Source organism: Paraburkholderia fungorum (genome assembly GCF_003610895.1).
Taxonomy (GTDB): Bacteria; Pseudomonadota; Gammaproteobacteria; order Burkholderiales; family Burkholderiaceae; genus Paraburkholderia; species Paraburkholderia fungorum_B.
In genome coordinates this window covers 57,182-113,553 of sequence record NZ_MCAS01000016.1, presented here as the reverse complement: position 1 = coordinate 113,553, position 56,372 = coordinate 57,182, and the positions used below count along the sequence as shown (strand labels likewise).

Annotated in this window: 52 protein-coding genes (1 of these 52 cut by a window edge); 19 read left to right on the top strand and 33 right to left on the bottom strand. The window is 62.4% G+C overall.

Annotated features, from left to right (window positions below):
• The 3 genes from BCY88_RS17575 to BCY88_RS17565 form a co-directional block, all read left to right on the top strand.
• Positions 1 to 730 carry the 3' portion of an alpha/beta hydrolase gene (locus BCY88_RS17575; RefSeq protein WP_120345490.1) on the top strand. 134 nt of this gene lie to the left of the window's left edge, so only the last 730 of its 864 coding nucleotides appear in the window; the start codon falls outside the window, past its left edge; the stop codon is at positions 728 to 730.
• Positions 731 to 732: 2 nt separating this feature from the next.
• Positions 733 to 1,671 carry a tryptophan 2,3-dioxygenase gene (locus BCY88_RS17570; protein WP_120345489.1) on the top strand — a complete coding sequence of 313 codons (939 nt, stop codon included), beginning with the start codon at positions 733 to 735 and terminating at the stop codon, positions 1,669 to 1,671.
• A 62-nt stretch (positions 1,672 to 1,733) separates the two neighbouring features.
• The gene (locus BCY88_RS17565) at positions 1,734 to 2,726 is read left to right on the top strand and encodes a LysR family transcriptional regulator (RefSeq protein ID WP_120345488.1); all 993 of its coding nucleotides are present in this window, start codon (positions 1,734 to 1,736) and stop codon (positions 2,724 to 2,726) included.
• Between the two features lie 47 nt (positions 2,727 to 2,773).
• On the opposite strand, the gene BCY88_RS17560 is transcribed toward BCY88_RS17565, so the two are convergent.
• From BCY88_RS17560 to BCY88_RS17550, 3 genes are all read right to left on the bottom strand, one after another.
• Entirely contained in the window at positions 2,774 to 3,979 is a 1,206-nt protein-coding gene (locus BCY88_RS17560; protein WP_259461432.1) for a porin, read from the bottom strand.
• 111 nt (positions 3,980 to 4,090) lie between these two features.
• Positions 4,091 to 5,602, bottom strand: a complete 1,512-nt coding sequence (locus tag BCY88_RS17555) for a sodium:solute symporter family protein (protein ID WP_120345486.1) — start codon at positions 5,600 to 5,602, stop codon at positions 4,091 to 4,093.
• A complete protein-coding gene (locus BCY88_RS17550; protein WP_120345485.1) occupies positions 5,599 to 5,880 on the bottom strand; it encodes a DUF3311 domain-containing protein in 282 nt (93 codons plus the stop codon). Before BCY88_RS17550 ends, BCY88_RS17555 begins: the two co-directional genes overlap by 4 nt.
• A 270-nt stretch (positions 5,881 to 6,150) precedes the next feature.
• On the opposite strand from BCY88_RS17550, the gene BCY88_RS17545 reads away from it, so the two are divergent.
• The 4 genes from BCY88_RS17545 (at position 6,151) to BCY88_RS17530 (ending at position 9,313) form a co-directional block, all read left to right on the top strand.
• A complete protein-coding gene (locus tag BCY88_RS17545; RefSeq protein ID WP_259461431.1) occupies positions 6,151 to 6,672 on the top strand; it encodes a helix-turn-helix domain-containing protein in 522 nt (173 codons plus the stop codon).
• Positions 6,673 to 6,718: 46 nt separating this feature from the next.
• Positions 6,719 to 7,093, top strand: a complete 375-nt coding sequence (locus tag BCY88_RS17540) for a TIGR04076 family protein (RefSeq protein ID WP_120345483.1) — start codon at positions 6,719 to 6,721, stop codon at positions 7,091 to 7,093.
• Positions 7,094 to 7,096: 3 nt separating this feature from the next.
• Positions 7,097 to 8,155: an aldo/keto reductase gene (locus tag BCY88_RS17535; protein WP_120345482.1), complete on the top strand. Its 1,059-nt coding sequence runs from the start codon at positions 7,097 to 7,099 to the stop codon at positions 8,153 to 8,155.
• A gap of 114 nt (positions 8,156 to 8,269) precedes the next feature.
• On the top strand, positions 8,270 to 9,313 hold the full coding sequence (locus BCY88_RS17530) for a 2-dehydropantoate 2-reductase (RefSeq protein WP_120345481.1): 1,044 nt from the start codon (positions 8,270 to 8,272) through the stop codon (positions 9,311 to 9,313).
• 46 nt (positions 9,314 to 9,359) lie between these two features.
• On the opposite strand, the gene BCY88_RS17525 is transcribed toward BCY88_RS17530, so the two are convergent.
• Positions 9,360 to 9,695 carry a YbjQ family protein gene (locus BCY88_RS17525; protein ID WP_120345480.1) on the bottom strand — a complete coding sequence of 112 codons (336 nt, stop codon included), beginning with the start codon at positions 9,693 to 9,695 and terminating at the stop codon, positions 9,360 to 9,362.
• A gap of 24 nt (positions 9,696 to 9,719) precedes the next feature.
• Positions 9,720 to 10,184: a MarR family winged helix-turn-helix transcriptional regulator gene (locus BCY88_RS17520; RefSeq protein ID WP_120345479.1), complete on the bottom strand. Its 465-nt coding sequence runs from the start codon at positions 10,182 to 10,184 to the stop codon at positions 9,720 to 9,722.
• Positions 10,185 to 10,237: 53 nt separating this feature from the next.
• Here BCY88_RS17520 and BCY88_RS17515 point away from each other — a divergent pair, with 53 nt between their 5' ends.
• Complete coding sequence (locus BCY88_RS17515) at positions 10,238 to 11,401, top strand: FAD-dependent oxidoreductase (protein WP_120345478.1); 1,164 nt, start codon at positions 10,238 to 10,240, stop codon at positions 11,399 to 11,401.
• A 20-nt stretch (positions 11,402 to 11,421) separates the two neighbouring features.
• Here BCY88_RS17515 and BCY88_RS17510 read toward each other — a convergent pair whose 3' ends face one another.
• From BCY88_RS17510 to betC, 5 genes are all read right to left on the bottom strand, one after another.
• Positions 11,422 to 13,008 carry a methyl-accepting chemotaxis protein gene (locus BCY88_RS17510; RefSeq protein WP_120345477.1) on the bottom strand — a complete coding sequence of 529 codons (1,587 nt, stop codon included), beginning with the start codon at positions 13,006 to 13,008 and terminating at the stop codon, positions 11,422 to 11,424.
• 190 nt (positions 13,009 to 13,198) lie between these two features.
• Positions 13,199 to 14,596, bottom strand: coding sequence for an MFS transporter (locus BCY88_RS17505; RefSeq protein WP_120345476.1), 1,398 nt, complete (start codon positions 14,594 to 14,596; stop codon positions 13,199 to 13,201).
• 283 nt (positions 14,597 to 14,879) lie between these two features.
• Entirely contained in the window at positions 14,880 to 16,028 is a 1,149-nt protein-coding gene (locus BCY88_RS17500; RefSeq protein ID WP_120345475.1) for a porin, read from the bottom strand.
• A gap of 326 nt (positions 16,029 to 16,354) precedes the next feature.
• Positions 16,355 to 17,308 (bottom strand): choline ABC transporter substrate-binding protein, encoded by a 954-nt coding sequence (locus BCY88_RS17495; RefSeq protein ID WP_259461430.1) that lies wholly within the window; start codon positions 17,306 to 17,308, stop codon positions 16,355 to 16,357.
• A gap of 51 nt (positions 17,309 to 17,359) precedes the next feature.
• Positions 17,360 to 18,907 (bottom strand): choline-sulfatase, encoded by a 1,548-nt coding sequence (betC, locus tag BCY88_RS17490; protein ID WP_120345474.1) that lies wholly within the window; start codon positions 18,905 to 18,907, stop codon positions 17,360 to 17,362.
• 152 nt (positions 18,908 to 19,059) lie between these two features.
• Between betC and BCY88_RS17485 the strand changes: the two genes are divergently transcribed.
• The 4 genes from BCY88_RS17485 to purU all read left to right on the top strand — a co-directional run bounded on the left by BCY88_RS17485 (position 19,060) and on the right by purU (position 21,702).
• Entirely contained in the window at positions 19,060 to 19,974 is a 915-nt protein-coding gene (locus tag BCY88_RS17485; RefSeq protein WP_120345473.1) for a choline sulfate utilization transcriptional regulator, read from the top strand.
• 78 nt (positions 19,975 to 20,052) lie between these two features.
• On the top strand, positions 20,053 to 20,352 hold the full coding sequence (locus tag BCY88_RS17480) for a type II toxin-antitoxin system RelE/ParE family toxin (RefSeq protein ID WP_120345472.1): 300 nt from the start codon (positions 20,053 to 20,055) through the stop codon (positions 20,350 to 20,352).
• Positions 20,353 to 20,355: 3 nt separating this feature from the next.
• Positions 20,356 to 20,655 (top strand): addiction module antidote protein, encoded by a 300-nt coding sequence (locus BCY88_RS17475; RefSeq protein ID WP_120345471.1) that lies wholly within the window; start codon positions 20,356 to 20,358, stop codon positions 20,653 to 20,655.
• Positions 20,656 to 20,826: 171 nt separating this feature from the next.
• The gene (gene purU, locus BCY88_RS17470; RefSeq protein WP_120345470.1) at positions 20,827 to 21,702 is read left to right on the top strand and encodes a formyltetrahydrofolate deformylase; all 876 of its coding nucleotides are present in this window, start codon (positions 20,827 to 20,829) and stop codon (positions 21,700 to 21,702) included.
• 109 nt (positions 21,703 to 21,811) lie between these two features.
• Here the strand turns inward: purU and BCY88_RS17465 are convergent, their stop codons facing one another.
• From BCY88_RS17465 to BCY88_RS17420, 10 genes are all read right to left on the bottom strand, one after another.
• The gene (locus BCY88_RS17465) at positions 21,812 to 22,678 is read right to left on the bottom strand and encodes a glycine betaine ABC transporter substrate-binding protein (RefSeq protein WP_120345469.1); all 867 of its coding nucleotides are present in this window, start codon (positions 22,676 to 22,678) and stop codon (positions 21,812 to 21,814) included.
• A 137-nt stretch (positions 22,679 to 22,815) separates the two neighbouring features.
• On the bottom strand, positions 22,816 to 24,090 hold the full coding sequence (locus BCY88_RS17460) for an FAD-binding oxidoreductase (protein ID WP_404935700.1): 1,275 nt from the start codon (positions 24,088 to 24,090) through the stop codon (positions 22,816 to 22,818).
• 33 nt (positions 24,091 to 24,123) lie between these two features.
• Positions 24,124 to 25,434 (bottom strand): aromatic ring-hydroxylating oxygenase subunit alpha, encoded by a 1,311-nt coding sequence (locus tag BCY88_RS17455; protein ID WP_120345468.1) that lies wholly within the window; start codon positions 25,432 to 25,434, stop codon positions 24,124 to 24,126.
• A gap of 73 nt (positions 25,435 to 25,507) precedes the next feature.
• On the bottom strand, positions 25,508 to 26,299 hold the full coding sequence (locus BCY88_RS17450; RefSeq protein WP_120345467.1) for an electron transfer flavoprotein subunit beta/FixA family protein: 792 nt from the start codon (positions 26,297 to 26,299) through the stop codon (positions 25,508 to 25,510).
• Positions 26,296 to 27,474 carry an electron transfer flavoprotein subunit alpha/FixB family protein gene (locus BCY88_RS17445; RefSeq protein ID WP_120345466.1) on the bottom strand — a complete coding sequence of 393 codons (1,179 nt, stop codon included), beginning with the start codon at positions 27,472 to 27,474 and terminating at the stop codon, positions 26,296 to 26,298. Before BCY88_RS17445 ends, BCY88_RS17450 begins: the two co-directional genes overlap by 4 nt.
• A gap of 4 nt (positions 27,475 to 27,478) precedes the next feature.
• On the bottom strand, positions 27,479 to 29,392 hold the full coding sequence (locus tag BCY88_RS17440) for a (Fe-S)-binding protein (RefSeq protein ID WP_120345465.1): 1,914 nt from the start codon (positions 29,390 to 29,392) through the stop codon (positions 27,479 to 27,481).
• Positions 29,393 to 29,394: 2 nt separating this feature from the next.
• Positions 29,395 to 31,458, bottom strand: coding sequence for an NADH:flavin oxidoreductase (locus tag BCY88_RS17435; protein ID WP_120345464.1), 2,064 nt, complete (start codon positions 31,456 to 31,458; stop codon positions 29,395 to 29,397).
• A 51-nt stretch (positions 31,459 to 31,509) separates the two neighbouring features.
• Positions 31,510 to 32,046 (bottom strand): DUF5943 domain-containing protein, encoded by a 537-nt coding sequence (locus BCY88_RS17430; protein ID WP_120345463.1) that lies wholly within the window; start codon positions 32,044 to 32,046, stop codon positions 31,510 to 31,512.
• A 43-nt stretch (positions 32,047 to 32,089) separates the two neighbouring features.
• Positions 32,090 to 33,061: a dipeptidase gene (locus tag BCY88_RS17425; RefSeq protein WP_120345462.1), complete on the bottom strand. Its 972-nt coding sequence runs from the start codon at positions 33,059 to 33,061 to the stop codon at positions 32,090 to 32,092.
• Between the two features lie 18 nt (positions 33,062 to 33,079).
• Positions 33,080 to 34,354 (bottom strand): serine hydroxymethyltransferase, encoded by a 1,275-nt coding sequence (locus tag BCY88_RS17420; RefSeq protein ID WP_120345461.1) that lies wholly within the window; start codon positions 34,352 to 34,354, stop codon positions 33,080 to 33,082.
• On the opposite strand from BCY88_RS17420, the gene BCY88_RS40100 reads away from it, so the two are divergent.
• Both BCY88_RS40100 and BCY88_RS17410 read left to right on the top strand, forming a co-directional pair.
• A complete protein-coding gene (locus BCY88_RS40100) occupies positions 34,353 to 34,688 on the top strand; it encodes a hypothetical protein (RefSeq protein WP_120345460.1) in 336 nt (111 codons plus the stop codon). The two genes, BCY88_RS17420 and BCY88_RS40100, sit on opposite strands and share 2 nt — an antisense overlap.
• 97 nt (positions 34,689 to 34,785) lie before the next feature.
• Positions 34,786 to 35,805: a GlxA family transcriptional regulator gene (locus tag BCY88_RS17410; protein ID WP_120345459.1), complete on the top strand. Its 1,020-nt coding sequence runs from the start codon at positions 34,786 to 34,788 to the stop codon at positions 35,803 to 35,805.
• Positions 35,806 to 35,818: 13 nt separating this feature from the next.
• Here the strand turns inward: BCY88_RS17410 and BCY88_RS39860 are convergent, their stop codons facing one another.
• Positions 35,819 to 35,983, bottom strand: a complete 165-nt coding sequence (locus BCY88_RS39860; RefSeq protein ID WP_183081389.1) for a hypothetical protein — start codon at positions 35,981 to 35,983, stop codon at positions 35,819 to 35,821.
• Between the two features lie 65 nt (positions 35,984 to 36,048).
• Entirely contained in the window at positions 36,049 to 37,248 is a 1,200-nt protein-coding gene (fdhA, locus tag BCY88_RS17405) for a formaldehyde dehydrogenase, glutathione-independent (RefSeq protein ID WP_074287573.1), read from the bottom strand.
• A 252-nt stretch (positions 37,249 to 37,500) separates the two neighbouring features.
• On the opposite strand from fdhA, the gene betI reads away from it, so the two are divergent.
• From betI to betA, 3 genes are read left to right on the top strand one after another with little or no spacing between them, the layout of a single operon-like run.
• A complete protein-coding gene (betI, locus tag BCY88_RS17400; RefSeq protein WP_120345458.1) occupies positions 37,501 to 38,088 on the top strand; it encodes a transcriptional regulator BetI in 588 nt (195 codons plus the stop codon).
• 42 nt (positions 38,089 to 38,130) lie between these two features.
• Positions 38,131 to 39,600, top strand: a complete 1,470-nt coding sequence (gene betB / locus BCY88_RS17395; RefSeq protein ID WP_120345457.1) for a betaine-aldehyde dehydrogenase — start codon at positions 38,131 to 38,133, stop codon at positions 39,598 to 39,600.
• Positions 39,601 to 39,612: 12 nt separating this feature from the next.
• Positions 39,613 to 41,298 carry a choline dehydrogenase gene (betA, locus tag BCY88_RS17390; RefSeq protein ID WP_120345515.1) on the top strand — a complete coding sequence of 562 codons (1,686 nt, stop codon included), beginning with the start codon at positions 39,613 to 39,615 and terminating at the stop codon, positions 41,296 to 41,298.
• Positions 41,299 to 41,335: 37 nt separating this feature from the next.
• Here the strand turns inward: betA and BCY88_RS17385 are convergent, their stop codons facing one another.
• The 7 genes from BCY88_RS17385 to BCY88_RS17355 all read right to left on the bottom strand — a co-directional run bounded on the left by BCY88_RS17385 (position 41,336) and on the right by BCY88_RS17355 (position 49,964).
• Positions 41,336 to 42,754 (bottom strand): MFS transporter, encoded by a 1,419-nt coding sequence (locus BCY88_RS17385; protein WP_120345456.1) that lies wholly within the window; start codon positions 42,752 to 42,754, stop codon positions 41,336 to 41,338.
• Positions 42,755 to 42,946: 192 nt separating this feature from the next.
• Positions 42,947 to 43,210, bottom strand: coding sequence for an SET domain-containing protein (locus BCY88_RS17380; protein ID WP_120345455.1), 264 nt, complete (start codon positions 43,208 to 43,210; stop codon positions 42,947 to 42,949).
• Positions 43,211 to 43,270: 60 nt separating this feature from the next.
• Positions 43,271 to 43,927 (bottom strand): sarcosine oxidase subunit gamma, encoded by a 657-nt coding sequence (locus BCY88_RS17375; protein ID WP_120345454.1) that lies wholly within the window; start codon positions 43,925 to 43,927, stop codon positions 43,271 to 43,273.
• A complete protein-coding gene (locus tag BCY88_RS17370; RefSeq protein WP_120345453.1) occupies positions 43,917 to 46,919 on the bottom strand; it encodes a sarcosine oxidase subunit alpha family protein in 3,003 nt (1,000 codons plus the stop codon). Before BCY88_RS17370 ends, BCY88_RS17375 begins: the two co-directional genes overlap by 11 nt.
• Positions 46,916 to 47,242, bottom strand: a complete 327-nt coding sequence (locus tag BCY88_RS17365) for a sarcosine oxidase subunit delta (protein ID WP_120345452.1) — start codon at positions 47,240 to 47,242, stop codon at positions 46,916 to 46,918. The genes BCY88_RS17370 and BCY88_RS17365 overlap by 4 nt, the downstream gene beginning before the upstream one ends.
• Positions 47,243 to 47,264: 22 nt before the next feature.
• Positions 47,265 to 48,509 (bottom strand): sarcosine oxidase subunit beta family protein, encoded by a 1,245-nt coding sequence (locus BCY88_RS17360; protein ID WP_120345451.1) that lies wholly within the window; start codon positions 48,507 to 48,509, stop codon positions 47,265 to 47,267.
• A 60-nt stretch (positions 48,510 to 48,569) separates the two neighbouring features.
• Positions 48,570 to 49,964: an L-serine ammonia-lyase gene (locus tag BCY88_RS17355; protein WP_120345450.1), complete on the bottom strand. Its 1,395-nt coding sequence runs from the start codon at positions 49,962 to 49,964 to the stop codon at positions 48,570 to 48,572.
• A gap of 324 nt (positions 49,965 to 50,288) precedes the next feature.
• On the opposite strand from BCY88_RS17355, the gene BCY88_RS17350 reads away from it, so the two are divergent.
• Positions 50,289 to 51,371 carry a GlxA family transcriptional regulator gene (locus BCY88_RS17350; protein ID WP_120345449.1) on the top strand — a complete coding sequence of 361 codons (1,083 nt, stop codon included), beginning with the start codon at positions 50,289 to 50,291 and terminating at the stop codon, positions 51,369 to 51,371.
• Positions 51,372 to 51,429: 58 nt separating this feature from the next.
• Positions 51,430 to 51,867 carry an acetyltransferase gene (locus BCY88_RS17345; RefSeq protein WP_120345448.1) on the top strand — a complete coding sequence of 146 codons (438 nt, stop codon included), beginning with the start codon at positions 51,430 to 51,432 and terminating at the stop codon, positions 51,865 to 51,867.
• A gap of 65 nt (positions 51,868 to 51,932) precedes the next feature.
• Here BCY88_RS17345 and BCY88_RS17340 read toward each other — a convergent pair whose 3' ends face one another.
• From BCY88_RS17340 to BCY88_RS17325, 4 genes are all read right to left on the bottom strand, one after another.
• The gene (locus BCY88_RS17340) at positions 51,933 to 52,868 is read right to left on the bottom strand and encodes a choline ABC transporter substrate-binding protein (RefSeq protein WP_120345447.1); all 936 of its coding nucleotides are present in this window, start codon (positions 52,866 to 52,868) and stop codon (positions 51,933 to 51,935) included.
• Between the two features lie 147 nt (positions 52,869 to 53,015).
• Positions 53,016 to 54,014 (bottom strand): GlxA family transcriptional regulator, encoded by a 999-nt coding sequence (locus BCY88_RS17335; protein ID WP_120345446.1) that lies wholly within the window; start codon positions 54,012 to 54,014, stop codon positions 53,016 to 53,018.
• Between the two features lie 7 nt (positions 54,015 to 54,021).
• A complete protein-coding gene (gene choW / locus BCY88_RS17330) occupies positions 54,022 to 54,924 on the bottom strand; it encodes a choline ABC transporter permease subunit (RefSeq protein ID WP_120345445.1) in 903 nt (300 codons plus the stop codon).
• The gene (locus tag BCY88_RS17325) at positions 54,917 to 56,095 is read right to left on the bottom strand and encodes a quaternary amine ABC transporter ATP-binding protein (protein WP_120345444.1); all 1,179 of its coding nucleotides are present in this window, start codon (positions 56,093 to 56,095) and stop codon (positions 54,917 to 54,919) included. Before BCY88_RS17325 ends, choW begins: the two co-directional genes overlap by 8 nt.
• Positions 56,096 to 56,372: the final 277 nt, after the last annotated feature.

The following is a 56,372-nucleotide window of genomic DNA, read 5'->3' as shown; positions in this document are numbered from 1 at the left end:
CGAACGCAACCTGCCCTACGGGTCTGCGCCAGCCGAGCGTCTGGACTTCTTCCCTGCTTCGCAAGCGAACGCGCCGCTCGTCGTGTATATCCATGGCGGATACTGGCAGGAGCTATCGAAAGACGAATCCTGTTTCGCCGCAAACGGGTTCATCGAGCAGGGTGCCGCATTCTGCTCGATCGACTACACGCTTGCGCCGCACGCGAGCGTTCACGAAATGGTCCGGCAATGCGTCACGGCTATCGAATGGCTGCACGCGCGCCATGCAATGCTGGGCTTCGATCCGAACCGCGTGGTGGTGGCCGGCAGTTCCGCGGGCGCCCATCTGGCGGCAATGGCAACACTGCGGTTGGGGAGCGCCGCGCAAACGCGCCGGCTGATCAAGGGCGCGGTGCTGCTCTCGGGAATTTTCGAGCTCGAACCTCTGGTTCAGACCAGCATCAACCAGGCAGTCGGCCTCACCAGAAACGACGCGATCGATTTGAGTCCCGTCTACTTCCCCTTGGCGGATTTTCCCAGCGCCGTGGTTGCGTGGGGCGGCATCGAGACTGCGCAATTCAAATGGCAAAGCCAGCGCTTCGCCGATCTGCTGCGTGAGCGGGATCGGCAGGTGACATGCATCGAGGTCGGTCACCGCAATCATTTCGACATCGCGCTCGACCTCGGCGATCGGACCACCGGTCTTGGCCAGGCGGTTCGCGCGCTGGTCGATTCAACTCAAGGATTCTGAACATGCCGCACTACGCCCCGCACATTCCCGAAACCGTTCGTGCCGACGTGTTCGGCGCGGCCGTCCGACCTCGCGACATCCCGCTGAGTACCGACGAGAGCCGCGAGCGCACGGTCGCCGAGACCCAGGGTGCGCCGCTCGTCGATCACCCGGGCACGAGCAATCCGTACATCGATTACGAATCCATCGATCTGCTGCTCGCGCTTCAGCATCCGCGCAGCGAGGGCTATGACGAAATGTGCTTCATCATCGTCGGGCAGGTGAAGGAGCTTCTGTTCAAGGGATTGCACTTCGAGTTGTACAACGCGCAACAACAGATCCGCGGTGATTGCATAAGCGAAGCGCTGGAGATTCTGGCGCGCGCGAAGGCGTTCGCGCAATACATCACGCAATCCTGGGACATACTCGGCACCATCACGACCGAAGGTTTCAATCAATTCCGCAACCATCTCGGAACCGCATCCGGGCAGTTCTCGTTCATGTATCGCCATGTCGAGTTCATCCTCGGCAACAAGAGCACAAGACTCGCGCAAGCGCACCGCAACGTGCCGCACGTCTGGCCGGCGATCGATGCCGCGCTGAATTCGCCAAGCCTTTACGACGACGTGATCGCGCTGCTGTCGCGCCGTGGTTTTCAGATCGAAAGCAGCGCCCTTTCGCGCGACTGGGCGGAAACTTACGTGCCGAACGAATCGGTCGAGCGCGCCTGGCTCAAGGTCTATGGCAACCCGTCGCCGACGCACGACCTGTATCGGCTCGGCGAAGCGCTCTGCGGCCTCGCGGACGTCCTGTCGCAGTACCGGTGGCGCCACTTCGTCTCGGTCGAACGCATCATCGGCTTCAAACCGGGGACCGGAGGCTCAGGCGGTGTCCAGTGGTTGCGTCATGTCGTCGATCATCGCTTCTTCCCCGAACTGTGGTCGATGCGAACCAGCATGTAGCTTGCCGCAGGTCGCGAAGCGCGCCGCCGGCGCGCCTCGTTCGTGGGTCTGTCGAGGTTGCCATGCATCATCGGTCGATAAGCCAGCTGTCCCTCACGCGCAAGCTGACGCTCAATCAGTTGTCGGTCTTCGAGAGCATTCTGCGGGTCCGCTCCTTTGTCGGCGCAGCAAACGAGATGCGGTTGACGCAGTCCGCCGTCACCAAAATCGTCCAGGAACTGGAAGCCTGCTTCGAGGTGCCGCTGTTCCAGCGCTCGAGTCGCGGCGTGATCCCCACTGAACTCGCCGAACTTCTCAGTCCGCATGTCGTTTCGCTACTGGCGCAGATGCGGTGTCTGACGGACACGCTGGACGAATTTCGCATGGGCACGGGCGGACAAGTCATGGTCGGCACCTTGATCTCCGCCGCCGCGCAACTCGTTCCGGACGCAATCGTACTGCTCAAGGAGAGCGCGCCGCAGGTGCGTGTCGTCGTGCGTGAAGGACCGACCGCACAGCTTTTCCCCGCGCTGGCAACGTCCGAACTCGATGTCGTGGTCGGCCGCTTGCCTGAGGCGGATTGGCCTGTCGCGCAAGCGTTTCTGTTGAGTCACCATCCCCTGCTCGAAGAAGGCCTGTGCATCGTCGCCGGCCCGGCTCAGCGCTTCGGCGCAGGTGAGCGCATGACGCTCCGACAACTGATCGACGGGCCGTGGATCCTGCCGAACACCGAGTCCCCTTTCCGGGCCACTGCCGAGACGCTGTTTCATGCCGCCGGTTTGCCGTTGCCGCAAGACGTCGTCGAATCGCTGTCCCTGCTCACAAACCTCGGCATCATGTCGCGCACGCCTCGCGTCGCGCTGCTGCCCTCCACTGCCGCGCAACAGCTTGCCAATCTTGGTTGTCTGCAGATCCTGCCGGTCGACGGGATGCCTTGCTTTGGCGACGTAGGCTTCTCGGTTCGCAAGGACCGCCCGCTCTCGCCGGCGGTGGGACTCTTTCTGGAGTGCCTACGGCGCGTGGGTCCGGGCGCTGGCCACACCATCGAGACCCACTCCGGGACCATGCCCGGCTGACTCCACACCCGGAGCCCGGACCCGGGACTCCGAGGTTCAAACGAAAATCAGAACTTGTGGGTGATGCCGACGCTGAACAGAAGCTGCTTGCTGCTGCTCGAATCGTAGCCGGCACCCGGAATCTCCGCGATGGCGGTTCGCCCGATGACGCCGCCGTCCGCGTTGAACACCGGCGCAATGCCGTCGCCGCCCGCCTTCTGGTACATCGCCACGCCGTAGAAACTGGTGCGTTTCGAAAGCGCATAACTGCCGCCGAGATTGATTTGCTGCCAGTTCGGCTTCAGCCCCTGGTAGCCGGCCTTGCCCGCGTTGTAGATGTACGCACCGCCAACCAGCAGGGCCGGCGTAATGTTGTAGGTCATGGTCGCTTCGTAGCTGTCGAGCTTGAAGTCGCTGCCGGCACCCGCCCCCGAGAAACCGTTCACCACGAAGTACTGGCTGTCCTTCAATTCGGTATGCGAATAAACCAGGCCCAACTGCGCATGACCGATCGTGTACGATCCGCCGGCCGCGAAAACCTTCATTGCGACGGCGTCCTGCAGGCCTACGTACTGATTCAAGGATCCAACGTAGTTGCCGTTCGACGCGTACACGCCGCCGGTTCCGTCCGGCTTCGTCGCCGGGTTGTTGATGTCGAGATAGCCGGCCGCCATCGAGACAGGGCCGTTCGTATACAGCGCGCCGAGCGCCCACGTCCGGTTCGTCGCGAAGTTTCCGGCCTGTCCGCCAAAACTGAACATGCCATTGAGCTGCAGGCCCTTCCAGACCGGACTCACATATTTGACCGCGTTGTTGATACGGATCGACTGGTTGAGATTGTCGAGGTCGCCGAAATGCGAGCCGTAGCCGGTCGCGAAGTTATTGCTCGACGGAAAATACCCGACGGTTTCCGACAATGAGTCGTACTGCCGCCCCAAGGTCAGCGTGCCGTACGCGGCATTGGTGAATCCGACAAACGCCTGGCGGCCGAACTCGGTGCCGCCCTGACCGAGGTGGCCGTTCTGGATATTGAAGCCGTTCTCGAGCGTGAAGATCGCCGCGGTGCCGCCGCCCAGATCCTCTGTGCCTTTGAGACCCCAGCGGTTGCAACCCGGCGGGCCGCAGACGTCCGTTTCGACGACCCGCCCTTTCCCGGTATTGTTCACCAGCGTCAGCCCCGCGTCGAGCATGCCGTACAGCGTGACACTGTTCTGCGCGAGAGCCAATGCCGGGAACACCATCAGGACTGCGATGCATATGGCGCTTTTTTTCACTTTTTTCACTCCGCTAAAGGACACAATGAGGTAATGGCAAGCCGCACCGGACCATCCGGTTCGACGCCGCTTGCACGAGAAGATCGAAACAACGTGGTGGCGCCCGTCCGATCAGACGCCGAGTTCGCGATCGGCAGCCAGCGGATTGACCCGGAGATCGGTTTCCAGCAGACCATGCGAGACGGCAATACGCGACGGCGCCGGCGTCGCCAGGCTGACAAGAACCACGGTGAGCGCATTGATCGCCATGGCGATCAGGCCCGGCTCCCACTCGGGCAATACCGTGGCCCAGTAGTGCGCCGCAAAGGGCGCCAGCAATGCAGTGAATCCCGTGATCAGGCCTGCGAGCACGCCGAGTGCGCTGGTGCGCCGCCACAGGAAGCCAAGGAACACGGCCGGGGCAAGCATGCCGATCGCCGAATACGCGGCGAACAGAATCGACACGAGCGAGCCCTTCTGACTGATCGACAGGTACACCGCGGCGGCCGTGAACGCCACCAGTGAGCCACGCGACAGGATCAACGAGGCACGCTCGGAGAGATCGGGCTTGAAGGGCTGCACAATATTGCGAGTAAAGATCGACCCCGCAGTCAGCAACAGCAGCGCGCCCGGCGCGAGCGCCAGCAGCGAGCCGGTCCCCGCAACCAGACCCACGGTCCAGGCCGGATACCTTTCGGAGACGAATTGCAGCAACGCACCGTTGAGATTTCCGCCGGGCGGATGCGTATCGGCGAGCAGCGCCCCGATACCGAGCAGGATGATGAAGAAGTACGCGAGCGAATACAGCGGTTGCCAGATCGCATTGCGTCGAATTGCGGTTGCGCTATGCGCCGAGTAAGACATCTGGAACAGATGCGGGAACACCCAGTTGCCGAGCGCGAGGTTGATCGCGGACGTCATCAGCCAGATGGCGGTAGTTGGCGAAGTCGGATCGAGGCCGGGAAACTTGCCGATCCCCGGGTGCCGCGCCTGCGCCATACCGAACAGATCCAGCAGCGAGGCAGCGCCGACCTTGCTCGCCACCGTCGCGCTGAGCAGAATCACGACGACGATCATCAGGACATCCTTCACGCCGGCGGCGAATGCGGCCGAGCGGATGCCCGCGACGAACACGAACGCGATCATCAGCAAGCCCGCGACCACGGTCGCCATCGCCGTCGAGATCACGCCGCCGAGCGCCAACTGCACGATCAGCCCCAGCCCCACCATCTGTATCTCGACGTAGACGACCAGCGACGCGACGCCGATCACGCCGGTCAATACGCCGAGCCAGCGCGCGTCATACCTGGCGGCGAAATAGTCGGCTTGCGTGACCAGCTTGCCCAGACGGCCCGCGCGCCAGATTTTGGGCATCAGCCAGTAGCCGACCGCATAGCTCAGCGACACCGAACAGAACGCCAGATAGGCCGGCGCCCCCAGCGCCCAGGCGTAGCCGGAAATTCCGAGCACGGCGAAGGTCGTGTACACCTCGCCGGCATTGATGAACCAGAAGATCAGTGTGCCCAGGCTGCGTCCGCCGACCGCCCACTCCGCCAGCGCCGACCCGCGCCGGGTCCGGCGCCCATAACTGATCGCGCCGAACACCGTCGCAAGCAGAATGACCAGAACGATCGAGAGTTTCATTGCTGTTCTCCGAGAGGTTCCGACGTCGCCACCAGAAACGCGGCCTCTTCTTCCTCGACACCCGCGAGCCGGTCCAGGCGGAACACCAGTCCGATCACGAGGCTCGTCACGACGATGCCCGTCATCTGCCAGAACATCGGGAACGGCACACCGAACGGTGTGAGCGCGACGTCGTTCACGGCCGGCGCGAGACCGGCCTGCCAGAGAAAGGGAATGACAAGCAGCCAGCGGTACCAGTGACTTCTGGTTGCGCCCGGCTTCGGGGCGGTGTGCGACATGACGACTCCTGTAGAGTTGGACTGCACAAATGACGGTGAAAGTGTGCACCCAAGATGCACACAAACTCAAGCGTGGAAAAAATAAAATCGCCCTGACGCCCTAGCTACTTTCCCTTATATTCCGATGGATAAACCAGCCATTCCAGCTTAGAATACCGGCATCAAGTTCATTTAAGCCGCTTGACGTGTGCAGTCACACTATATAAAGTGCGTCACACAGATCAGGTTGGCAGCACACCAACGAGGTCCAGAAAAGTGATCGGAGAACGATTGAAGGAGTTGCGCAGCGCACACGGTCTGTCATTGCGGGAGCTGGCAGGTCAGGCAGGCGTATCGGCCACGTTGCTCAGCCAGATAGAGCGCTCGGTCACCGATCCGAGCCTCGAGACGATGCGCCGCCTGGCTGCGGTGTTCGGCGAGTCGGTGGTTTCGCTCTTTGCGGACCCGGCCGAACTGTCGGTTTGCGTAACCCGTCCGGGCCAGCGCGCCATGCTCACCGCGCCGAAGGGCCAGGTGAGTTACGAGCGGCTGACGAACGGCATCGGCCAGCTGGAAGTGCTGCGCGCCGTTCTGGAGCCTGGGCAAGTGTCGGCCGGAGAGCCGCGCGGGCATGCGGCGGCGGAGTGCGTCTATGTGATACGCGGCGAACTGGTCGCGCAGATCGCGGGGGTCGACTACGCGGTCAACGGCGGCGAGAGCATTTCGTTCGACGCGCGCCTGCCGCACCGCTATCGCAACGCCTCGCAGGCTCCGACCGAAATCATCCTGTCGGTGACGCCGCCCAACCTTTAAGGGGGATGCGGCGCATCGCATCCCCTATTTTTAACTGGAGGAATGCATGAGTCTCATCCAATCCGCTAGCGGTGACCCGGAGCACGGATTCTCGCTATACGACCTGCGCGTGGAAGTGGTCGCGCCCGAAGGCGCGCGCCTGTATTGCGGGGCCAAGGTCGGTGATTTCTTCGAACTGCGCGGGGAAATGCTTCATTTGCCCGCCGGGCAGGGGTTCTCGATCTATTCGCTGGCTGCCCTGCTGCCGCTGCTTGCGGCCAAACAACGCCCAACCGATCCAAACGACTGGATGACCACCGACGCGGACGTCGCCTGTCCCGACCCGAACTGCCCGTCGCGCTTCCGGATCACCCGCACGAATTTGCGCGGCTTCAACCATGCCGATACCACGGCCGTAAAGCATCCGTCGAAGGGAGTCTGATCGATGAGTCTGTCGTACCAAACAAGTCTTGCACCGCACTATTCCATCTCGCGCCTGCTCAAGGGCGGCTGGCAACTGGCGGGCGGCCACGGAAGCGTCGACCGCGCGGCCGCGATCGCCGATATGGCCGCGTACTACGACGCGGGCATCACCACCTTCGACTGTGCCGATATCTATACCGGCGTCGAAGAGATGATCGGCGCGTTCCGCCATGAGTACACCAACACCCGCGGCGCGGATAGTCTGGCGAAGCTGCGCGTCCATACGAAGTTCGTTCCCGATCTCGCCAATCTGGCACGCGTCGACCGTCAGCTCGTCGAGCAGACCGCCGACCGTTCTCTCAAGCGGCTCGGCGTCGAGCGGCTCGACCTGGTTCAGCTTCACTGGTGGGACTATGACGTGCCGGGCTATCTGGACACGATGCATTGGCTCAAGGAACTGCAGCGCGCGGGAAAAATCGAGCACGTTGGCGGCACCAACTTCGATACCGCGCACACTCGCGAGCTGATCGACGCGGGCATGCCGCTAGTGAGCATGCAGGTTCAGTATTCCTTGCTCGACCAGCGCCCGAGCCTCTCGCTCGCGCCGTTCTGCGAACAGGCCGGCATGAAGCTGCTGTGCTACGGCACGGTCGCGGGCGGGTTTCTGTCGGAGCGCTGGCTCGGTGTGGCCGAACCGGCCGAGCCGCTGGAAAACCGCTCGCTGGTGAAATACAAGCTGATCATCGACGACTTCGGCGGATGGGATCTATTCCAGCTTCTGCTGGCCACGCTCAAGCGGATCGCCGATCGTCATGGCCTGTCGATTCCAACCGTCGCGATGCGCTGGGTGCTCGAGCAGCCTCAGGTCGCCGGCGTGATCGTCGGGGTACGGCGCGGCGACCATCTCGCCGACCATCTGCAGGTGCTCGGCGCGCGGCTCGATACCGACGACCTCGCCGCGCTCGATGGCGTGCTGTCCCAACGCCAGCCGCTCGCGGGCGACGTGTACACGGCTGAGCGCGATCTGCAAGGCAGGCACGGCCGCATCATGAAATATGATCTGAACCGCACCACGCCCTGAACGCGCGCCGGTCCCGGCGCGTCCGGGATCGGCGCCGCAACAGAGAAAAGTAGTTGCGCAGAATGGCTTCTTGTGGCGATCCTGTTGTAATTGGATGGACCACCTGGGGACTGCATGGCGAAAATCTGTGTTTACGGCGCGGGCTCCATTGGCTGCTATGTCGGCGGACGGCTTCTTGCCGGAGGCAACGAGGTCAGCTTCATTGGCCGCGCGCGCATCGCCGACCAGTTGCGCGGCCACGGCATCACGCTATCGCGGCACGACGATAGCCGCTGGCATGTGCCACCCGAGCGGATCGACGTTTCGACGGAGGCAGCGACCGCAGCCGCCGCCGACCTCGTGCTGGTGACCGTCAAGTCCGCGGCGACACCCACGGCCGCGGCGGAACTGGCGAACGTGCTTCACCCCGGCGCGATCGTCGTCAGCTTTCAGAACGGCCTTGGCAATGCGCAAGTGCTGCGCGCCGCACTGCCGCATTGCACGGTGTTGGAGGGCATGGTGCCGTTCAATGTCGTCGAACGCGGCCCCGGTGCATTTCATCAGGGTTCGGCGGGCCATCTTGAGATCCGCCAAGCGCCGGCCTTGCAGCCGTTCGTGGACGCCTTCAGCAAAGCGGATCTGCCGCTGATCCAGCACGCCGACATGGTGTCGGTGCTGTGGGCCAAGTTGCTGCTCAATCTCAACAACGCGATCAACGCGCTATCGAACCGGCCTTTGAAAGAGGAGCTCTCGCAGCGCGCCTATCGGATCTGCCTCGGCATGGCGCAGAAAGAAGCGCTCGCGCTTCTGAAGCAGGCCAACATACGGCCGGCCAGAGTGACGCCGCTTCCGGCTACCTGGATACCGCGTTTTCTCGGTGTGCCCGACGCACTGTTCGAGCGCCTGGGCCGCACGATGCTGACGATCGATCCGCTCGCGCGCTCGTCCATGTCGGACGATCTGGCGGCGGGACGCACCACGGAAATCGACTGGATCAATGGCGAAGTCGTGCGCCTCGCCGAGCGCCTCGGGCAACGCGCGCCGGTGAACGAGCGGTTATGCGAGCTCGTGCGGGAAGCCGAGCGAAGTGAGACGCGCCCATCATGGTCGGGCGAAGCCTTGCTGGCTGAGATACGGGCTGCAGCACATGCTTCTCCGGCACGCCAGGACGCACGCTGAACATGGCGATGCGACCGGGCCGTCTGTCTCGCTCGTTATGCGCCCGTCAATCCAGCGGCGTGACCTGCACCGCCGTCCCGTAACACAGCACCTCTGTGATGCCTCTCGAGACCTCGGTTGCATCGTATCGCATGCCGATGATGCCGTTTGCGCCCAGATCCGCCGCCTGCGCGATCATGCGCTCGTAAGCATCCTGCCGCGCTCGCTCACACAGCGACGTGTACAGCGTGATGTTGCCGCCAAAAATGGTCTGCAGCGATGCGCCAAGCGAGCCGACAATAGACCGGGACCGAACGATGATCCCGCGAGCAATGCCGAAGGAACGCTCGATCCTGTGCCCCGGAAGCTCAAACGCTGTCGTGACTCTGTGCCGCTCTATCATCGCGCTCTCCTGATACGTATGTGATCAGCCATTGTCTCTATCTGCGAGCGCCCGCTCCAGATTGGCGTCGATTCTCTGCAACAAGCCCAGTAGTTGCACTCGCTCTTCAGGCGTGAAGCCCGTCAAGGCGGTGTCACAAACCTCGTCCATGACCAGCTTGCCGTTGGGCATCTGCTTCGCGGCACGTGGCGTCAGCGAGATCAGCCGGCTGCGCCCATCGGCGGGATCGGGCACGCGTTTGACCAGGCCGTCGCGTTCCATGCGGCTCAGGAGTTGAGCCATGCTGGACTGCTCGACCTGCGCCACGCGCGCCAATTCTGCCTGAGACAAGGCGCCGCCTTTTTTGAGCGTCACCAGAACGGGCAACTGGCCCATGGCAAATCCTAACTGACGCAGCGGCGCGTCGGCCAGCCTCGCAAATGTTCGGTACACCTGCCCGATCAACCTCATAGGGCGGCCCGAATCTTCAATGTGCGATTCGCTTGACATATCAATAGGCACCTATATATATTGCATAGGCACCTATCTTAATGGATTCTCCCATGAATGCAAACCCAAGGATTGCCATCGTCGGCGGCGGCCCCGCGGGGCTCACGCTGGCACGTCTGCTCCACCTTCAGGGAATCGCCGCCACGGTATTCGAGTGCGACACGCATCCGCTCGAACGGCCGCAGGGTGGCACCCTGGACCTGCACGAAGAGTCCGGCCTGCTGGCGCTGCAACGCGCCGGGCTGACCGATGCGTTCCAGGCAATCGCCCGCTATGACGATCAAGGTACGCGTCTGCTGAACGCACACGGAGAAGTACTTTTTGAGGAGCCGGACACCGCGAGCGGGAATCGTCCCGAGGTCGACCGCACAGCTTTGCGCGCCATGCTGCTCGATGCGCTGCCGGACGGCACGGTTCAATGGAACCGTCCGCTGCGCGAGGTGCAGGACAACGGCGACGGGCGCTGGAACCTGCTGTTCGATGCCGGTCTCGAAGGCCCATTCGATCTGGTAATCGGCGCCGACGGCACCTGGTCGCGCGTACGGCCGCTTCTGTCGCCCTACAAACCTCAATACAGCGGCCTGTGTTTCGTCGAATTCGGTATCGACGACGTCGACCGCTCGCATCCGGCGCTAGCGCGCCTCGTGGGTCGCGGCAAGATGGGCGTGGAAAGCGACGGCAAGGGGCTCATCGTGCAGCGCAACGGCAACGCGCACTTGCGCGGTTACGCGATCTTCCGCGTTCCGCCAGACTGGGTGGAACGGCGCTTCGATTTCACGTCGACGAAAGCTGTCCGCGAAGGGTTGATTCGCGAGTACGCCGGTTTCGCCGACGACATCCTGGATCTGCTTCGCGCCAGCAACGATCAATTTGCCGTGCGGCCGATCCATGCATTGCCTGTGGGGCATTGCTGGACACATCGGAGAGGTCTCACACTCATCGGCGATGCGGCGCATGTCATGTCGCCGTTCGGCGGCGAAGGCGTGAACAACGCGATGCTCGACGCCGCCGAACTTGCACGGCTGCTGGGCGAACGCGCCTCATGGGACGAAGCGGTGTCGGAGTTCGAGACCTTGATGTTCGCGCGCGTGGTCGAGTCCGCCGAGGGTTCGGCCGAAGGCGCCGCGACCTTTCTGTCACACGACGCCGAGGCGCTCACGCTCGAAATGTATCGTCGTCACCAGGCGCAATCGCACGCATCCGCCGCCGGCCATTGACGTGCCCGGTCTCAGCGGATTCACGACACCCGCCGACCATCTCCATCAAGGCCTTCCCGCAACTGAAACTTGTCGGTCGAAACGTGCAGCAGTTGCGCCAGTTCGGTCAACGACTGCGCGGCTGCCGCCGCCTGCTCGACGAGCGCGGCGTTTTGCTGGGTCATGCCATCCATCTGCGTGACGGCCACGTTGACCTGGTTGATGCCGGCGCTCTGTTCAGCGGTTGCCGCCGTGATCTCCCGCACAACGCCTGACACTCTCGCAATGGCATCGCGTGCGGCTTCGATTGTCAGGCCGGTTTTATCGACCAGTTCAACACCGTTCTGCACCTTTCCCGCTGAGCGGCTGATCAGAACCCGGATTTCTTTTGCCGCCGCCGCACTGCGCTGCGCGAGCATCCGCACCTCGCTCGCCACAACTGCGAAACCGCGCCCTTCGTCCCCGGCCCGCGCAGCTTCTACCGCCGCATTCAGTGCGAGGATATTGGTCTGAAACGCAATGCCTTCGATTACCGAAATGATCTCCACCATCTTGTGAGATTCGCTCGACACCTCCTGCATGGTCGACGCAGCCTGCGTCGCCATCTCGCCACCGCGATTGACGATCTGCTCCGCATTCGCCGTCAGTTCACTCGCTGTTTGAGCGTTCTCAGCCGTCTGTCTGACCATCGCGGTCATTTGCTCCATGCTGGCAGCGGTTTCCTCGAGCGAGGCGGCCTGATTCTCTGTGCGCGCGGACAGATCGGCGTTTCCCTCAGCAATCTCGCCTGCGCCCATTGCCACTTTGCTGGCGGCGTCCTTGATCTGTCCGATCGTATCGGCAAGCCCGTCGCGCATGCGCTGCATGACATGCAGCAGACTTGAATTGTCCGTCTGACGTGTTTCGATGGAGATGGCAAGGTTGCCCAGAGTGATCTCGCCGGCCACCTGGGCTGCATAGGCCGGATCGCCGCCGATCGCGCGTTGAATGCTGCGGTTGGTGAACGAGACGAGCGTGGACAGCAACACCGCGAGTCCGGCAAATATCCCGCCAACGATATAAAGCGACTCCTTGAAGGCCGCGTCGATATCGTCCACATAGGCGCCCGTGGCGATAATCCAGTCCCACGGCGCATACCGCACGACATAGCCGATCTTGTCGACTGCCGTATTCGCCGGATCGTGTGGATGCGGGAACACGTAATCGACGAAGCCGCCGTTCGGCGCCTGCGCGACCGAAGCGAACGTCACGTAGTGATGCCGGCCATCGGCATCCGCGGTTCCAGCGAGGTCTTTGCCATTCAGCGCGGGCTTCACCGCGTGCATGATCATGCGCGGCTTGGAGTCGATCACAAGAAAGTAACCGTCTTCTCCGTAGCGAATATTGCGCAGCCGCTCAAGTGCCTGCTTGCGGGCATCCGCCTCGGTGAGCGTGCCGTTTTGCGCAAGTGTGGCGTACTCCTTCACAATGCTCAGCCCCACATGCGCGACGTTCACCAGATCGTTCTTGCGCTCATCGATGCGAGTCTGACGGGACAACCATGCTGCCGACACGGACACCACAAGCAGTGCCACCAGACTGACGACCAGTGGCAGCCAGAGCTTTTGCGTGAAACTGAATCGGTGCATGCACGCTCCATATCGCTATCGAGGGTTCGCCCCAGGTCTCGCTATGGCCGCGCTGCCGCGATCCAGGGACCGGCAAGCCGTCGCCTGAACACGGCTGCCCTATCTGTCTATCGACACTGGCGACGCCAATATGTCTAGAGACAAACCCTCGCCGGACGATTGCCGGCCATTGGAGGACGGCGCTGATAGCTCAATGGCTGATCGCCTCCAGCGCCAGGCCTCGCGTGGGCGGTCCAAGCAGAATCATGCAGATGGCGACGATCATCGAAATGCCGATGAAGACCGCGACGCCGGGTACGCCATAGCCGTGCAGCAGAATCCCGATCGCAAGGCCGGCAAAAGCAGCTGAAATCCGGCTCCACGAGTAGACGAATCCGATTGCCCGGGCCCGGACGCGGGTCGGATAAAGCTCCGCCTGGTAGCCGTGATAGGCGTAAGACATGATGTTCGACGACAGCGTGAATAGCACGCCGAGGGCAATCAGCAGCCACGGTTCGGAGGCTTGCGAGAACACCGCGATCACAACCGCCATGACGACAAGACCGCCAATGATCTGAACCTTGCGCTCCACCCGGTCGGCAAACCAGGTGCCGAGCAGCGGGCCGAAGGGATTGGCAATCGCGATGACGAACGCGTAGCCGAGGCTGGCAGTTACATGAATGCCGCGGTGAATCAACAGCGTCGGCACCCAGGCCGCGAAGCCGTAGAAACCGATCACCTGGGCCATGTTGAAAATCGACAGAATGATCGTGCGGCGGCGATAGCGGGACGTGAAAATTTCGCCCAATGTGCCCGCCCCTCCGCTCTCCGGCATGACAGTCTGCGGCGTGGCCAGCGCAATGCCCTTCTCCGCGACGACGCGGCGCTCGATATCCGCAACGATTCGCTCGGCTTCATCGATCTTTCCATGGCGCGCCAGCCAGCGCGGGCTTTCCGGAATGTGGCGCCGCAGGATCCAGACCACGATGGCGCCCACGGAGCCAATCAGGATCACGACCCGCCAGTAGTCGAGCCCGAGCGGCTGGGTACCCTTCAGCGCGAAGGCGAGGAACGCCACCACCGGCACAACGGAGAACGTAATGAACTGATTGACGGCGTAGGCGCGACCTCGCTGTTCACTTGAAATCAGTTCAGAAATGTAAGTGTCGATTGTCACCAGCTCGACCCCGATGCCAATCCCGGCGACGAAGCGCCAGATATCGAGGCCCAGGCCCGAGGACTGGAATGCCATGATGATCGTGCACACCATGTACCAGATCAGCGACCACGTGAAGATCAGCCGGCGGCCGAATCGATCGGCAACATAACCGAACACCAGCGTGCCGACCCACAGACCGGCGAACGTGGCAAAGACGAAGGTTCCGAAACCGGACACGGCCAGCGGTTGAAGCGCCGCGAGAAAGCCGAGCGATTCAGGCTTGAAAAGCCCGGACTCGACCATGCCCGGCGCAACGTAGCCCGTAAAGAACAGGTCGTAGAACTCGAAAACGCCGCCGAGCGAGATCAGGATCACCATCGTCCAGATGGTGCGCGACGGCGGCAAACGGTCGAGCCGCGCCGCAATTTCGGCTGCTTTTTGCTGGGACATAAGACCTCTCGCTTTGCGTGATCGGCACAATCGGCGTCGATACCCCAGCAGTTTCGTATAAGGTTGCGGCAACAGTTGCGCAACGCGATTGATCGCCGGGATCTGGACGGCAATCTCGCACATATTCACAAGCAAACGCAATGCGTGTCAGTACCGAGATGCGCTTGGGGCCGGCCGGATCGCACGGCTATTCCCGGTGTGCGGGTGCATCAATTGCCGCCATAACGACAGCGGGCGGCTCCCGTTATCCGGGAAGCCGCCCGCGTCAATCCGCTGAAAACCCTTAGAACGAGTGCCGCATCCCGATCCGCACATCGGACTGCGTATTCGACGACGACGGCGCGAAGCTATAGCCGATCACCGCATTCACGCCATTCGACGCCCGCAGATAGTCGCCGGAAACATAGACGTCGGTCCGCTTGGACAACAGGTAGTGCAGCCCGAGCGAGCCCTGGTTCCAGTGATTGCCCTCGAAAGCCGTGTGCTGATAGCCACCGTACAGCGACAACGCGGGCGTGAAGTTATACGACGCACCGGCTTCGTACACCTGCATGTGCGAGGTCTGCCCGAAACCCTTGATCGTCGTATAGGTGAAGTCGCCCGAAAGCATCAGGTTGCCGATCGTATAGGCCGCGCCGAGCGCAAGCGCACCTTGCTTGTCCACCGGGAAGGCCGACGAGCTATACAGATCGGTCACCGCGCCGGTGGCCGGATCGACGGACACGGTCGGCTGGCCGAGGAAGGTCCGCGTGCCGATCATCGCGTACGGGTCGAAAGCATAGATGCCGAACGGATTGTTCAACTGCGTATACGCCACGCCCATGTTGAACGGACCGTGGTCATAGTGCGCGCCCACGCTCCATGCGCTCTTCTGATGGAAGTCGCCCGCGGTGTTGCCGAACGAATACATGCCGCCGAAGGTAAAGCCAGCAAAATCGTTCGACAGGAACTTCACCGAGTTCGGCAGACGGTCGCCGTTCATCCGGTCGAAGTCGCCCTGGTGAATCGCATAGCCGCTCGCCCACGCGGAAATGTTGTACAGGAAGACAAACTCTTCGGTCATGTCGAGCTGGTTACCGAACGAGAAAGTCCCCCACGAGTTCTTGATACCGACATAGGCCTGGCGCCCGAATTCGGCGCCACCGAATCCATATTGGCCATTACCCAGGTGAAAACCCGATTCGAGCACGAAGACCGCTTGCAGACCGCCGCCGAGATCTTCCACGCCTTTGAAACCGATCCGGTTGCCGTACGAAACGCCGTCGTCGAATTTGTACTGGTGTGCGCCCCCAGCGTTGTTCACGTAGGTGATCCCGGCGTCCAGAATCCCGTACAGGGTGACGCTGCTTTGCGCATGGGCCACCGTCGGTGCACATACCGCGCTTGCCGCGAGAGCAAGTCCCGAAAGGCTAACGGCATTTCTCTTCTTCATCTAATTCTCCCCTGCTCTTTGCCTGCGTATTTCGTTAGATAAAGCGATCCCTGCCACGTGTTGTCGTGCAACACACGGCGCTTCTCGCATGACGGGCAGTTCGAAATCGGCTGAGACTGATTGAAACGGGTTGAAGCTCGCTTGAGCCGGCGAGGCCGGCCCAGACGATTCAAGCTAATCAGACAGATTGAAGCTCCTGGCAATGCATGCAATCCTCTGTCATGCCTGCATCGACGGATCAAGAATACGAGTCCAGATTTATGAGGATTCGACCGGATGCGACATGAATCTGTCGAGTAGCGACTTCGTGGTCTGAAATGCCGGGCTTATTTCACGCCGAGTGCGGTTTGCACCGCTTGCAAGCCGTTGGCGCCGTTCACGGTGTTCACGCCGTCGAGCCAGGACTTCAGCAATTCGGGGTGGCGTTTGAGTGCTTCTGCGGCGGCCACATCGACTCCGGTCTTCTTCTCGAGTACCTCGGTGATCACGCCGTTCTCCAGATCGACATTGAACGTGAGTTGCCTGAACAGGCGGCCAACATTCGGACACTGCTCGGCGTACCCGCTACGCGCGACGGTATTGACCGTGGCACCGCCGTAGTTCGGTCCGAAGTACTTGTCGCCGCCGTCCAGGTAGGTCAGCTTGAACTTCGTGTTCATCAGATGCGGCTCCCATGCAAGGAACACGATCCATTTCTTTTCCCGTACGGCGCGCTCGACCTGCGTGAGCATGCCGGTCTCACTCGATTCGACGAGCTTCCAGCTGCCGAGTCCATACGCCTTGTCGTCGACCATCTTCTTGATGTTCTGATTGGCCGGCGCGCCCGGCTCGATGCCGTAGATCTTGCTGTCGAACTTGTCTGCGTTCTTCGCGAGGTCCGCGAATGAATGCACACCCGCGGCCGCGACATAATCGGGCACCGCGAGCGTGAACTTCGCATTGCTCAGATTCGGGTGCACGACCTCGATCGACTTTTCGTCTTCGAACGGTTTGACGACCGGCGCCTGGGCCGGCATCCAGTTGCCGAGAAACACGTCGATCTGCCCTTTCTTAAGGCCTTGATAGGTTATCGGCACCGACAGGTTCGCCACGTTCTGATGGTAGCCGAGCGCCTTGAGCAGCACGCCGGACATCGCATTGGTGGCGTCGATATCAGTCCAGCCAGGCCCCGCCATGTTCACCTGCGTACAGGACTGCGGCTCGGCGGCCACGGCGAAGGTGGCCGCCGCGCACAGCAGCGCAACGCCGGATACGGCCTGTTTGAAGAGCTTTTTCATCATGTCGGCTTCCTGTAGCTGGGATGGTAGGTGGGATGAATCGCAAATGGAGAATCAACGCGTCACAGCGGGAAAACGAGCCATCGCTTCGAGCGTATCGAGGTCGATGTGATTGCGCATATAACGCTGGCTCGCATCGACATGCGGCTGCCAGTCCCATGACGCGACCGTGCCCTGTGTCGTGGCCTCGAAATGGAAACGGCGGCGGCGCTGGCTTCTGAGTACTTCGTTGTGCAATGCGGCGAGATCCCAGCGCCGTGCGATCTCCTCCCGTAATGCCGCGACCTGTGTGGCATAGGCGGCGTGCGTCGCGAGGTTCTCCCGTTCGAGCGGGTCCGCGATCAGGTCGTAGAGCTGGTCAGGATCGGCCGGTGTGTGAATGAACTTGAAACGCCCGCGCCGCAGCATCACGATCGGCGCAATGGCGCCTTCCGCCAGGTATTCGCCAATCGCTTCGTCGTGGCCGCCGTGGATACCTTGGGACCCTCGCAGATGCGGTACGAGACTCTGACCGTCGAGCGAATCCGGCCAGAGCGGCGGCTCTTCGCCACGCGCCATTTCAACCAGCGTGGGCAGCAAGTCGAGATGAGAGACCGATTCGCGCACCCGATGCGCGTCGAACTGCTGCGGTGCATGCACGATCAGTGGGACACGGCAGCCGCCTTCGAAGAAGGTCATCTTGTACCAGAGCCCGCGCTCACCCAGCATCTCACCGTGGTCAGACGTCACGACGATGACGGTATTCTCGGCAAGCCCCGACTGTTCGAGCGCGTCGAGAATCGCACCGAACTGATCGTCGACGTAGGAAATCGCGCCGTAATAAGCACGCCGTGCGTTGCGGATCTGCTGGTCGGTCGGCGGCGTGCGGTCGGTTTCGCACACATGCCGCAAACGCTTCGAATGCGGATCGGTTTCATCGAGCGAATCGCGATGCGTGGGCAGTGCAATGTCTTCGTCCGCGTACAGGTCCCAGTACTTCTTCGGAATCGCGTACGGGTCGTGCGGATGCGTCAGTGAAGCGACGAGGCAAAACGGTCGCGCATCTTTGCCGGCATGCCGCTCACGCGCAATATCGAAGAGCTTCTGGCGCGTGGTGAATGTCACTTCGTCGTCGAAATCGAGCTGGTTCGTCCGCACGCAAGGGCCTGCGTCGATCACCGAACTCATGTTGTGGTACCACGTGGGACGCGTTTCGAAATCGTCCCAATCCGGCGTCCAGCCGAAATCGGCGGGATAGATGTCGGTGGTGAGCCGCTCTTCGAAACCATGCAGTTGATCCGCGCCGCAGAAATGCATTTTGCCGGACAGGATCGTGCGATACCCTTCGGCGCGAAGATAGTGCGCGAACGTCAGCGTTTGCGACGGAAATTCTGCTGCATTGTCATAGGCGCCGATTGCGGACGGCAGCTTGCCCGATAGAAAAGAGAAGCGCGACGGCGCACACAGCGGACTGGCGCAATACGCCGAATCGAACACCACGCCCTGTCTGGCGAGGCGATCGAGATTGGGGGTCTTCGTCAGGCCATGTCCGTATGCGGCCAGTGCAAACGGCGTCATCTGATCGGCCATCAAAATAAGGATATTCTGTTTCGTATCAAGCATTGGAGCGCGCCTCGAATAGAATCGCAAATGCGGATGCAGGTATCGTTGCAAGCGGAATAACCGGCATGCCGGCCCCCGCGTGAACACCACTATTGCCGTCCAATTCCAAGCTGTGAAGACGGCAAATCGTTATGTGCCTATAAGGGGGCCTTATGTCGAGGCAGGACCGCTTGCCGCCAATGCAGGCGTTGACGATGTTCGAATCCGCGGCGCGTCTCGCGAGTTTCACGGCGGCCGCGCGCGAACTGGGCTCGACGCAGCCGGCGGTCAGCCAGCGCGTGGTGCAACTCGAAGAGGCCCTTGGCGCCCCGCTTTTCGAACGCGGCCATCGCGGCGTCACGCTGACGGAAGACGGCGTACGTCTCTTCGAAGCGGTGCGCAACGCGCTCGACACCATCCGCGCAGCCACCGCCGAAATCCGCGCGCGGCGCACGCCGCAAACCCTCACGCTCGCCACCGACTTCGGCTTCGCAACATACTGGCTCATGCCGCGGCTGTCGCAGTTCAAGGCACTGATGCCGGACGTCGACGTCAAGATCATCACCTCGCAGACGGTATTCGATCCATCGCACGATCAGGCGGACATTGTGATTGCGTTCGGAGATGAGAATGCGGACTGGACCGCGCGAGGTGCGCTCAAGTTATTTCCGGAACGCGTCACGCCCGTGTGCAGTCTGGCGTTTCTGGCGGCGCACCCGCAGTTGCGGACACCGTCGGACCTGACGAGCTTGCCGCTGCTGCATCTCGAGCCTACCCAGCCGGCGCGCTGGCTGTCGTGGGCCGACTGGTTCGCGGCGCACGGTCTGGATGCGCCTGCCGCGCATCGCGGCATCACGTTCAACAGCTTTACGCTCGTGGCCCACGCCGCGATCATGGGCCAGGGCGTCGCGCTCGGCTGGGCACCGCTGATCGACGAACTGCTCGCCACCGGGCAACTCGTCGAACCGTTCGATACACCGGTGGTCACCGAGCGCGGCTATCTGCTCGTCACGCAGCGCGCGGCGACACCGGCCGTCAGCGCATTTCGCCAATGGCTGCTAGGCGAATGCGGGCTCGATGCTGAATGAGGGATTGCTCTGGGAAAGGTGAAAATTGATCGTGAACCATGGTTGACATATATGTGATCTATAGATTACATTGAGCGGATGTTGAATATCCGTACCACCGAGACATTCGACGCCTGGTTCGACGGCTTGAAAGACCGGATCGCCAAGCGCCGCATTCAGGCCCGCATCGATCGTCTGGCATTGGGCAACCCCGGCGACACGAACTCCGCAGGCGCGCCAATTACTGAATTGCGGATCGATCACGGGCCTGGCTATCGCGTCTACTACGTGCAGCGTGGCGCGGTGCTGGTGATCCTGCTGTGTGGTGGTGACAAGTCGACTCAACCCGCAGATATCAAAGCCGCACACAAGATGCTGGCGAACCTTGAATCGGAGTGAAAGATGGGAAAGATCAAAACCCGGCCGTGGGATTCGGCCGAACACCTGAAAACCGAAGCGGACATGGCTGAATACTTCGAGGCCTGTCTGCTTGAAGGCGGCGACGATCCGGCATTCCTCGCGCATGCGTTGGGCGTAATCGCGCGGGCGCGCGGCATGGCGCAGCTCGCCCGCGATACTGGAATCTCGCGCGAGGGTCTGTACAAAGCGCTGTCGGAAGATGGGAACCCCAGCTTCGCAACGATCATCAAGGTGATCCGCGCTCTCGGTATGGAACTGCACGCGGCGCCCGCCCACGCCTGAGATTGATTTACGACTGGGGCGCGCCGCTCCTCCACCGCCTCAATCACGTCTGACGCTCCCATTCCAGCGCGACGGCGGTTAGCTTCTATCCCCCTGCCCCACTGATTTGCTCTACTGCGATGATGCATGCCGCGCCCCGCGGCGTTGCCCTATTGCCTAAGTGGAGTTCGCATGTCCGTCGATTCCCGTCCCGATCAACTGGTTCTCACGGTCGCCTGTCCGAGCGCGGCGGGCCAGGTTGCCGCCGTCGTCGGCTTTCTCGACCGCCATCATTGCTATATCGACGAATTGACCGTTTTCGATGACGACCTGAGCGAGCGTTTCTTCGTACGCTGCGTGTTTCATGGCGTCGACAGCAACGAGACTCTGCACATCGCGGCACTCAAGCGCGAATTCGCAGCGATCGCCGAGCGCTTCCGGATGACGTGGGCCATGCATGACGTCGCCACGCGGCCGAAGGTGCTGATCATGGTGTCGAAACTCGAACACTGTCTCGCCGATCTGCTGTTCCGCTGGCGGATGGGGGAGTTGAAGATGGATATTGTCGGCATCGGCTCGAATCATCGCGATCTGGAACCGCTCGCGCAACAGCACGGCCTGCCGTTCCATCATCTGCCGATCAGCGCCGATACCAAGCCACAGCAGGAAGCGCGTTTGCTCGACCTGTTCGAAACCTCAGGCGCCGAATTGATGATCCTTGCCCGTTACATGCAGATTCTTTCCGGCGAGACGAGCCGTGCGCTCGCGGCCCGCGCAATCAACATCCACCATTCGTTTCTGCCTGGCTTCAAAGGAGCGAAGCCCTATCATCAGGCACACGCACGCGGCGTGAAGCTGATCGGTGCAACCGCGCACTTCGTCACCGACGATCTCGACGAAGGTCCGATCATCGAACAGGTGGTGGAGCGCGTCGATCACTCATACAGCCCGGAGCGCCTGCTGGCTACGGGACGCGACGTCGAATGCATCACGCTTGCGCGAGCGGTCAAGGCGTTTATCGAGCGGCGGGTGTTCATCAACGGCGATCGGACTGTCGTGTTGCAATAACGGAATGCAAAAACGGGATGCAAATACAAAACGCCGCTGAAAAAGCGGCGTTTCTTTGAGGAAGGCGCCGCTCAAACCAGGCGGCGCCACCTGCACAGCAGGCACGAAATCACTTCACCCAGCTATCCACGCGATCGCCATGCGCACTGATCCACGCATCCGCAGCGGCCGTCGGTTTCTCGCCGTTCTGCGTGGCCAGCATCACGCTATCGATCTCGCCCGGCTTCCATTGAAACTTCTTGAGGAACGCGACCACTGTCGGCGCCTTCGTCTCGAGGCCCGGATTGACGACGCTATCCACATGCTCCGCTTCACCGAACACCTTCTTCGGATCGTCGAGGAATTTGAGCTTGTACTTCGCGAACATCCAATGCGGCTTCCAGCCCGTCACAATGATCGGTTTGCTCGCTGCTTCCGAACGTGCCAGTTCCGCGGTCATCGCGCTACCCGAGCTCGGCATAAGCTGATAGTCGAGCCCGTATGCCTTGATGGCTTCGCTGGTTTTCTGCATCACGCCCGCGCCGGCATCGATACCGACGATCCGCGAGCCAAACTCCGCCTTCTTCGCCTCGAGGTCGCCCACGCTCTTCACGTCGACATTATCCGGCACGATCAGACCGATTTTCGCGTCGTTGAAGTTGGGGCCGAGATCGACAACCTTGTCCTTGAAGTTGTTCCAGTACGCACCATGCGTGACCGGCAGCCATGCGGACAGCGTCGCGTCGAGATCGCCACGCGCCACGCCTTGCCACATCACACCCGCCGCGACCGGCACCAGTTGCACCTGATAACCGAGGCGTTTTTCGATCACGCGTGCGGCCACGTTCGAGGTCGCAACGCTGTCGTCCCAACCCTCCACATAGCCGATCTTGATGGTCGGTTTGGTATCAGCCGACACGCTCACGCTGCTTGCCGCCAGCGTTGCACCCAGCACACCCGCCGCGCTCAACATCAGCATCTTTTTAACCAGTCTCATCGCCGTTCTCCCGTTCGCCGTTCAAACTACCCATTGAGCATTTAGAATCGCTAACCAGAATTACTGGGTAGTGGTGTTTTACGACATCCAGTTGTCCGCAGACGACCTGTGGCGCAAGTCCTGGTCCAGCTCTTGTCTTACTTATCGACGACGAGGTCGCTCAATGGCTTGCTGCAACACAGCAGCACCATGCCCTGATCGATTTCACGCTGACGGATGCCGCCGGCGTGTTTCATTGCGACTTCGCCAGACACCAGCTTCACCTTGCAGGTGCCGCACATGCCCTGCGTGCACGAGGCCGCGAGCCGCACGCCGGCCTTCTTCGCTGCGTCGAGCACATGCTGACCGCTGCCGCATTCGATCTCGCGATTGCTTTTGGCAAAACTCACCTTGAACGTCGTTTCCGTCTCGAGCGGCACCGCCGCGGGTGCGAACCCAGCAGCCTGTTCACGCGTGTCGACAAAGTGCTCCGCTGCGGCAGTCGGCGCCTGCAACGCATCGGCAACATGTGCGGTTGTCAGTTGCGCGGCCACCTCGCTGATCGTCTCGAACGAGAAACTCTCTTCGTGATAATGGCTGCGATCGAAACCGCCTTCGGCCAGCAAGTTTCGGACGGCCTGCATATAAGGCGCGGGACCGCACGTGAAAATCTCGCGCTCCAGAAAATCCGGCGCGATGAGTTTAAGCAAGGGCAAAGTCAGAAAGCCGGTCACGCCAGGCCAATTCGTCCGCGCGCCGAGCCGTTCGCAAACAAACGCCGTGCGGAAATTAGTCTGATTCGACGCAATCAGATCGAGCTCGCGCGCGAAGATGATGTCGTCCGGCGTGCGGGCGCTATGCAGGAAGACGATGTCGCTATCCTCGCCGAGTTCATGATGCGCCCGGCTCATCGACATCAGCGGCGTCACACCCGAACCTGCCGACAGAAACAGAAATTTGCGCGCCGGATGCCGCGCGCAGGTGAACTCGCCCGCCGGCCCCAGCACACGAACCTGCATGCCCGCGTGCAGATTGTCATGCAGCCAGTTCGACACCGTGCCGCCCGGCACGCGCTTCACGGTGATGGAGATGGTGTGCGGACGCGTGGGCGGCGACGAAATCGTATAGCAGCGATTCACCGCCTCGCCGTCGATCTCCAACTCCAGCGTGATGAATTGCCCCGGCTCGAATACGAACGCCCGCTCCGAGGGCGCGCGAAAGAAAAAGCTCTTGACGTCATGCGTTTCCTGACGAACCTGACAGCACACGAGCGTATCGTCCGTATCGCTGTTCCAGCGCGCCGGCAGGCCGTCCCAGAACCGGGGCTGTGTAACACGATTTGAAGCCGGCGGGCCTGAAACGTCACCGCCTGGCATCTCGCGGTCCGGAGCCGGCTCGGGACTAAGCTGAAGCGTCGCCTGATCGCGCATCATTATTTTCTCCCGCTCCTGGTTGCGGTATTGCGCTCAGCGCATGAACGACACGACTTTTTCGTCGTGTGAAACCGGCGCATCGCCGGCATCATGGGTTTGAGGCGCATTGCTGAACTCCGCAATGCGGCCGATATACCACTCGCAGAATTTCTCGACGAGTCCTTCGGTGAACGGTGAGTACGGGCCCGGCTCGTAGGCGCTGCTGGTCGCGCCGCGTTGCGAGTACTCCACGAGCGCGCGGTCCTGGTCATTGGTGGCGCGCCACACGGCCGTGAGATTGTTCACGTCGTAATCGATGCCTTCGCGTGCATCCTTGTGCACGAGCCACTTGGTGCGCACCAGCGTTTTACCCGCCGACAACGGGATCACCGAGAAGCTGACGATATGGTCGCTCATGAAGTGATGCCACGAATTCGGCTGCGTCCAGAACGACAGGCCGCCGAGGTCGGCCTGCTCGAAACCGCCGAGCAGTTTCTTCGAGGCCACCTTGGCGTCCATGGTCTGCGATTCGCCATCGCGATCGAGCGGCAGGCGTTGCGTGCGAAAGCCCGTGACCAGATCGGCCAGACGGTCGATTTCCGCCGACGGCAATTTCATCGCTTCCCATTGCGCAGTGCGGCGCGCCACGGTCGCTTCGAACGCGGCCATGCCTTCTTCGTTGGCGGGCGTGCGTTGATAGCCGAAGCCGTATTCGTAGAGCGAGATCGTCAGCTCGGGATGGTTCGCGACGCAGTGGTAGCACTCGCGATTGTTTTCCATCGTGAGCTTCCAGTTGCCTTCTTCGATAATGTCGATCGACGCCGCGACCTTGCAGCCCGCGAGTTCGTGCGGCAGCAGATACGGTTCCATCGCGGCGCGCATCACGGCAAAATCGGCAGGCGGCTCATCCGCGAGACAGATGAAGATCAGACCGGCAAGATTCTCCAGGTGCACCGCTTTCAGACTATGCTTGCAGCGGTCGAACTGGTCGCCCATGTGCTCGGCGAACATCAGATCGCCGTTCAGGTTGTAGGTCCAGCTGTGATACGGGCAGACGATATTGCCGAGCGAACCCTTGTCCGTATTGCACAACCGCGCGCCGCGGTGGCGGCAGACGTTATGGAACGCCCGCACCTGCATGTCGTCGTCGCGCACGATCAGAATCGAATCGTTGCCGATTTCCACCGTGATGTAGTCGCCCGGTTCCGGCACGTCCGGTTCCACCGCGACCTGAATCCAGTGCTTGCGGAAAATCGCCTCCATGTCGAGCGCGAAAATTTCCTCGCCCGTATAGAACGGCGCTTCCAGTGTGTGATTCCTTTTGCGGCGTTCGATCATTGCGCGAACGTCTGCCGAAACTTTCATTGTGTGCTCCGTTGCATGTCACGTCTGGCGCCGCGCCAGGCCCTCCTGGTCGCATGCTGGCCCGAACCGGAAATCAGTAATCCACGAGTTGATGCTCGCGCAAATACGCAAGGATCACTTGTGCTTTTTCGACGGAACTCCCTTCAATTACGACGCTGCCGCCACGGCTTTCCGTGGTCGTCGCCGAGAGCATGCGGGCATGGCCCGAGCGCTTCTCGGCAGCGGCGAGGCGCACCGGTTTGGCGCTCGCGGGACGGATCGTCCAGGCCAGGTCGCGGGAGGTGGCTGCGGCCGGGCTCGCAGGCGTTGTCGCCGTAACCGGGCGGATCGTGCCTTCGCACAGCCTCGCATAGGCATAGCTCGGCGCTGTATTGGCCAGCGGGTGCACCGCGATCAAAGCCGGCAACCGCACCTCCACGCGCCGGCGCAGGCCCTTCGGCATGAATTGCCGGACCTCCGCGCAGCCCTCGCGTAGCGTCAGATCGACTGCCGCACCCACCAGCGGCATCTCCAGCGCACTGGCGACGCGATACGGCAGCATGCCGCTATCGAATGCCCCTTCGGCGCGGGTGCCGGTCAATACCAGATCGTAACCGCGCAGACGGGTGGCGAGCGGCGCTGTCACATCGCCTTGCCCTTCAAGCGTGGCCGGCACTTCCAGCACCTCGACCGTGCGCGCGCCGAGCGCGAGATATTCCTTGAGCGCCGGGTTTGACGGATCGCCCGCGTGCAGCACGTCGAGCGTCGCACCGTGCGCTCTGGCGAGAGAAAGCGCGATCGTCAGCGCGGCGGCGTCGTTACGGCTGTAACACGCGGTGCCGCTAACCGGGTGCCGCCCCACGGAAACCAGTACGGCGATTTTCATGCAAGCGCTCCTTCCGCAACAGCCGTTGAATTCAAAAGCGCCGCACCGGTGCCGCGTGCCGTGCGCGCGGCCGCCGCAGCTTCGTTCAGCGCCGCGATGGTCTCCTGCGCGTCGGCAATCACGGTCAGATTCGCGCGTTTGGCGATCGGCGCGCTGGCGTCGAGATTCACCGCGATCACGTGCCGGCAATCCTTGATGCCCTGCAGATGCTGCACCGCGCCCGAAATACCGAACGCGATATAGACGCTCGCTTCGACGGTCTTGCCGGTCGCGCCAATCTGCTTGTCGCGGGTGAATTTGCCGTCGTCCACCGCCACGCGGCTTGCGCCGATCGCGGCGCCCAACGTCGCCGCCAGGCGCTCGAACGCGGGCACATCGCTCACGCCATTGCCTGCCGAAACGATGAAATCCGCCTCTTCGAGCGCCAGTTGGGCGGCATCCATTTCCTCGATGCCAAGATCGCGCACGACGCCCTCGGGCGAAGCCGCTTCGCCATCGAAACGCCACACCACGCGCTCGCCCGCGCCGACAAACGGCAACTTCGGATCGACCGCATTCGGTGCGAGCAACACGACCTCAGGCAATGCGCAGCGGGCGAACGCCGTATTCGTCTGAACATACGCCGCGACATGCGTCGCATCGATTTCGACGACGTGCGCCGCGACGCTCGCATTCGCAGCTGCCGCATAACGGCGGCCGAGATCGCCGTCGCCGGTGGGATTGTCAGGCAGAAAAATGTGCGCCGGCGCATAAGCCGCGACGCACGCGGCGAGTGCGTTCAGTTCGTCCAGAGGCGCAAAAACGCGACGGTCGAACATCGGCAATTCGATCAGTTTGTCGGCGCCGAGCGCGGCCGCATCGCCGGTGAATTCGCCGAAGACGAGCAGCACGACCTCGGTTGTCGCGTCCGCGATCAGTGCCGCGGCGGCCAGAGTCTGACGCGCGTGGTCGTCCAGCGCGCCACGGTCCGCGTGAGCGGCCACCAGCAGCACCCGCCGCGCCGCGGCGGTTGTGCGGCGCGGTTTCGCATGCTCGCGGTGCGCCGCGCCCGTGGCGCCCTGCGCGGCGAACCCGGTCGAGCCGGCGACACCCGTCATGCCGAGCGTGATGCGCTTGAGTCCGTCGGCCGTGATCGTGAACGGCCGGCGCGGGTCGATTCGTTTGAGCGTGTTCATCGCGTTACTCCAGCGCTGCTGCAACCAGTTCAGCGACGTCCAGCACTTCCGGACGCGGGCCAACCACGCCTTCGAGCATCGCCGTGCAATTCGGGCAACCCACCGCAACGATGTCGGCGTTTATCGCGCGGGCATCGTCGATGCGGATGTCCGGAATGCGTTTTTTGCCAGGGATGTCGGTCAATGGGGCACCGCCGCCACCGCCGCAGCAACGTCCGCGCATGCCGTTGCGTTCCATCTCGACCACCTTGATGCCGATGCTTTTCAGCAACCTGCGCGGCGCTTCCGTCTCGCCGTTATAGCGGCCCAGATAGCACGGGTCGTGATACGTGATCTTGCGATCGGCGAACGCGGCGACCGCCTTCGGCGACAGTTTTCCGCTCGCCACCAGTTCTTCGATCAGCGCCGTGTGATGCTGGACCTCGTAGAAACCGCCGAGCGCGCGATATTCGTTGCGCAGGCTATGCAGCACGTGCGGATCGGCGGTCACGATCTTGCGGAACGCGTACTGCGAAAGCGTGCCGATCAGTTTTGTCGCGAGCTGCTGGAAGGTGGCTTCATCGCCCAAACGCCGTGCCGTGTCGCCGGTGTCGGTTTCGACGCCGCCGAGCACCGCGTAGTCGATTCCCGCCCGATTCAGCACCTTGACGAGCGCACGCAGTGTGCGTTGATAGCGCATGTCGAACGCGCCTTCGCCGGCGATCAACAGCACATCCACCTGACGTCCCGGTTGCGCGACCTGCACTTGCAGATCGACCGCCCAGTCGTAACGCGCACCGATGTCATAACCGTTCGAACTGCCGGTCTCGCGCAGATTCGCGAGCGTGATCGGCCCCTTGCCGGGAACGCTGCCTTCAACCAGGGTCTGGTTGCGGCGCATATCCACGATCGCGTCGACATGCTCGATCAGCATCGGGCATTCCTGCACGCAAGCGCGGCAGGTGGTGCACGACCACAGCGTGTCCGCTTCGATCAGGCTCGACACGAGCGGCTTGCCCGGCGCGCCGCCGTGTTTGCCGAGCGGGATGCCTGGGGTCGGGCTGCCCGCATACGCCTCGTCCGTGCCGCCGACCATGCCCGTGACCAGATCCTGAATCAGCTTCTTCGGGTTGAGCGGCTGACCGGCCGCGAACGCGGGACACGCCGCTTCGCATTTGCCGCACTGCACGCACGCGTCGAAGCTCAGCAACTGGTTCCAGCGGAACTCGACCGGTTTGCCGACGCCGTATTCCTTCGCGTCGAGCAGCGGCACCTTCAATGCGGTCGGCGGTACGACGTCGTTGTCGTTGCGTTCGGCAAAGCGCTCCTGACGGGGATGGAACGCGAGATGCAGCAGACCGGCAAGCGCATGCTTCATCGGGCCGCCGCGAGCCGCGCCGAAGGTCATCGTGAATGCCCCCGCCGCGATCAGCAGCGCGACGATAATCGCCAGCGCACCCGACATCGCCGCGGCCGGCAGCGCGACGAACAGCGCCAAACCGAGCGCGAACGATCCGAGCAGCAAGGGCAGATGATCCCAGGGACCGCGCGAGAGCCGAGCCGGCACAGCCTTCGCGCCGTGCCGCCGGCGCCAGACGAACACCGCGCCGACCAGCATCACCAGCGCGGCCAGAAAGATCAGCTTGTCGAGCCACGGCGAGTAGATCGCCAGACCGTAGTTGACGAATACCAGCGCCATCGCGAGGATCGCGCCGCCCGCCGTCGCTACGTGCGTCTTCGCGATGTACGGGTCGCGCGCCACCACGTGATGCAGGTCGACGAAATAGCGCTTCGGAATCGCCAGCAGATTGGTCCATCCGTACGCACCCGCCGCCGTGGCGCGGCCTTCGCGCCAGTACGCGGCGCGCTTGACGAGCGCGAACGCCAGACCCGCCACCGACAACCACAGCAGGACGGTGATGACAAACACGGGGCTCATCGTCAGAAATCCTTGCAAAGGCGCAGCGCGTCGTAAATCGCGCCGTGAATGTTGTGCATGGAAATGCAATCGCCGACGCGGAACAGCAGGAAGCGGCCGTTACCCAATTCTTCGCTGAGCGACGGTTGCGGCTCGGAGGCGAAGAGCTTGTGCACGTCCACCTGGCCGCGATTCACCGATTCGGGCTTGAGTGTCCAGTAGAGCTGGTCGTTCGGTGTGCTGCCGTTCTCGATCACCACCTGGTCGACCACGCGCTCTTCCTGTTCTTCCGTGTACTCGTTGCGGATCACGGCGATCTTCTTGCCGTCTTCCTCGTACACTTTGTCGAGCCAGTAGTTCGGCGTATGAATCACGCCTTGCGCGTAGAGCCGGCGATAGAAAATCGGGAACGTCGTGCCGCCGACGTCGTCGGCAACTTTCACGTCAGGCGTCACGATCTCGACGTTCGAGCCGCGGCTCGACATGAAATCCGCGACACCCGCACCGGCGTGCGTGCTGACGCCGTCGTACACCAGCACGTTCTTGCCCGGCTCGACCTTGCCCGACAGGACATCCCACGAGCTGACCGCGAGTCCTTCCTCGACACCCCACGCCGCGACTTGCGACGTGAACGACGAACCGCCCGTGGCCAGCACGACAATGTCCGGCTTCTCGGCCATGATGGCCTTTTCGTCGGCCGCGACGCCGAGACGGCGATCCACGCCGAGGCGCTTCGTTTCCATATCGAACCAGCGCACGATGCCCGCCATCTGCTCACGCTGCGGCGCTTTCGCGGCCAGCATGATCTGACCGCCCACGTATTCGTTCTTCTCGAACAGCACCACGTCGTGACCGCGCGACTTCGCCACGCGCGCCGCTTCCAGTCCGGCAGGCCCCGCGCCGACCACGACCACCTTGCGCTTCGGCCCACGTGTCTTCGCGATCACGTGCGGCATGGTTTCTTCGCGTGAAGTCGCGGCGTTCTGCACGCACAGCACGTCCAGCCCGTTGTACTGGCGGTCGATGCAATAGTTCGCGCCGACACATTGCTTGATCTCGTCTTCGCGGCCGTCGCGGATCTTGATGACCATATGCGGGTCGGCAATCTGCGCACGCGTCATGCCGACCAGATCGACCATGCCGCTCGCGAGCAGCCGTTCCGCCTGGCCCGCGTCGCGAATGCTTTGCGCATGCATCACCGGCAGCTTCACCACCGACTTGATGCCGGCCGCAAGATGCACGAAGGGTTCGGGCGGCAGCGCCATCGGCGGCATGCAGTTCGCCAGTGTGTTGTGCGTATCCGCGCCGGAACCGATCACGCCGAGGTAATCGATCAGGCCGGTCTCGCTCATCGCCTGAGCGATCTCCTTCAGCTGTTCGTGATCGAGCCCGTCTTCATGGAACTCGTCGCCACACATGCGCAGCCCGACGCAGAAATCCGCACCGACCGCTTCGCGCACGGCCTTCAACACTTCCGTACCGAAACGCAGACGGTTTTCGAGCGAGCCGCCCCATTCGTCGGTGCGGAAATTGGTGCGTGGACTCCAGAACTGATCGATCAGATGCTGGTGGGCCGCCGATATCTCGATGCCGTCCATGCCGGCATCTTTCACGCGCTTCGCGGCGGCGGCAAAGTCCGAGATGATGCGGCGAATCTCTTCCACTTCGATGATCTTCGCATTGCCGCGGTGCACCGGCTCACGCACGCCCGAAGGCGACATCAGATGCGGCCAATGCTCGCCGTGAAATGCCGAGCGCCGGCCCATGTGGGTGGCCTGAATCATGATCTTCGCGCCGTGCCGGTGCATCGCCTCGGCGAGCCGCGCGAGCGGATCGATGATCTTGTCGGTCGAGAGATTCACCGACTTCCACCAGCCTTGCGGGCTATCGATCGACACCGGGCTCGAGCCGCCGCACACGGCGAGGCCGACGCCGCCCTTGGCCTTCTCTTCGTAGTAACGGATATAACGGTCGCCAGGCAGACCGCCCGGCTCCGCATACACCTCCGCGTGCGCGGTGCTGACGATGCGGTTACGCAAGGTCAACTGGTTCAGCGTGAGAGGTTTGAAAAGGTTCGGGTAACGCATTGCGATCGACCTCGGAATAAATAGGCTGTGTGCGGCTGGGGTGCGTCGTGGTTACGACGCGAGCGGCGACACTTCGAACACGCAGTGGTCGTGGCCCTCGGCCGCGCAGCGCGCTTCCTTCGAATGGGACGGCGGACCTTTGCGCTGTCCGTCAGGCGCGGTATCGTTGACCCAATCCATCGCGCCGGCGAACCAGCCCGCGAACATGTAGCAAAGCTTGCCCTCCTTGCCCGGTTGCGCGAGCACGAACGACGAGTGATGCAATTCGATGCGGGCACGCGAACTGGATGGGTCGGCTTCCGTGATCGAGAAAAGACCCCAGCCGCGTTGCGACAGGCGGTTCAGGTAATGCTCGAACACCGCCATGCCGGCAATGCCATGCTGTTTCGCTTCCTTGTCGCACCAGAAATACGCGGACTTGTAGCCGGCCTTGTAGAGAATCTCGGCATACGCTTCGCGGCCAAGCGCTTCTTCGACCGCGGTGTGATTGTTCGTGAAGAAGTGACGCGGCACGTACAGCATCGGCAGCGCGTCGGTCGTCCAGACACCGGTGTCCGGATCGACGTCGATAGGCAGTTGGGGTTGCATGTGGGGCTCCGTTTTTATGGGTTCAGGTTCGATGAATGGCGGATCAGACTGTCCACACCTCGCCGAACACCCGCACCCAGTTTTCACCCATGATCTTCCTGATGCGCGTCTCGCTCCAGCCGGCGCGCTCCATCGCGGCCGTCAGGTTCGGAAACTCGCCGATCGTGCGAATGCCTTCCGGATTCACCACCTTGCCGAAGTTCGTCAACTGGCGATAACGGCCCTTGTCATGCGTGATCCAGTCGAAGAACTCAGTGCTGTAGCCTTGCGTGAAGTCCGTGCCGATACCGACCTGGTCTTCGCCGATCAGATTCACCACGTACTCGATTGCCTCGATATAGTCGTCGACGGTCGCGTCCGGGCCGCGCTTGAGGAACGGCGCGAACATCGTCACGCCGACGAAGCCGCCCGCGTCGGCGATCTCTTTCAATTGTTCGTCGCTCTTGTTGCGCGGATGCTCTTTCAACCCCGACGGGCAGCAGTGCGAGTAGCACACCGGTTTGTTCGACGCCGCGATCGCTTCGGACGACGTCTTGCCGCCCACATGCGAGAGATCGACCATGATGCCGACGCGGTTCATCTCCTGAATCACTTCGCGGCCATAACCGGACAGGCCGCCGTCACGTTCATAGCATCCCGTGCCGACCAGGTTCTGCGTGTTGTAGCAAAGCTGGACCACGTTCACGCCGAGGTCCTTGAAAGCCTCGATATAGCCGAGGTTGTCTTCGAACGCATGGGCGTTCTGGAAGCCGAAGATAATGCCCGTCTTGTTCTCTTTCTTCGCACGCAGGATGTCGGCGGTGGTGCGCACGAGCGTCAGGATCTCGCCGTATTCGCGGATCTGCTGCTTCATCTCGGCGATGTTGTCGACCGTCTTCTGGAAGCTTTCCCAGACCGACACCGTGCAGTTCACCGCGGTCACGCCGCCACGGCGCATGTCCTCGAACACCGAGCGCTCGAATTTCGAAATGTTCAGACCGTCGATGATGATGCTGTTGTCGTGCAGAGTGCTCATCGTTTGCTCCAGGCGTGCTTAGTAGATGGGAAAGCGTTCGCACAGCGCAAAAATCTCGCGGCGCACGCGTTGTTCGGTTGCGGCATGGCCTTCCGGGTGCTCGCGCAGCGCATCGAACACGTCGACAATCAGGCGCCCGACTTCGCGGAACTCGCTCACGCCGAAGCCGCGCGTCGTGGCCGCCGGCGTGCCGAGGCGAACCCCGGACGTGACAGTCGGCTTCTCGCTGTCGAAAGGAATGCCGTTCTTGTTGCAGGTGATGCCCGCGCGCTCCAGCGCCTGCTCGACCTGATTGCCCTTGAGTCCTTTGGGGCGAAGATCGACCAGCAGCAGGTGGTTGTCGGTGCCGCCCGTCACGAGGTCGACGCCGCCCGCTTTCAGCACCTCGCCGAGCGCCTTCGCATTGGCCAGCACGTTGTCGATGTAGGTCTTGAAGCCCGGTTGCAGCGCCTCGCCGAACGCGACCGCCTTGCCGGCGATGACATGCATCAGCGGGCCGCCCTGCAGGCCCGGGAACACCGCCGAGTTGATCTTCTTCGCGATGTCTTCGTCATTCGTCAGGACAAAGCCGCCGCGCGGACCGCGCAGCGTCTTGTGCGTGGTCGAGGTGACGACATGCGCGTGCTCGACCGGATTCTGATGACGGCCGGCCGCGATAATCCCCGCGATGTGCGCCATATCCACCATCAGCTTCGCCCCGACGCCATCGGCGATCGCGCGCAGCCGTGCGAAATCCAGCGCACGCGGATAAGCCGAGAAGCCGGCGATCAGCAGCGCCGGTTTGTGCTGCTGCGCGAGTTCCTCGATCTGTTCGTAGTCGATCAGCATCGTGTCGCGATTCACGCCATATTGGACCGCGTTGAACCACTTGCCCGACATCGCCGGTTTGGCGCCGTGAGTCAGGTGGCCGCCTGCGTCGAGCGACATGCCGAGCACCGTGTCGCCTGGCTTCACCAGCGCGAGCATCACCGCGCCATTGGCCTGAGCGCCGGAATGCGGCTGCACGTTGGCGAATTTCGCGTTGAACAGCTGCTTGATGCGGTCCAGCGCCAGCGTTTCGATCACGTCGGCGTATTCGCAGCCGCCGTAATAGCGCTTGCCTGGATACCCTTCCGCGTACTTGTTGGTCAGCACCGAGCCCTGCGCTTCGAGTACTGCGCGCGATACGATGTTTTCCGACGCGATCAGTTCGACTTGCGACTGCTGGCGCTCGAGCTCTTTCAGAATGGCGCCGCGCACCGCCGCGTCACGCGTGGCGAGCGATTCTTCGAAGAAAGGATTCGGGTTCGACATGGAAGGTCCGTGGGGTGGTTGGCGAAGGACCGGAAGCGTCTGCCAGCCAGGCTGGAACGCCCTGCTGCTACCGGTCTGCATTGCGTCTATTCTTGACTTTCGCCTCGCGCGCCAATTTACGAATTCAGACGCGTTCTTTGCCTTTTCCGCCATCCGCGTCCTTTTTCGACAAGTCGCGACGACAGGTTTCGAACGATCGTTAGCGATTCGCGCCAATGCTGCACTGCAGCTGATCGTTGTGCGCGCTTCGGGTGCGCGTGCCGGCGCCGGTCGCGCCGTTCTGGTGCTGTTTGCCTCGCGATTCAACGTTACAGAAGGGCAACCGAGGGTTTAGCCTGATGGCACGCTAGTTGCCCTAGTACTCAGAATTGCAGCAGTCGCCGCCCCCCACGGCGGCGCTACATTACAGATTCGAAGGAATCATTTCCCCCATGTCCACCGATCGCACGGCGTCGCTGTCGCATTTCGCATTCATGCCGGTTCCGAACTTCACGATGATCGCGTTCACCAACGCGATCGAAGTTCTCCGCATGGCGAACTACCTGACAGGACAAACGCTTTACCGCTGGTCGATCGTGAGCCCCACAGGCGGCCCGGTGACGGCGAGCAACGGCCTCGCGGTCGATACCGGGCCCGTTGAATGCGTCGGTCAGCCGGATATCGTGTTCGTGGTCGGCGGTATCGATGTGCAGCGCGCCACCACCGCCGACCATCTCATCGCACTGCGCCGCTTCGCCCGCACGGGCAGCGTGCTCGGCAGCCTGTGCACCGGTACCTATGCGCTGGCGCGTGCCGGTTTGCTGGCGGGCTATGCGTGTGCGATTCACTGGGAGAACATGTCGGCGCTCAAGGAAGAGTTTCCCGACACGCGTTTTCTGAAAGAACTGTTCGTGATCGATCGGGATCGTGTGACGTGCACGGGCGGCGTCGCGCCGCTCGACATGATGCTCAACCTGATCGCGCCACGCGTCGGCACGGCGCGGGTCACGCAGATCGCCGAGCAGTTCATCGTCGAACATGTGCGCGACACCAGCGCGCAACAGAAAATGCCGCTCGTGGCGCGGCTCGGATCGGCCAACAAGTCGCTCTTCGAAGTGATCTCGCTGATGGAGAACAACATCGAAGAGCCGCTTTCGCGCGAAGAGCTCGCACGGCTTGCCGGCATGTCGCAACGGCAATTGCAGCGCCTGTTCCGCGAGCATCTGGGCATGACGCCCACGCATTACTATCTGACGCTGCGCCTGCGGCGCGCCCGTGAATTGCTGTTGCAGACCGACATGTCGATCATGCATATCACGATGGCTTGCGGCTTCCAGTCGGCTTGCCACTTCTCGAAGAGCTATCGCGACGCGTTCGGCACCGCGCCGACACGCGAGCGGCGCAAACAGGTTGCACCGCTCGGGCACGCTGTCGCCACCGGCGCACCCGCAGGACTGGCGCTGCCGGCCTAGCCGTCTTGTCTCCCTAGCGTTCGACCATCGATACGAAGCGCGTCGCGCTGCGTAGAACGGCTTGGCCTGGCGTCGCCGCCACGGCGAACTGTCGCGTGACGTACTGGGAGAACATCCTGCTCACCGTGAACACCGTCACGGCAAGCAGAATGAGCGCCTTTAGGGAGATATTCTGCATGCTGCAAGCCGCCCGCCTGCTGCCTGGTTCAGCGCAGCAGGCGCGGCCCTGACTGCCTTGCTATGTCAGGCGGCCTTCAACAGGCCATGCGGGTCGATGACAAACTTCTTCGGCGCGCCACCATCGAACTGCCGGTAGCCGTCCGGGGCCTGGTCGAGCGAGACGACCGTCACGTTCACGATATCCGCGATCGGCAGGCGGTCCCACAGGATTGCTTGCATCAGATTGTGGTTGTACTTCATCACCGGCGTTTGTCCCGTGTGGAACGAGTGCGACTTGGCCCAGCCGAGACCGAAGCGAATGCTCAAGCTGCCTTTGCGGGCGGCGGCGTCGGTAGCACCTGGATCGTCCGTCACGTAAAGACCTGGAATGCCGATCGCGCCCGCGGCCCGGGTGATTTCCATCAGCGAATTGAGCACCGTGGCCGGCGCTTCTTCATGCGAACCGCTGCTGCCATGACCGTGCGCCTCGAAGCCGACGCAATCCACCGCGCAATCCACTTCGGGCTTGCCGAGAATCTGTTCGATCTGCTCGCCGAGCGTAGCGTCCTTCGAGAGGTCGATGGTCTGAAAACCCATCTTGCGCGCATGCGCGAGACGCGCTTCGTTCATGTCGCCGACGATCGTGCAGGCCGCGCCCAGCAAGCGTGCGGAAGCGGCCGCCGCCATCCCCACCGGCCCCGCGCCTGCAATGTACACCGTGGCTCCTGGCTTCACGCCCGCCATCACCGCGCCGTGATAACCGGTCGGCAGAATGTCGGACAGGCATGTCAGGTCGCGGATTTTCGACATCGCCTGAGCGTGGTCGGGGAATTTCAGCAGATTGAAGTCCGCGTACGGCACCAGCACGTATTCGGCCTGGCCGCCGATCCAGCCGCCCATGTCGACGTAGCCATAAGCGCCACCCGCCCGCGACGGATTCACGTTCAGGCACACGCCGGTATGCTGCGCCTTGCAGGTCGGACAGCGTCCACACGCCACGTTGAACGGCACCGACACCAGATCGCCGATCTTCAGCGTTTCGACATCGCGCCCCACCTCGATCACCTCGCCGGTAATCTCATGGCCAAGCACGAGGCCGACCTCGGCGGTCGTGCGGCCGCGCACCATGTGCTGATCGGAGCCGCAAATATTCGTGCTGACCACCTTCAGGATCACGCCATGGCCGATCGACCGGCCACGCGGATCGACCATCTTCGGAAAGTCGATCGACTGCACTTCCACCTTACCCTGCCCTAGATAAACGACGCCGCGATTGCTGCTCATTTGCCTGTCTCCATGTTCTGTGAGCGGCGTGCCCGACTCGAAGTGGCACGCCGTTCATCGAGCGTAGCGCCCGCTGAAACAAAGGACATGTACCGAACGCGACATAGGTTTGGCTGGAACCGACACGCCCGGCGCAACCCGCGTGCATACGGATGCAACCCGTTTTTTATTGATTGACCGTTCAATATAAAAAAACTACCATGCCGCATCGAACACTTGGATGGCCGGCCTGCGCCCGCCACCGCTAGCACCATGCCCAAACTTGGAATGCGCGAAATCCGCCGTGCGCAGCTGATCGACGCCACCCTGCTGACCATCGACCAGACCGGTCTGGCTGGTGCAACGCTCGCTTCGGTCGCGCAGCGCGCAAGCATTTCCACCGGCATCGTCAGCCACTATTTCGGCGACAAGGACGGCTTGCTCGAAGCCACCATGCGCCATGTGCTGCGCGATCTCTGGCAAGCCACGTCGAGACGGCGCCGCGCGGCGAAGGCGGACCCCCGTTCGAAACTGCGCGCGGTCGTCGCGGCGAATTTCGACGCCGAGCAAACCAGCGCGCCGGTCATGAAAACGTGGCTCGCGTTCTGGTCCGAAAGCATGCACAAGCCGCAATTGCGGCGGCTTCAATACGTCAACACGCGGCGCCTGAACTCGAACCTGTGCGCGGATTTTTCGAAAGCACTGCCACGTCCCGCGGCACGCCGTGCCGCAAGCGGCCTCGCGGCACTGATCGACGGCCTGTGGCTACGCGGCGCGTTGTCCGGCGAGCCCTTCGATACGAAGGCCGCACTGCGCGTGGCAAACGATTACATCGATCAACTGCTGGAAGCACGCAGCTAGCACGCGTCCCGGGCAGCGACATTTTCAGAAAAGGAGCAAGTCATGGCGGTATTCGCAACGCAACGTCTCTATATAGGCGGCGCCTACGTCGACGCGACCAGTGGCGAGACTTTCGACACGCTCGCCCCCGCCACCGGCGAAACGCTCGCAACCGTGCAACAGGCTTCGGCTGCCGACGTGGATCGCGCCGTGCAGTCCGCGCGTGACGGTCAACGCGAATGGGCCGCGCTCACGGCAATGCAGCGTTCGCGCATCCTGCGCCGTGCGGTCGAGATTCTGCGTGAGCGCAACGACGAACTCGCCGCGCTCGAAACACGCGACACCGGCAAGGCGATTGCCGAGACCCGGGCGGTCGATATCGTTACCGGCGCGGATGTGATCGAGTACTACGCGGGCCTCGCTACCGCCATCGAAGGTCAGCAGATTCCGTTGCGGCCGTCGTCGTTCGTCTATACGCGGCGTGAACCGCTAGGTGTGTGCGCCGGCATCGGCGCGTGGAATTACCCGATCCAGATCGCGTGCTGGAAATCGGCCCCCGCGTTGGCGGCCGGCAATGCGATGATCTTCAAACCGAGCGAAATCACACCCCTGTCCGCGTTGAAACTCGCTGAGATTTATACCGAGGCCGGTGTGCCGGCCGGCGTGTTCAACGTCGTACAAGGCGACGGACGCGTCGGTGCGATGCTCGCCGCGCATCCCGACATCGAAAAAATTTCCTTCACCGGCGGCGTTGAAACGGGCAAGAAGGTGATGTCGCTGGCAGGCGCATCGTCGCTGAAAGAAGTGACGATGGAACTGGGCGGCAAATCCCCCCTGCTCGTCTTCGACGACGCCAACCTCGAACGCGCCGCCGACATCGCCATGAGCGCCAACTTCTTCAGTTCCGGCCAGGTGTGTACAAACGGCACACGTGTGTTCGTGCAGCGCAGCGTGCTGGAACGGTTCGAAGCACTCGTGCTGGAGCGCGTGAAGCGGATTCGGGTGGGTGCGCCCACTGAGGCCGACACCAACTTCGGCCCGCTCGTCAGCGCCGCGCAATTGCAGAAAGTGCTCGGCTACATCGAAAACGGCGTGCAGGAAGGCGCGCGGCTGATTGCCGGCGGCAAGCGGCTGACACACGGCCATTTCGGCAACGGCCAGTACGTCGAGCCGACGGTTTTCACCGGCTGTCATGACGAGATGCGGATCGTGCGCGAAGAAATCTTCGGCCCTGTGATGAGCATTCTCGTTTTCGACGACGAAGACGAGGCGATCTCGCGTGCGAACAACACGGCTTACGGTCTTGCCGCGGGCGTCGTCACCGAGAACCTGGCGCGCGCGCATCGCGTGATTCACCGTCTCGAAGCGGGTATCTGCTGGATCAATACGTGGGGCGAGTCGCCGGCGGAAATGCCGGTGGGCGGCTACAAGCAATCGGGCGTGGGCCGTGAGAACGGCATCACCACGCTCGAACACTACACCCGGATCAAATCCGTGCAGGTCGAACTCGGCCCGTATCAGGCGGTGTTCTAAGGGGAGATGACGATGGCTTCGAACGAATACGACTACATCATCGTCGGCGCGGGTTCGGCGGGCAACGTGCTCGCCTCGCGTCTGACCGAAGACGCCGGCGTGACCGTACTGCTCCTCGAAGCAGGCGGCCCCGACTACCGTTTCGATTTCCGCACACAGATGCCCGCGGCTCTCGCCTATCCCTTGCAAGGGCGGCGCTACAACTGGGCATACGAAACCGATCCCGAGCCGCATATGAACAACCGGCGCATGGAGTGCGGGCGCGGCAAGGGGCTGGGCGGTTCGTCGTTGATCAACGGCATGTGCTACATCCGCGGCAATGCGCTCGATTACGACAACTGGGCCGAGCGCCCCGGCCTGGAAAACTGGACCTATCTGGATTGCCTGCCGTACTTCCGCAAAGCCGAAACTCGCGATGTCGGCGCGAACGCCTATCACGGCGGCGACGGCCCGGTCCATGTGACGACGAGCAAACCCGGCAACAACCCCTTATTCGCCGCGATGGTCGAGGCCGGCGTGCAGGCAGGTTTCCCGCCTACCGACGATCTGAACGGCTATCAACAGGAAGGCTTCGGCCCAATGGACCGAACGGTCACGCCGAACGGCCGGCGCGCCAGCACCGCGCGCGGCTATCTGGACCGCGCGAAAACACGGCCGAATCTGACCATCGTGACGCATGCCATGACCGACCGCGTGCTGTTCTCAGGCAAGCGCGCGATTGGCGTCGCGTATCTGCACGATGGTCAGGCGGTGACTGCCCATGTGCGCCGCGAAGTGCTGGTGTGCAGCGGCGCGATCGCCTCGCCGCAATTGCTGCAACGCTCAGGCGTGGGCCGCTCGACCTGGCTGCGCGAACTCGACGTGCCGCTCGTGCACGATCTGCCTGGTGTCGGCGAAAATCTGCAGGACCACCTGGAAATGTACATCCAGTACGAATGCAAGGAGCCGGTTTCGCTGTACCCCGCGCTGCAATGGTGGAATCAGCCTGCCATCGGGCTTGAATGGATGCTTAAGGGCACGGGCATCGGCGCGAGCAACCAGTTCGAAGCGGGCGGCTTCATCCGTACCCGCGACGACGATCTGTGGCCGAACATCCAGTATCACTTCCTGCCCGTCGCGATCAACTATAACGGTTCGAACGCAATCAAGATGCACGGTTTTCAGGCGCATGTCGGCTCGATGCGTTCGCCAAGCCGTGGCCGCGTGAAGCTCACGTCACGCGATCCAGCAGCGCATCCGAGCATCCTGTTCAATTACATGGCCGATCCGCTCGACTGGCGTGAATTCCGCGACGGCATCCGCATTACGCGCGAGATCATGCGGCAGCCGGCACTCGATCGTTATCGTGGCCGCGAGCTGAATCCGGGCGCGGAGTTGACCAGCGACGCGCAACTCGACGCCTTCGTGCGGATGCGGGCGGAGACGGCGTTTCATCCGTCGTGTTCGTGCAAGATGGGTTATGACGATATGGCCGTGGTGGACAGCGAGGGGCGCGTGCACGGCATGGAGGCGCTGCGCGTCGTGGACGCATCGATCATGCCGCAGATCACCACCGGCAATCTGAACGCGCCGACCATCATGCTGGCGGAGAAGATTGCCGACCGGATTCGCGGGCGGGATGCACTGGCGCGAGTAGAAACGCCTTACTTCGTGGCTCGCGGCGTGGCGTCGAGGAAACGCGAAGCAGCGGCGGTTTAATACACGCCGCTGCAAACTACGCTACGCGCCAGAGCACTCATTCACGCGCAGGGCTCAACACCCCCTGCGTGTCCGTCTCGACGGCTTCGGACACCAGGGTCTCCAGCGCCAGCCCACGCGTCTCGATCCCCATGATCCACACCGCCGCCGCCGCGATCACAAAACACATCGCGCCGAGGGAGAACACGCCGCCCTGGCCGAACACCGGCAACACGACGCCGACCACGTAAGGGCCGATCAAGGATCCCACGCGGCCAATCGCCGAGGCAAAACCCGATCCTGTAGCCCTCGCGCCCGTGCCGTAAAGTTCAGGCGTATACGTGTAAAGCACGGCCCACATCGCAAACATGAAGAACTGCATCGCAAGACCTGCGCAGATCAGCAACGTCGGCGTTTGCGCGTGCAACGCTGTTTGCCCGTACACATAGGCCATTACCGCGCTGCCGGCCAGCGATGCGATGCAGGTCGGCTTGCGTCCCCAGCGTTCGACCAGCCACGCTGCGCAGATGAAGCCAGGAATCCCGCCAAGCGAAATCAGCACCGTATACAGCACCGACTTCGTCACCGCAAAGCCCGCTTGCTGCATCAACGCGCCGAGCCACGACGTCAGTCCATAAAATCCAAGCAAGGCGAAGAACCACAGCGTCCACACCATGATCGTGCGGCGCCGGTAGGCCATGCTCCAGATCTCGCGAAACGCGCTCGTGCCCTTCGCCGCCGGCGGCTCCTGCAACATCACCGGCGCGCGCAACTGGCTCAGACCGGCCGCTTTCATGACCTTCACCTCGACCTCGGCAAGGATCTTGTCCGCTTCGGCAAGGCGTCCGCGATGTTCCAGCCAGCGCGGCGATTCCGGCACGACGCGGCGCACGATCAGGACGAACACGGCGGGAATCGCCAGCAAGGCGAACTCCGTGCGCCAACCAAACGTCGGCAATACGAAATACGACACCACGCCTGCCGTGATGAAACCGAGCGGCCAGAAACCATCCATCAGCGCGATCAACCGTCCGCGCGATGCTGCCGGCACGAATTCCGACAACAGTGTCTGCGCAATGGGAAACTCCATGCCCATGCCGAAGCCCAGCAGCACGCGGTAGAAAATCAGCGCTTCGACGCTCTGGGCAGTCGAGCACAGATACGACGCGAGTCCCCACAACACCATGCTCCACTGAAACACAGGCCGGCGTCCGAAGCGATCGGCCAGCAAGCCGGCGGCAGCCGCGCCGATCACCATGCCGAAAAAACTCGCACTCGCGACCAGGCCCGCCGCCGCGCTCGACAGATGAAATTCACTCTTGATGGAACCGAGCACGAAAGTCATGGTGCCGAGATCGACCGAGTCGAAAAAGAAGGCGATCGCGATGATGATGAAGATGGTCCGGTGATATCCGGAGAACGGCAGTCGCTCGAGTCTGGCGGCTGCGCTCGCGCGAGGCTGAAAAGCGGTAGACATGGGATCCCCTCGTTAGTGTGGCAGGCGCGGCGGCAGGTGCGGTGGCTGCCGCGTGGACGTTCCGATCAGTGCATTTCAGTAGACGCCGACATAATTCGGCCACATAGAAGAAATACGTCATCGGGATGGAACGGGGGCGCCGCTCCATCAATGCCTGCGCTCAGGCACGCAAACGTGGGCACGAATGCATCGTTACGCTCGAAGCCGCGCACGCGCGGCGCCGGCAATGCGCGCGAGCGCATCCGCACTCAAACGCGCGGCGATTTTCTGGACGTATTCGTGATGCCGCGACTGCAGCGGTGCACCCAGTTGCTGGGCGAGGAGATAACGGATCAAGGCGATGCGCCGGTGCCGCAACACAATGCTCTGATCGAGCAGTGCAAGCGCGGCATGGGCGTCGCCCTGTTGGCACGCACGCTCGGTGAGACGCGCGGTGGCTAGACGTGTCGACGTCATGTCAGTCGGTGGCCGGGAGAGCCGCGAGCGGTGTCTCGGCAAGACACCGCTCGCCGCGCGTCACGACATGAGCGGCTCGGCCGCGTCGAGCATCATCTTGACGAAATAGTCCGCGAAGCTGCGGCGCACCACGATATCGAAACTGTCCGCGCCGGTGGGCAATAGCGTCATCGATGCCTTGAAGTAATGGCTCTGCGCGCACTGCCCCTCACCAAACAGTTTGGGGTGCAGATCGAGCGGGCAGCCGCGCGCCAGCACATCACGCGTACGCGTGCCGCTGATCTCGAGCACCGTATAGCCGCTGCCGATATCCACCGCCGACGCGAACACACCCGCGAAGGCCGCGCCGAGCTTCCCCTGCAACGGTGCGGTGCGGGTTGCATCGTGCGCCGTCGCCGAGCGCGCGAGCCACTCGTCAGGACCGAGCCACAGCATGTCGTAGCCATTGCCACCCGCGATGGTGTTCGCCTTCTCAGGCGGCCGGCAGCCGATCACGCTTTCCACCGCGCTCACGAACGCCGCATCGCGCGTGTCGCCACGCACATTCACCAGTTCCAGAAACGGCCGCTCGCTCAAGCGGAACGCCGCGGACGCCGTGGCCTGATGCTTCTTCAGCAGCGCATCCGTCCCGACCAGCGGCGACTCCTGCCATACACCCGTCTGATTGCCGACAGCGCGATTGACCGCCGACACCGTCCCTCTTGTTTCATTCCACATGTTGCCGTGCTCCTTCGCTGTCGTAGAACACCGAACTGGTGATCCTGGCTGCAATCTGCTTGCCGCTCGCAAGCGGAATCGTGACCGTTTCGCCGATCTTGTCGAGGCCGCCCTTCACCACCGCCATGGCAATCGAGCGCTTCAGGATCGGGCTGTAATAACTCGACGTGACGTGGCCGAGCATCGCTGCGGTATCGCCCTGGAACGGACCGGCGACGATCTGCGAGCCTTCCGGAATCACGAACGTGGGATCGTCCGGGAGCAGCCCGACCAGTTGCTTGCGCCCGGCTTTCGCGGTGTCCGTTCGCGTCAATGAACGCTTGCCGAGAAAGTCTTTCGACTTCGCGACGAGGCCGCCCATGCCCAGATCGTATGGCGTCATCGAACCGTCCGTATCCTGGCCGACGATGATGTAGCCCTTCTCCGCGCGCAGCACGTGCATGGTTTCCGTGCCATACGGCGTGATGTCGAACTCCGCACCGGCGGCCATCAGCGCTTCCCACACCGCGCGGCCCACATTCGCGGGCACGTTCACTTCATACGCCAGCTCGCCCGAGAAACTGATCCGCATCACGCGCGACGCCGCGCCCGCCACCGTGCCTTCGCGATAGCTCATGAACGGAAACGCCGCGTTCGCAAAGTCGATGTCGTGGCACACCTTCTGCAAGACCTTGCGGCTGTTCGGACCGACCACGGCAAAAGTTGCCCAGTGATCCGTCACGGAAGCGAGCCGCACGCGCATGTCCGGCCACTCGGTTTGCAGCCAGCGTTCGAGCCACGTGAGCACGCGTGCCGCCCCGCCCGTGGTGGTCGTCATCATGTAATGCTGGTCGGCGAGCCGTACCGTCACGCCGTCGTCGAAGATCATGCCGTTTTCGTCGAGCATCAGGCCGTAGCGGCACTTGCCGACTTCCAGCTTGCTCCACGGATTCGTGTAGACCCAGTTCAGAAGCTTCGCGGAGTCGGGGCCCTGAATGTCGATCTTGCCGAGCGTCGAAGCGTCGAGAATACCGACGCTCGTGCGCACCGCCAGCGATTCGCGCGCCACCGCGGCATGCATGTCCTCGCCCGGTTTTGCGAAGTACCAGGGACGCTTCCAGTTGCCGACGTCCTCGAACGCCGCGCCGTTTTCCACGTGCCATTCGTGCACCGCTGTCTTGCGCACCGGGTCGAGAAACTCGCCCAGCTCGCGGCCGGCGAACGTGCCGAACGTGACCGGTGTGTAGTTCGGACGGAACGTCGTCGTGCCGGTTTCAGGAATCGTTTTGCCCAGTGCCTGCGCGAGAATCGCCATGCCGTTGATGTTGCCGAGCTTGCCCTGATCGGTGCCGAAGCCCATCGCCGTATAGCGCTTCACGTGTTCGACCGATTCGAAGCCTTCGCGCGCCGCAAGAAAAATATCCGCCGCCGACACATCGTTCTGAAAGTCGACAAACTGCTTGGGCCCGCGCGTCGCAAGTTCGCGGCCGCCCACGAGCCACAGCGGTTGCATCTTCGCCTCGGCAATCTCGGCCACCTGCACCGCATTCGGCCGAGCCACGATATGGCCAGCCGCACGCGCGGCTTCGACGCCGGCGTCGACCGCAAAGCGGATGCCCTGCCCCAGCGTGAAGTCGCCGGCACACGCGCCCACGCTCGTCTCCGCCTGCATGGCCTTGCCCGGCACGAAGCAGGCCTTGCCGTCATGCCAGTGCGCCTTGCCGCCCGACTGGGCGAACAGATGCAGCACCGGGCTCCAGCCACCGGACATGGCGAGCAGATCGCAGGGCAGCTCGCCCTGCTTCGCCCCGACCTGGTCGTTCGCATACGATGCCAGATCGACCGAGGCGACCCGCAGCTTGCCGTGCGCCGCCGTCACTACCACGCCGTTCATCACCTTGACGCCGTAGCGCCGGGCGAGCGCGGGCAGCGAGCCCTTCGATTCGCTCGCGCGCGGATCGACCACCGTCACCTGGGCACCGGCCGCTTTCAGATCGAGCGCGCATTGATAACCGTCGTCGTTGTTCGTGAACACGACGGCATTGCGGCCCGGCAATACCGCGTAGCGATGCAGATACGTCGACACCGCCGAGGCCAGCATCACGCCCGGCAGATCGTTGTTACCGAAGACGATCGGCCGCTCATGCGCACCGGTGGCGAGAATCACGCGTTTCGCACGGATCTTCCACATCAGCTCGCGCGTACCAGTTCTCTGCGACACCGGCAGATGTTCCGTGAGCCGCTGCGTGACGGTAATGAGGTTATGGTCCTGATAACCGAACGCCGTGCTGCGGCAGAGGATCTTCACGTCGGGCATCTGCCGCAGTTCGTCCTCGATCTTGTGGACCCAGTGCAGCGCCGGTTTGCCGTCGATTTCCGCGCGGCACGACAGCAGCGAGCCGCCGAGTTCCGGTTGATCGTCGATCAGCGTCACGCGCGCGCCGGACAATGCCGCCGCATGCGCGGCCGCCAGCCCCGTCGGTCCACCGCCGACCACCAGCACGTCGCAGTGCGCAAAGCACTTGTCATAGCGATCCGCATCCGTTTGCTCCGGCGCCTTGCCGAGACCGGCCGCGTCGCGGATCACTTCTTCATACTTCGGCCAGAACTTGCGCGGCCACATGAAGGTCTTGTAGTAGAAGCCCGCTGGAATGAAGCGCGCGAACTTCTGGTTGATCGCCATGCGGTCTTTCTCGATGCTCGGCTTCGCGTTCACGCTGGTCGCAACGAGTCCCTGATACAGCTCCACTTCGGTTGCACGCGCGTTCGGCACCGTGTACGCGCCGGTTTCGAGCTGCACGATCGCATTCGGCTCTTCCACACCCGCCGTCACGATGCCGCGCGGCCGGTGATACTTCCAGCTGCGCGCCACAAAGTGTTCACCGTTCGCGAGCAGCGCGGACGCGAGCGTATCGCCCTGATAGCCCTGATATTTGCGCCCGTTGAACGTGAAGTTCAGTACGATCGCGCGGTTGATACGCCCGCCGCTGGGGAGTCGGTCTTTCTGGCTCATGGTGCCTTACCCTCGTTTGCCTTGCCTTGTGCGTTTGCCTCATTGCCGTCCATCGTGAGCAGTGGCCGCTCGAACGTTTCGTAGCCCTGAATCTCGTAGCTCACCGTGTCGCGCTGCGCCTTGAACCAGCGACGGCATCCTTGCGTGTGCATCCATTGCTCGCGATGCACGCCGCGCGGATTCTTGCGCATGAACAGGTAGTCGCCCCATTCCTTGTCGGTGAGTTTTTCGGTATCGAGCGGACGGGCAATGTCCGCTTCGCCGCCGCAGGAAAATTCGGTTTCGGCGCGTGGCCCGCACCATGGGCATTCGATCAGCAGCATAGGGTTTTCCTCCGCGTCAGCGTTAGTGGGCAACAGCGGCAGCGCCGTGTTCGTCGATCAGATGGCCGGTATAAAAACGATCCAGCGAGAACGGCGCGTTCAGCGCATGCGGCTCGTCTCTCGCGATCGTATGCGCATAGGCCCAGCCCGATCCGGGCGTCGCCTTGAAGCCACCCGTCCCCCAGCCGCAGTTGAAGTAAAGCCCCTTGACGTCGGTCTTGCTGATGATCGGGCAGGCATCCGGCGACACGTCGACGATGCCGCCCCACTGGCGATTCATCCGCACGCGCGAGAACACCGGGAACATTTCGACGATCGCTTCGAGCGTGCCTTCGATAATCTGGAAACTGCCGCGCTGGCCGAAGCCCGTGTATTGATCGACGCCCGCGCCGATCACCAGATCGCCCTTGTCGGACTGGCTGATGTAGGCATGCACCGCGTTCGACATCACGACCGTATTGACGACCGGCTTGATCGGCTCCGACACCAGCGCCTGCAGCGGATGACTCTCCAGAGGCAAGCGGATACCGGCCATATCGGCGAGCGTGGACGTATTGCCCGCCGCGACCACCGCGACCTTCTTTGCCTTGATGAAACCCTTGGTGGTATCCACGCCGACCACCTGGCTGCCGTCGCGGCGAATCCCGGTGACCTGACAGTTCTGCACGATATCGACACCCGCCTGATCCGCCCCGCGTGCAAAACCCCACGCAACCGCGTCATGTCGAGCCACGCCGCCGCGACGCTGAATCGACGCGCCGAGCACCGGATAGCGGCTGTTCAGATTGATGGTCGGCTCGATTTCCTTGATCTGCGCCGGCGTGAGGAATTCGGCGTCCACCCCGTTCAGCCGGTTTGCATTCACGCGGCGCTCGGTATCGCGCACGTCCTGCAAAGTGTGCGCGAGGTTCATTACACCGCGCTGGCTGAACATCACGTTGTAGTTCAGATCCTGCGAAAGCCCTTCCCACAGCTTCATCGCCTTTTCGTAGAGCGCGGCCGACTCGTCCCACAGATAATTCGAGCGCACGATCGTGGTATTGCGCGCGGTATTGCCGCCGCCGATCCAGCCTTTCTCCAGCACGGCGATATTGCGTACGCCGTGCTCCTTGGCGAGGTAATAGGCCGTAGCGAGACCATGCCCGCCGCCGCCTACGATCACGACGTCGTATTCGCGCCTGGGCTCCGGGCTCTTCCACTGACGCTCCCAGTTCTCGTGATACGACATCCCGTTGCGCAACAGGCTGAATATCGAATAGCGGCTCATTGTTGGTCCTTTGGGTCCTTTTGATCCTGTTGTTACTCTTTGCTTCCTGACGGGTTCAGCTCAACACTCGATGACGTTCACGGCGAGTCCGCCACGCGAGGTCTCCTTGTATTTGGTCTTCATATCCGCGCCGGTTTCGCGCATGGTCTTGATCACGTTGTCGAGCGACACGTAGTGCTGGCCATCGCCCTTCATCGCCATACGCGCGGCGTTCAGCGCCTTGATCGCGCCCATCGCATTGCGTTCGATGCAGGGAATCTGCACGAGCCCGCCAACCGGGTCGCAGGTCATCCCGAGGTTGTGTTCCATGCCGATTTCCGCGGCGTTTTCCACTTGCGTCGGCGTGCCGCCCATCACGGCGGCGAGCGCGGCCGCGGCCATCGAACAGGCCACACCCACTTCGCCCTGGCAGCCCACCTCCGCACCCGAGATCGACGCGGTTTCCTTGTAGATGATGCCGATCGCCGCGGCCGTCAGCAGGAAGGTGACGATGCCCTCGTCGTTCGACGCATGCATGAACTTCACGTAGTAATGCAGCACCGCGGGAATCACGCCGGCCGCGCCGTTGGTCGGCGCAGTGACGACGCGCCCGCCCGCCGCGTTTTCTTCGTTGACGGCCATCGCGTAGAGATTGACCCAGTCGAGCATCGACAGCGGATCGCGCAGCGACTCTTCCGAGCGCGAACGCAGTTGCGCGCACAGGTCGGCGGCGCGGCGCTTGACGTGCATCGGGCCGGGCAGCTCGCCACGCACCTTGCAGCCACGTTCCACGCAGGCGGACATGACGCGCCAGATCGTCAGCAGCCCTTCGCGCACATCCTGTTCGGGTCGCGACGCGCATTCGTTGCGCAGGGTCACCTCCGCGATCGACAAACCCGTTTCACGGCACACACGCATCAGATCGTCGCCGGTGCGAAACGGATACGGCACTTCCGCGCCGGCGCGCAGACCGTTGACACGCTCGCCTTCGCGGTTGATCACGAAGCCGCCGCCGATCGAGTAATACTCTTTCTCCACCAGCAGTTGGCCGTTTTCGTCGAAAGCCTGAAAACGCATGCCGTTCGGATGCACAATGCTCGAGCCCGGCGCGCCCGGCATCAGCTTGCGAAAGAAGCTGAGCTGTTCGCGCTCGTCGAATTTGACCGGGTGCGTGCCGAGCAGCATCAGTTGCTTCGTTTCGCGAATCGCCTGCAGGCGCGGCTCGATCACGTCCGGATCGATCAGATCGGGCAGATTGCCTTCGAGCCCCAGCAGTACCGCTTTGTCCGTGCCGTGTCCCTTGCCGGTCGCGCCGAGCGAGCCGAACAGTTCGACCTTGACGCGATGCACGAAGCCCAGCAGATTTGCGTCCTCGATATGCGAGGCGAAGCGGCACGCAGCGATCATCGGCCCGACGGTGTGCGAGCTGGAGGGACCGATGCCGATCTTGAACAGATCGAAGACGCTGACGTTCATGGCGTGCCTTATACGTTGCGATACCAGGGTGAGCTGGGTGGCCGGGTTTGGCCTGAATTAGCCCCTATTGCACCGCACGTCAAATTGGACCGATAGAATAAAAACGGCATGACAGTGGGATAGTGGCGTCAAGCGGACCGCCAGCCAAGCGCAGCGGCGGATTTGCGATGACTTCTGACGCATTTGCGACAGGCGCAAAGCGCGCGGCTGGCGATGCTGAGGACCGCGCCGCATGAGACGCGAACAGGTCGTGAATCGGTCGTGGAGCGGCCGCTATCCCCGGTGCTATGCTTGATCAACTCTTTCCCCTTGCTGGCTGCATGCATGAATTCCGCTGAACCGCGTCCCCTCCAATCGATCGATGGCCCTGCGAGGCAACGCATCCGCTTTGGCATCATCCTGCTGCCGAACTTCACGCTGACGGCGTTCTCCGGGTTCGTCGACCTGTTGCGCCTGTCCGCGGACGAAGGCGACTTCAGCAAGCCCGTGCGCTGTTCGTGGAGCGTGATAGGGGAAACCCTCGCCCCGGTGCGCGCGAGTTGCGGGATTCAGATCACGCCATGGGAAACGTTCGACAACGCCGAACCGTTCGATTACGTCGTCGTGGTGGGCGGCCTGCTGCACTCCGGGCCGGCCGCGAACGACGCGACGCTGGCCTTCATCCGCCGCGCCGCCGCCACCGATGCAACGCTGGTCGGCATGTGCACCGGCGTGTTTTCGCTGATGCGCGCGGGCGTGCTGGACGGCCACCGCATCTGCGTAAGCTGGTTTCACTACTGGGATTTCATCGAACGTTTTCCGGCGGTCAATGAGGAATCGCTGGTGGCGGACCGGCTGTTCGTGATCGACCGGCGGCGCATTACGTGTTCAGGCGGGCGGGCGTCGATCGACGTGGCCGCCGCGATTCTGCTGCGCCACTTTGAAACGGCCACGGTGCAAAAAGCGCTGCGCATCCTGCTGGTCGACGACATGCAGAAAGGCAACGCACCGCAGCCGCATCCACCAGGCCTTGCGCCCGCCGCGCATCCCAAGGTGAAACGCGCGATTCTGCTGATGGAACAGCACGTGGGCCGCTCGCTGTCGCTCGATGAACTGGCGCGCAAGCTGGACCTCTCGCCGCGTCAGCTCGAACGGCTCTTCAAGGCGGAAACGGGTAAGGCGCCGCAGGCCTACGCGAAGCAGGTACGTCTGCGCACCGCCGCGTGGCTGCTGACGAGTTCCGACAAAACCGTAGCGGACATCGCCTCGAGTTGCGGTTTTTCCGATGCATCGCATCTGGGCCGCGAATTCCGCAAACAGTTCGGCCTGCCGCCAATGATGTACCGCGAGCAACGCGGCACGGCGGCTCAGGTGGATGACGGCTCAGGCTACGACGAAACGTTTCCGGGCCGGGCGCAGGCGATCTGAGTCACGCTGCAGCTTGCGCTAAGATCACGACCAGAAAGCCTTCCATTCTTCAATAACAATGCCTATCCGAAAACGCGTTCCAACCGACAATTCCCTATTGGTTGAAATCTGGCTTCGCGCCGTGCGAGCAACTCACACCTTTCTCAGCGAGCAGGATATCGAGGAACTCTACCCTCAGGTCAGAGATCTCTATTTGCCGGCTGTGGACATATGGGTTTGCGAAGATGCCACGGGCTGCCTCACCGGCTTCATCGGCTTGCAGGACACACAGGTCGAAATGCTGTTCGTCGATCCGGCGAACTTCGGTCAAGGGATCGGCACAGCCCTGCTCGATCATGCAAGAAAGCGGCATGCGAGTCTCACCGTGGACGTCAACGAACAGAACCCGCGCGCGCACGGGTTCTATCGACGTTACGGTTTTGAGGATGCAGGCCGCTCCGCAACCGACTCAGCGGGGCGTCCGTTTCCGTTGATTCACATGGTTTTACCGCAGTGAGCCCGCAGTGAACCTGTCAAGAAGCCTGTCAATGAGCCTCCCGGCATGACAGGCCCCGGGCCATCTCACTGCCCTGCCACATAGGCCTTCACTGCCGGCAAACCGTCCTTGCCGTCGAACGTCTTGACGCCGGCAAGCCACTTGTCGAGCACGGCGGGGTTCGCCTTCAGCCAATCCTTTGCCGCCTTGTTCGGATCGGTCTTGTTCATGATCGGCAGCATCACGTGGTTCTCGATATCGGTCGTGAAGTGCAGGTTCGACACGAGTTTCGCGACGTTCGGGCAACGCGTGGAATAATCGGTCGGCACGACCGTCATCACTTTGGCCTCGCCGTAGTTCGGACCGAACACGTCGTCACCGCCGGACAGATAATCGATCTTCATCTGCACGTTCATCGGATGCGGTTCCCAACCAAGAAACACGATTGCCTTCTTGTCGCGAATCGCGCGATTCACTTCGACCAGCATGCCCGCCTCGCTCGACTCCACCAGCTTGAACTTGCCAAGGCCGTACTGGTTGCTGTCGATCATCTTCTTGATCAACGCATTGCCGTCGTTGCCCGGTTCGATGCCGTAGATCTTGCCGTCAAGCTTGTCGTAGTTCTTAGCAATGTCGGCGAAGCTTTTGATGCCCGCCTGATAGGCATAATCCGGCACGGCCAGCGTGTATTTCGCGCCGGTCAGGTTCGGCGCGGGGAGCACGGTGAGCTGACCGGCCTTCCTGAACGGATCGATGATCGGATCCATGGTCGGCGACCAGTAGCCGAGGAACACGTCGATCTGCTTGCTCTTCACACCCGCGAAGGTGATCGGCACCGAAGCAATGGTTTTGGTCGGCTTGTAGCCCAACCCTTCGAGCACGGTCGAGGCGAGACCGGTAGTTGCCGCGATATCGGTCCAGCCGACGTCGGCGAACCGGACGTCCCGGCAGGTGGAAGGTTCCACGGCAAAGACAGATGACACCGACAGCGCGCACAACGACGCAGCCCACAAACGTTTCATGGCGTTCCCTCAAGGTGATTGAAGCTAGACTGGTTTTACCAACCGGATTTTCCAGGCGCGAAATTGCGCCGACTTTCTTGATGCCAACTCATTTACGCCAACTCATCCAAGCCGACGTGTTCACCTCGGCTCGCTTACGTCAATGACTCATGCCGACAAGCGCCGCTCGACGCTCGGCGCATGACCGAACTGCGCGCGATAGGCCTTGCTGAAATGACACGGCGAATGAAAGCCGCACACGGCCGTTACCCGCGCAATCGATGCATCCGTATTGCGCAACAGTTCGCGCGCGCGACGCAAACGCAGCGTCAGGTAATAGTGCGTCGGCGATACGCTCAGGAACATCTTGAACATGCGCTGCAAATGACGTTGCGACAAATGCACGAGCCGCGCGAGTTCATCGAGCGATAACGGCTCTTCGATATTGGCTTCCATCAGTCGCACCACTTCGATCAGTTCGGCGCGCGAGAAACCAACCCGCGCATCCACCGGAATATGCTGATAGTCGGTCGAACCGCGAATCCGCTCGACGATGAACTGCTCGGACACCTGTGCCGCGACCGCATCGCCAAGGCGCATGCCGACCAGGTTCAGCATCAGATCGAGCGGCGCGGTGCCGCCCGTGCAGGTCAGCCGGTCACGGTCGATCACGAACAGTTCATCGGCGAAACGCACGTGCGGGTAACTCTTGTGCAGCGGCGACATATCTTCCCAATGCACCGTACAGCGATAACCGTCGAGCAGGTTCGCAGCCAGCAGCGCGTACGGTCCCGTACAAAGGCCGCCAAGCGGAATCCCTTTCGATGCAACGTCCTGCAGCAACGCGACAACCGTATCGTCCACATAATCGCGCACGTGCCAGCCTGCGCAAACGATCAGCACATCCGGCATGCCCGCCTGGGCCAGCGTGGTGGTCGGCCTCACCGTAATGCCGTTGCTCGCTCGCGCGGGCTCGCCGTCCGGCGTAATCACCGACCATGTGTAGTGCTGCGCGCGGCCCACGTAGTTGGCCATACGCAGCACCTCGACCGCGCTCGTGAACGCGATCATCGAAAAATTCGGCAGCGTCAGAAAGCCGAAGTGCGCGAGCCCGGACAGCGGCGAATCGGACGGAACCTCGGCAGTGGGAATCGCCTCGCGCTTCATAGGCGGCTCAACTATGCTGCGCCGTCGGCGCCCGGCGCACTTTCATGACGCTGCGCAGACCCGAGAGCAACGGTGCGCGCGCCGTGCCCGGCGAGCGGCCGAAGCTTTCCGTGATGCGGTCGAGAATGATCGCCAGCATCACCACCGAAAGGCCGCTTTCGAAGCCGAGACCGATATCGAGCCGCTGAATACTCGCCAGCACGTCGTTGCCGAGACCGCCCGCCCCCACCATCGAGGCGATGATCACCATCGAGAGCGCCATCATGATGGTCTGGTTCACGCCGGTCATGATCGAGGGCAGCGCGTTCGGAAACTGCACCTTGTAGAGCAATTGCAGCGGCGTGCAGCCGAATGCCTGCCCTGCTTCGACGATTTCGCGATTCACATGCTTGATCCCGAGCGACGTGAGGCGCACGGCGGGCGGCATCGCGAAGATCACCGTGGAGAGAATCCCCGGCACGCGGCCAAGACCGAACAGCATCGCCGCCGGAATCAGGTAGACGAACGCGGGCATGGTCTGCATCAGATCGAGCACGGGGCGTACGATCGTTTCGACAGTGCGGCTCTTGGCGGTCCAGATGCCGAGCGGCACGCCGAGCAGCAGGCTGATCAAGGTCGACGAGAGCGTGAGACCGAGCGTGATCACCATCTGATCCCAGAAGCCGGTGCCGTAGATCAGCAGCATCGCCAGCAACGTGAACAGCGCGAAACGCCAGCCCACCCGCCACAGGCCGACGCCGACAAAGAACGCCATCAACGCCCACATCGGCACGGCCTGCAGGCCGTGCTCGATCAGCGCGGCAAAGCTCTCGATGACCTTGCCGATGGAGTCGAAGGTTTGCGCATCGTGGTCAAGCAGGTAATGAACGCCGTGATCGACCCAGGCGCCAATTGGAATGATTTCAGACATGAGAACCTCTATGGCGCGTAAGAACGTGCAGCACGTTCGTCTTGTTGACCGAACCGCAGTAGGAGCCATCCGCTTCGACGACCGGCAGCGGCGCACGGCTCGCTACCACGCGCTCAACGACGTCGTCCAGAGGCGTGGTGCGGCGGATGCATTCGATGTGATTGAGTTGCGGCGAAGCACTGCCCATCGCGTCGCGGCACACGAAGCCGCGAATCTTGCGTTCGGCGTCGAGCACGAACGCGTACTCGGCGCTGCCGTTGAGCGTCGCGGCCACGCTCGAGGCGTCGATCTGCGGCGAATGCTGCATGAGCGGCACCGCATCCGTCTGCATCAGGTCGCCCGCCGTCAGATAGCGGCTGGTGTCGATGCCTTCGAAGAACGCGCGTACATAATCGTCGGCGGGATTGGTGATGATTTCCTGCGGCGTACCGATCTGCACGACCTTGCCGCCTTCCATGATCGCGATCCGGGTGCCGATGCGCATCGCCTCTTCCAGATCGTGCGAGACAAAGAGGATGGTGCGCTGTTGCTCGCGTTGCAGATCGAGCAGCACGTTCTGCATTTCCTTGCGCTTGAGCGGATCGAGCGCGGAGAACGCTTCGTCCATGATCATCAGCGACGGGTTGACGGCCAATGCCCGCGCAAGACCCACGCGCTGCTGCATGCCGCCGGACAGTTGGGCCGGCAACTTGGCGGCGAACGGCGCGAGGCCGACCTGTTCGAGCACGGTCATGGCGCGCTTCTCGCGCTCCTTCTTGCCGACACCGGCCACTTCCAGGCCAAACGCCGCGTTGGAGAGCACCGTGCGCTGAGGCATCAAGGCGAAGGACTGGAACACCATGCTCATGTCCTTGCGGCGCAGTGCGGTCAGTTCCGAGCGCGGCACGCTCGCCACATCGCGGCCGTCGATCAGCACCTTGCCGGCGGTCGGCTCGACGAGCCGGTTGATCAGGCGAATCAGTGTCGATTTGCCGGAGCCGGACAGGCCCATCAGCACGAAGATCTCGCCCTCCTTGACTTCGAACGATACGTTATGGACGCCGACAATCTGACCGGTGCGCGCGAACACGTCTTCTTTCGTGGCGCCTCCTGCCAGCATGCCGAGCGCCTGTTTCGGGTTGGTGCCGAACACCTTGCACAACCCTTCGACCACGACCTTGGGGGAATTCATTGAATGTTCTCCTATGTCGACCGGAGTTAGCGCTTTAGCGCTTACTCCGGTCCCATGCAAAGCTGTCGACCGGAGTTAGCGCTTTAGCGCTTATTCCGGTCCCATGCAAAGCTGTCGACCGGAGTTAGCGCTTTAGCGCTTATTCCGGTCCCATGCAAAGCTGTCGACCGGAGTTAGCGCTTTAGCGCTTACTCCGGTCCCATGCAAGATAGTTGCTGCGTGGCGTCCATCAGTCCGCGCTGTGCATACATAGTTGCCAGAAAAAAGTACGCCTAGC

What these genes read in the sequence shown, in the direction of transcription:
- BCY88_RS17430 (WP_120345463.1), bottom strand. Translation starts at nt 32,046, where the DNA reads ATGCAACCCCAACTGCCTATCGACGTCGATCCGGACACCGGTGTCTGG.
- BCY88_RS17555 (WP_120345486.1), bottom strand. Translation starts at nt 5,602, where the DNA reads ATGAAACTCTCGATCGTTCTGGTCATTCTGCTTGCGACGGTGTTCGGC.
- BCY88_RS17335 (WP_120345446.1), bottom strand. Translation starts at nt 54,014, where the DNA reads ATGAAGCGCGAGGCGATTCCCACTGCCGAGGTTCCGTCCGATTCGCCG.
- BCY88_RS17535 (WP_120345482.1), top strand. Translation starts at nt 7,097, where the DNA reads ATGAGTCTGTCGTACCAAACAAGTCTTGCACCGCACTATTCCATCTCG.
- BCY88_RS17325 (WP_120345444.1), bottom strand. Translation starts at nt 56,095, where the DNA reads ATGAATTCCCCCAAGGTCGTGGTCGAAGGGTTGTGCAAGGTGTTCGGC.
- BCY88_RS17495 (WP_259461430.1), bottom strand. Translation starts at nt 17,308, where the DNA reads ATGATGAAAAAGCTCTTCAAACAGGCCGTATCCGGCGTTGCGCTGCTG.
- BCY88_RS17475 (WP_120345471.1), top strand. Translation starts at nt 20,356, where the DNA reads ATGGGAAAGATCAAAACCCGGCCGTGGGATTCGGCCGAACACCTGAAA.
- betI (WP_120345458.1), top strand. Translation starts at nt 37,501, where the DNA reads ATGCCCAAACTTGGAATGCGCGAAATCCGCCGTGCGCAGCTGATCGAC.
- BCY88_RS17505 (WP_120345476.1), bottom strand. Translation starts at nt 14,596, where the DNA reads ATGTCCCAGCAAAAAGCAGCCGAAATTGCGGCGCGGCTCGACCGTTTG.
- BCY88_RS17460 (WP_404935700.1), bottom strand. Translation starts at nt 24,090, where the DNA reads ATGATGCGCGATCAGGCGACGCTTCAGCTTAGTCCCGAGCCGGCTCCG.
- purU (WP_120345470.1), top strand. Translation starts at nt 20,827, where the DNA reads ATGTCCGTCGATTCCCGTCCCGATCAACTGGTTCTCACGGTCGCCTGT.
- BCY88_RS17380 (WP_120345455.1), bottom strand. Translation starts at nt 43,210, where the DNA reads ATGACGTCGACACGTCTAGCCACCGCGCGTCTCACCGAGCGTGCGTGC.
- BCY88_RS17340 (WP_120345447.1), bottom strand. Translation starts at nt 52,868, where the DNA reads ATGAAACGTTTGTGGGCTGCGTCGTTGTGCGCGCTGTCGGTGTCATCT.
- BCY88_RS17480 (WP_120345472.1), top strand. Translation starts at nt 20,053, where the DNA reads ATGTTGAATATCCGTACCACCGAGACATTCGACGCCTGGTTCGACGGC.
- BCY88_RS17370 (WP_120345453.1), bottom strand. Translation starts at nt 46,919, where the DNA reads ATGAGCCAGAAAGACCGACTCCCCAGCGGCGGGCGTATCAACCGCGCG.
- betB (WP_120345457.1), top strand. Translation starts at nt 38,131, where the DNA reads ATGGCGGTATTCGCAACGCAACGTCTCTATATAGGCGGCGCCTACGTC.
- BCY88_RS17345 (WP_120345448.1), top strand. Translation starts at nt 51,430, where the DNA reads ATGCCTATCCGAAAACGCGTTCCAACCGACAATTCCCTATTGGTTGAA.
- BCY88_RS17410 (WP_120345459.1), top strand. Translation starts at nt 34,786, where the DNA reads ATGTCCACCGATCGCACGGCGTCGCTGTCGCATTTCGCATTCATGCCG.
- BCY88_RS17435 (WP_120345464.1), bottom strand. Translation starts at nt 31,458, where the DNA reads ATGCGTTACCCGAACCTTTTCAAACCTCTCACGCTGAACCAGTTGACC.
- BCY88_RS17360 (WP_120345451.1), bottom strand. Translation starts at nt 48,509, where the DNA reads ATGAGCCGCTATTCGATATTCAGCCTGTTGCGCAACGGGATGTCGTAT.
- fdhA (WP_074287573.1), bottom strand. Translation starts at nt 37,248, where the DNA reads ATGAGCAGCAATCGCGGCGTCGTTTATCTAGGGCAGGGTAAGGTGGAA.
- BCY88_RS17510 (WP_120345477.1), bottom strand. Translation starts at nt 13,008, where the DNA reads ATGCACCGATTCAGTTTCACGCAAAAGCTCTGGCTGCCACTGGTCGTC.
- BCY88_RS17420 (WP_120345461.1), bottom strand. Translation starts at nt 34,354, where the DNA reads ATGTCGAACCCGAATCCTTTCTTCGAAGAATCGCTCGCCACGCGTGAC.
- BCY88_RS17455 (WP_120345468.1), bottom strand. Translation starts at nt 25,434, where the DNA reads ATGAAAGTTTCGGCAGACGTTCGCGCAATGATCGAACGCCGCAAAAGG.
- BCY88_RS17355 (WP_120345450.1), bottom strand. Translation starts at nt 49,964, where the DNA reads ATGAACGTCAGCGTCTTCGATCTGTTCAAGATCGGCATCGGTCCCTCC.
- BCY88_RS17425 (WP_120345462.1), bottom strand. Translation starts at nt 33,061, where the DNA reads ATGAGCACTCTGCACGACAACAGCATCATCATCGACGGTCTGAACATT.
- betA (WP_120345515.1), top strand. Translation starts at nt 39,613, where the DNA reads ATGGCTTCGAACGAATACGACTACATCATCGTCGGCGCGGGTTCGGCG.
- BCY88_RS17550 (WP_120345485.1), bottom strand. Translation starts at nt 5,880, where the DNA reads ATGTCGCACACCGCCCCGAAGCCGGGCGCAACCAGAAGTCACTGGTAC.
- BCY88_RS17530 (WP_120345481.1), top strand. Translation starts at nt 8,270, where the DNA reads ATGGCGAAAATCTGTGTTTACGGCGCGGGCTCCATTGGCTGCTATGTC.
- BCY88_RS40100 (WP_120345460.1), top strand. Translation starts at nt 34,353, where the DNA reads ATGGAAGGTCCGTGGGGTGGTTGGCGAAGGACCGGAAGCGTCTGCCAG.
- BCY88_RS17565 (WP_120345488.1), top strand. Translation starts at nt 1,734, where the DNA reads ATGCATCATCGGTCGATAAGCCAGCTGTCCCTCACGCGCAAGCTGACG.
- BCY88_RS17385 (WP_120345456.1), bottom strand. Translation starts at nt 42,754, where the DNA reads ATGTCTACCGCTTTTCAGCCTCGCGCGAGCGCAGCCGCCAGACTCGAG.
- BCY88_RS17570 (WP_120345489.1), top strand. Translation starts at nt 733, where the DNA reads ATGCCGCACTACGCCCCGCACATTCCCGAAACCGTTCGTGCCGACGTG.
- BCY88_RS17440 (WP_120345465.1), bottom strand. Translation starts at nt 29,392, where the DNA reads ATGAGCCCCGTGTTTGTCATCACCGTCCTGCTGTGGTTGTCGGTGGCG.
- BCY88_RS17520 (WP_120345479.1), bottom strand. Translation starts at nt 10,184, where the DNA reads ATGTCAAGCGAATCGCACATTGAAGATTCGGGCCGCCCTATGAGGTTG.
- BCY88_RS17515 (WP_120345478.1), top strand. Translation starts at nt 10,238, where the DNA reads ATGAATGCAAACCCAAGGATTGCCATCGTCGGCGGCGGCCCCGCGGGG.
- BCY88_RS17365 (WP_120345452.1), bottom strand. Translation starts at nt 47,242, where the DNA reads ATGCTGCTGATCGAATGCCCATGGTGCGGGCCACGCGCCGAAACCGAA.
- BCY88_RS17485 (WP_120345473.1), top strand. Translation starts at nt 19,060, where the DNA reads ATGTCGAGGCAGGACCGCTTGCCGCCAATGCAGGCGTTGACGATGTTC.
- BCY88_RS17375 (WP_120345454.1), bottom strand. Translation starts at nt 43,927, where the DNA reads ATGTGGAATGAAACAAGAGGGACGGTGTCGGCGGTCAATCGCGCTGTC.
- BCY88_RS17350 (WP_120345449.1), top strand. Translation starts at nt 50,289, where the DNA reads ATGAATTCCGCTGAACCGCGTCCCCTCCAATCGATCGATGGCCCTGCG.
- BCY88_RS17465 (WP_120345469.1), bottom strand. Translation starts at nt 22,678, where the DNA reads ATGAGACTGGTTAAAAAGATGCTGATGTTGAGCGCGGCGGGTGTGCTG.
- BCY88_RS17445 (WP_120345466.1), bottom strand. Translation starts at nt 27,474, where the DNA reads ATGAACACGCTCAAACGAATCGACCCGCGCCGGCCGTTCACGATCACG.
- choW (WP_120345445.1), bottom strand. Translation starts at nt 54,924, where the DNA reads ATGTCTGAAATCATTCCAATTGGCGCCTGGGTCGATCACGGCGTTCAT.
- BCY88_RS17450 (WP_120345467.1), bottom strand. Translation starts at nt 26,299, where the DNA reads ATGAAAATCGCCGTACTGGTTTCCGTGGGGCGGCACCCGGTTAGCGGC.
- BCY88_RS17540 (WP_120345483.1), top strand. Translation starts at nt 6,719, where the DNA reads ATGAGTCTCATCCAATCCGCTAGCGGTGACCCGGAGCACGGATTCTCG.
- BCY88_RS17500 (WP_120345475.1), bottom strand. Translation starts at nt 16,028, where the DNA reads ATGAAGAAGAGAAATGCCGTTAGCCTTTCGGGACTTGCTCTCGCGGCA.
- BCY88_RS39860 (WP_183081389.1), bottom strand. Translation starts at nt 35,983, where the DNA reads ATGCAGAATATCTCCCTAAAGGCGCTCATTCTGCTTGCCGTGACGGTG.
- betC (WP_120345474.1), bottom strand. Translation starts at nt 18,907, where the DNA reads ATGCTTGATACGAAACAGAATATCCTTATTTTGATGGCCGATCAGATG.
- BCY88_RS17525 (WP_120345480.1), bottom strand. Translation starts at nt 9,695, where the DNA reads ATGATAGAGCGGCACAGAGTCACGACAGCGTTTGAGCTTCCGGGGCAC.